A 40,470-nucleotide genomic window follows, 5' to 3' on the forward strand; every position below is an offset into this window, starting at 1 on the left:
TTAAGTACATTCTGAAGCATTACCTTGAAACTTCGGGCGGCTACCTAATGAAAAATATCACACATTGGGTAAGCAAAAATGGCATGCCAACTTGGTTAAAAGCGCAACTGCAACAGCTCATTACCGAGGACGATAATTGGCAACACAACAATTGGTTGTCTGATAATAAGAAAGTGCCGCAGCTCGTCACCGATCTGATCCATGAATACAGTGAAGACGAAGATGAGACGACAACTTTCTCGCTCGCGGGCAACAGCCCTCTCATTGCGCGCATCAACGCATTCTTAACTGAACAAAATGCAGAGGCTCTTGCTGCATGGCAGACGTTATTGGCCACAGCAGCCACTGTGACAGGTGCCAAAGCCAATGCAAAACAACTAAAACAGCTACAAGCGCAAGTTGAAGCGATAGGTAGTCGCACTTTCAGCCAAGCTCTCCAACCTTGGTTAGTCTCACCAATTTGTAATGACGATAGCTGGGATTTGGAACCTGCCACGTTAGATTTAATTCGAGGTTTGCTGGCCGCGACACCTTATGCACAAAGCCCAGAGCTTGAACAAGCTTGGTTTAATTATGGCTTACTTGATGTTGTACCACGCGGCAACAGCCAAGGTATTGCAGGTAATGCGCTAACATTCCTGCAGTATTTTGAAAGCCAAGGTAACGCCATCATTCGTATGCTCGGCAACAGTCATGATCTCAGTGCCATTGTGCTTCTCAATCGCTTACAGATGAAATTTAAGCTCAATAAAACTCGTAAGCTGATCGAAAAAAGCATCGAGCAACTCGCGAGTTATCATGGGCTATCACGAGGTGAATTAGAAGATCTTGCCACTCCAGATCACGGCTTAGCGCTGGGACAAAAAGCCGGGCAGCTTGGTCAATACCGTTATGAAATCAACCTCGATAGCGGAAGCCCTGTAAAGCTGGCATTTTTTAATCCAGAAGGCAAAGCGCTCAAAAGTGTACCGGCTGCGATTAAAACACAGCATAGTGAGGAGCTCAAAACACTCCGAGCGGAAGTGAAAGCGATTCAAAACGATCTAAGCGCTCAAAAGAGCCGTATCGACCGTGAAATGCGAGAACCCCGTAACTGGAGTGTCAGCCAATTTAAACAGCACTATTTTGAACATCCATTAATGGCGGTTATTGCCCGCACCTTAGTGTGGACATTCACATCAGATCAAACCACGACCTCAGCCATTTACCATGATGGTGCTTGGCGAGATGCGAATGGTCAGCCAAGCGAGCCAATTAGCGATAACTGCACAATCTGTTTGTGGCACCCAATTGAAGCCTCTGAAGAAGAAACGCTTCAATGGCGTCACTACATTTTGCAGCAGGGCTTGGTTCAGGCGATTAAACAGGTATTCCGTGAGATTTACTTGTTAACCGATGCAGAAGTGGCAACCCATGACCACTCACTGCGAATGGCTGCGCACATTGTACGCCAGCATCAATTTGTGACCTTGGCTCGAGGCCGTGGTTGGAATGCGAAGTTAATGACCTTCTGGGATTACGAAAGCGGTGATCCACTCGCTTACATTTCCACCCCTCTTGCGCATTTAGGTATGGAAGCACGCCTGCATATATTAGAGCCATACGATAACGAATCTAACGATATGGGTGTTTATACCCATATGATCACCGACAGGGTGCGTTTCGTCGATACAAACACCGAGCAAGACATTGCGATGAGCGCAATTCCACCACGCGCATTAAGTGAAGTGCTTCGCGATTGTGATTTGTTTGTAGGTGTGGCAACGATTGGCGCTGATCCTAACTGGCATCCAGAACGATATACTCAAGGCTATCAAGACTACTGGCACAGCTATAGTTTTGGTGAATTACAAGGTGCTGCAACGCAACGTAAAGCAATTCTAGAGACCCTACTACCAGGGCTCGCCATTGGCGAACGTTGCCATATTGAAGGTCGCTTCCTACATGTGAAGGGGAATATTCGGGAGTACAAAATCCATATTGGCAGTACCAATATTCTTATGTCACCTAACGACAGTTACCTCTGTATTGTGCCTGCACGTAAAGATACCAATAAAGTCATGCTACCGTTTGAGGGCGATAGCGGCTTTGCGTTATTGCTATCCAAAGCCGTGATGCTTGCCGCCGATGACAAAATCAAAGACTCAACCATCATCAGTCAAATCAAACCAAGCAAAGAAGCCGTGACTTCATAGGTAAGCCTGCTTCATATAAACAGTTTTCACAGAGAAACGGATAACTGTTTGATACTAAAAAGGCACCATCTTCTTTTGTATAACCGCTAACGGGTATTAAAACCACAGCGTTGTTAACAAAGAGGATGGTGCCTTTTCTATTCGCAACATCAAGAAGTGATTGCGACTACGCTTGCAACTTAACCGCTGTACCGTAAGCCATCACCTCAGATGCGCCCTGAGTAATTGCGCTAGTTGTAAACCTTACTCCAACAACGGCATCAGCCCCTAACGCTTGCGCTTCAGCAAGCATTCGCTCGACAGAGATCTTACGAGCCTCAGTCAGCATTTCGGTGTAACCCACTAATTCACCGCCAATCACACCTTTTAAGCCCGCCATTATGTCTCGACCAACATGCTTAGACTGAACAACATTACTGGACACCACACCCAGACTCTCGACAATTTCAGCACCGGGCATAGTTTCTGTCGTTGTGTATTTCATTATCACTCCTTTATAACGAACGATTAATCCAAAATTCAATGGAAAAAGTAAATTCACTTAAGCCATACCGAGGGCTTTTAATTCGACTTATTACGTTGCGCCAATTTCTCAGTATCGATATCAATAAGGCTTCTTACACGCATGGTTAATTCATCGCTATCGGTATATTTTCTACCGTACGATAAATTAAAACCATAATTGAAATCAGCAGGGTTTCTCCCTTGAGTATGCTGCAATAGCGTTTCAAGCTTATCCAACGCCTTCGCTAAACATGCTTCTTCAGATGAAGCATGTTCGTATTCATCCCACAAACTTAAGATCTCTTGTTTCAGCTTGGTGGGCAGAGGCGCTATCAAGGTGATCAAATCTTCCCGTTCTTGAATACCTTTATCAGAACCTTCCACTTGATCAACCGCTGCAATATCGCCGTTAATCGCCTCACCCAAATCATGAATAATGCACATTTTCATTAGTTTAAGCGGATCAATATTCGGGTATTGATCAGCAAACATCATCACCATCAAACATAAACGCCAAGTATGCTCAGCCGTACTCTCTTCTCTACCGTTTGATGTTCGCGCGGTACGTAAGGTGTTTTTTAACTGTTCGGCGCCACGAAGAAAATCGAGAACACCTTCAAGATCGTGATTGTTCATACATTCTAACTACTAAAACTTGTTCACCAACATCACTAACTCAATCATTAATCGCCTTGGCTATTCCAATCCAAATTGGTAGCCAAAGCGCGCTAAGTAATGCCAAATTTTCTTAATATCTTGCTCGTTATAGCCCTGTTTCGTCACTGCAGTACCTAACAACTTGGCATTAATCTTCCCATCTTGAGCAAGTTCTTGCGCTAAGTCGATAAACTCCAACCCTCGATACTCAGGATAAAGGCGCATCTGCGCCATACTCAACGCATAACCATTATGCCACTTAACGGGCACATCAAGTTGAACTGCTTGTTGTTCAATATCAGTTGCTCGAAAAATAGGATCTAGTACCAAGCAGTCGACATCGTCTGCTAACGATAAAACACCATGTATGTGGGCTTCGATATAATCATCTAACAAATCAACATCAGATAGTGATGCTTGATGAATAAGCGTACTGATACGATCAAAAACCGCAAAATTCTCGGGTTCAAAATAACTATCGGGATAGCAAAATGTTGTGCGCGATAACACGTGAGGTTTTAATTGGAAATAAGCAGAGCCAAAACGTGGCGATGCGCCCATTTCGTAACCACGAAAGTTCAACGCACCATACTTAGGTCTCAGATGATCCGGCGCATTATCATAAGCACCATCAAACACACGTTGCTCCCACAACCAACGTTCACCGCCGTGATATGCAGTTAAACCGCCGTTACTGGTGCCTGTTTCAAATTGGGATTTAAGACAACCAGCCTCAGCAATAGCTTCAAGCAATGGTTTATGCTCTGAAGTAAAACGATCTGGATGAAAGTTGATCGTCACCGCATGCGGCATTAGCGCAGCTTCGCCTTGAGACTTGCCCCTAATATTCTCTATTGCTTGCTCTACCGAACTCTTCAACATGAGGCTCTTATTCAAGATTTCAACAACACATTAATCAGGAAAGCCCCAATATAGCAATAACACTAAGAATTTGAATCAAGCGCTGACTCACTTTTCCGCTTTAGTGACCAAAAGAATGACAGCGCTTTTCCGCTCAGCACTTTCCAATAGCCGCCTATCTGCACAGAGTAAAATCGCCCTCTATTCGGCTAATAATTGCGGCCAGTTTGAATCAGCTTTAGCCACATTGCCCTTTATATCTTGCTGCCAAGTCTGTTGAACAGATTTGCTGTAATTTAGGTAGAGCTTCCCTTCCACAATATTCCAAGCATGTGGGTCTATTTTCGCGGTGTAGCCTTTACTTACAGCCCACGCACAATAGCCACCATATTGAGGCGCAAATTTAGTAGGGTTAGCAACGAACGCCTTGCGATTTTCTTCAGAAGAAAAGTACCACTTAGCCCCATTCCATTGATACGTGAAATCGCTATCACCCTTAACGGCGGCACTCTCTGTAAAATAAGATACCGCGTCATATCCCTTAATGGCTTTGCCAAAAAAATCACTATAAACAGGCTCTAATGCAAAAGCGGACGCACAACAACCAATCCAAAGAGTGAACACAAGAGCCAGTTTTGTCACGATAGTCATAGAGATTCTCCTTATCTGTTCTAAGTATAGAAAGAAGAAAGGAGGGAAAATTTCATTCATCAAAGATTAAATCAAGAAAGCACTCACCCACCGAAGAATACGAGCTCTAGCTTTAAAAGACAGCAATAACCCATCATGATTCGCTGTAATGTAGTTACTATTCTATGCTTTTACTAATCCAAACTATTGAGTATAAGCAATTGAAGATTCTCATTATTGGCGGCTCTGGCGGGATTGGGGCTGCACTTTTAGAACAATTTATCGTATCTGATATCAAGGCCACGCTGTACGCAACCTATCGCTCTACTCAACCACAAATACAGCACGATAATTTAGTGTGGTTTAAAGCCGATATTGCATCTGATTCTGACGTAAAAAAGCTATCCGAAAGCATTACAAACCTAGATATTTTAATTAACGCCGCAGGAGGCCTATCTTTAGCAAGTAAAACGCCAGAGAAGTCAGTTAAAGAGTTTGATACTGAGTTCTTCCAACATAACCTAAACGCCAATACGATCCCGACGCTTTTACTTGGCAAGTACTTTTCCAGTCACCTAAAAGCAAAGCACACGACCTATTTCGTCTCGTTATCTGCAAGAATCGGTAGCATTGAGGACAACAAAATTGGCGGATGGATTAGCTATCGTTGCTCAAAAGCAGCATTAAACATGGCAATAAAAACGATAAGTATTGAATGGAAATTTCGACAGCCGAATTGCTGTGTCATTGCTTTCCACCCGGGAACAACTGACACAGCCCTATCCAAGCCCTTTCAAAAAAATGTTCCACCACACAAGCTATTTACCGCCACATACGTCGCACAATGCTTACTTGAACTATTAGATAAACTTACCTCGAACGATACAGGTAAGTTCTACAGTTTTGATGGCAAGGCAATTCCTTGGTGATAGCCTTCGTCTAGCCTCTCCTTAAGCATCGTGACAAGCCAGCAGCCCCTTACATGCTTTCGAACCGAACGGCACTAATTGTAAAATCAACAATCAACCAAAATAGTCGCCATATATGATGTTTCAAAAGACGTAGATTCAAGTATGCAGACAACGAGTTGAAGTCATGACCTCATTACTTTGTTGCTCTGCTTCATATAATTATTTGTAACATTAGAACCGTATTAGTTAAGTCAATTAGCCCTATAAAAACGAAAAGGGCCAACAAGTTAGACCTGTTTAATATTGTTAGTCCTTATTGTTAAAGTTAAGGTATGTCAGTAACTCTAATAATTAATAATGTTATAATTAAAGATATGAAGACAGTTTTACCCGTTAACTTTCTCGATAAAGTTAAATTTGAAATCGCTAAATATAATAATCCACAATATTTTGTTCAGTTTTGGCAGTTAGATGGGCACCTGGACAACCAACGCTTAAAAAGCGCTTTTAAAAACGTTTATGAAGCCATTCCGAAACTTCAAACCAAACTGGTCTATCAAGACAATCAATATATTTATCAACCATTTGACTATCAAAACAACTTTTTACTAGAAGATACTGATCTGTGCCCAGTGACCGCTCTTCAGATTACGTTGAACAATAATTTTCAAGAACTAGTATCACAGGCGAACTTTGCCCCCTTTATTGCAATAAAATTTGACAGACGTGACAGCGATGAGTCTGTTCTGTGCCTTCTTATCAACCATGTTTTTTGTGATGCACCATCTGGTTACCTATTTAAAGAGCAACTAGTGGCTGGGTACAACAACACAAATGTAAATTTATCTGATACAAAACTGAGCCTATCAGATGAACAATTTATACAGCAACAGGTTAATGATAACGCCGCTTTTAATAAAGCAATAGAGCAGCAACGTTCACTATCAACCTACTTTTTGTCTGAAGCTAACCAGGTTGATCTTTTCTATCGAGAAAGTACGGATAATTCAGTAATTTTTGACTTCTTTGATATTGATACCGCAACAATTAAAAGACCAGAAGGCATGACTCTTAATACGCTGATTTCTTCCGCTATTGCCAAGGCGGTTATGGAATTGAAGGCGGATACATTACAAGGTCGTATCTCTATGTCTATCACCGCAAATGTACGTCAAAATGAAGACAAATTGTTCGGGAATTTTGTGAGCGCGATTCCGGTCAAGCTTGAACAAGGCGAAATGGAACATATTGCACCGGCGTTTCAAGAGCAAATCAACAGTTTTAAAATGAATCCTTTAAGAGCATTGGTATCTTACGCAGGGTTTGCAACAAACTTTGCCAATGCAACACCAGAACAACTAATGAATGGCTTTAGGTTGATCAGCTCTAAATCTAATCTCTATATCTCGAATTTTGGCCATTATAATCGCAACCAGGATGAACAACTTGAGTTTTCTGGCGCGACAACAATTAGAGCTGGCGGTTTCAATTTCCCACTGCAAGGGCATTATGGCCTGATTGTTACTCTTATTCCATATGGTAACAAAGTAGGTCTAGGGATTGCGGTTTCTCCTTCTATTTTTAATAAGCAGGATTTAGTGAGATTTAAAAATCAGGTGGAAAAATATCTTAGTTAAGCGCCATAAACACTAAACGCAACGCATAACGAAAGTGTCAAGCGTTGCGAATTACCATTAAACAATTTATATATTATTCGATATCTTGCCCCTAAGGCACGACCTGCATAGCTAGCCATATAGCGCTCAACGCAGGTTTTGTTTCACCTTCGATTTCAACAACCACTTCTGTACTAAATACATACTGCCCAGGGTTTCTTTCTTCTACAGCAATCAATTTGGCATGAGCTCGAATACGGCTATTCACTTTTACAGGGTGAATAAAACGCACCTTATCGAACCCATAATTGAGACCAAGTCTAGAACCCTCCAAATGGTACCCAAAACTCTCTGCAAAATATGGGATCATAGACAGAGATAACAAACCGTGTGCAATTGTAGACTTGAACATTGTACTTTGTGCTTTAACAGGATCCGTATGAATAAACTGATGATCTAAGGTACAATCTGCAAATTGATTAATTTGCTCTTGATTTACAACAAACCAAGCTGTTGGTTCGATATCCACACCGATATACCTATCAATGTCATTCTTTGAAATAATTTTCATAGCTTCCTTTGAGTCGAACTAGATTTTTATATGTCACCAAGTGTACCAAATATGCTAACTTCAACTGGAATGACTTCGATTATGCGCTCTAATAGGAGGACATATAATATCGCTAGAAAATCAATGCCCTAACATTCACAATAATATCCGCTATGCAATGTACCCTGTTTTTAAAACAACATATAAACGTTTATTGGGCGCAGGAAAACCTAAGAAAGTCGCTATCATTGCTTGTGTTAGGAAGATGGTTATAACTCTAACTTCGATGTTGAGAGATAGAACTATGTGGGATGAAAACAGCGCCAAAATTTAATTATTGACGCCATACTCATCTGTGAGCAAACTGCTTACAACGCAAGTTTAAACCCTTCATGTGTTGCTTTAAATCCAAGTCTTTCATAAAACCTGATTGCATCAGGACGCTGTTTGTCACTTGTTAACTGTACGATTTTACAGCCTCTACTTTTTGCCTGTTCGATAGCATGTGTGAACATTTGCTCACCGAATCCTTGTCCACGATAGTCACTATGGATTCGAACACCTTCGATAAGACAACGCCAACTACCAATATGCGTTAGGTAAGGAATAAAGGTAATTTGAAGCATCCCGACTAGAACGTTGTCCTGCTCAACAACAACTAAATCGTTGTTTGAATCTCGTACAATTGCTTCGAACGCTTCAATATACGCACGATTCAGCGGAACGGATGCGTCTTCTCTTTTGTTACCAAGCGGGTCATTTGAAAGCAAAGCAACAAGACTTTCCAAATCTTCAAAATCAGCTGAACGATATTTTAGTTCCATTTATAGTTCCTTATTACTTCTGACTGCTAACGCTTGCAATATAGTGGGTGTGTACCACCGAACTAACAAAGCGTAACGAACGCCATAACAAAACCGCCTAGTGCAACACGTGATGTTCACCTTGATGCTTTTGTTATACCAACAGAACTCAAAATAGCCTTGATTTTGTTGAAAGCAGCTATGGTATTAGGTGAGAAACAACCGACTTTAACTTTGTAGTAATCTCTAGCCCAATCAAATAACAGAGGGCCATGAATTAAACCTTGCTGCTCTGGATAGATGCTTAAAAACGATTTACTTAACAAGACTGTTCTTGGAAAAAGGTGGAAATGAATAATACTGGCCGCTTCTCCAAATTTGCAGCAGTACACTTTTTCAGGAGCTAACACTTTTGTAATACTTGATTCAACTTCGCTAAGCAATACCCCAAGCTGACATTTAGCTTCATGAGGAAGTTCACTTAACTCTCTTAGATGGTCTTTATACATCACGATTAAGTAACCCGGTAGATCACAATCGTTGCACTGACTTACAGTAAAATATTCTGTCTCAAGTATTGTGGTATTCATTACTCCATCTTTCCTTAGGTATAGTGCCCTTTTAAGGTGTGAGCAACGCTGCCACCTTACCTAAACCATTGTGCCGTAGACATTAAAGCTGAATCAAACTGAAAATACCAAGCATTGGGAATCCGTCTTAAACGCTTGTTATGTTTGTGGTTCTTACACCCACGAAGCAGACATTTTGAAGTACGCTACATTTGATTTGTGAAACTCTTCACCTTCAACGCACAACCCAAACTTCTGATAGAAAGACAGTGCGGAAGTTCGTGCGTCACACCAGAAATAGCTAACATCTTCTCGCTTCAAATCACGCACCAGCTTCTCAATGACCTTAGTACCAATTCCTTGCCCTTGGTATTCAGGCAGAGTAGCAAATTTTCTAAGTCTAGCTTCATGACCACTGTTATAAACAGATGCCACACAAACCAGTTTCCCACCAATAAATGCACCATAGTGAGTAGCAGAGTCATCCCCTTCGACTTCGCAGAATGAAGGCGACTTATTTGGCCACAAAACAAGATGTCTAATGGGTAAAACCTCTGCTGTGGTAACCTTTCGTATATCCATATTTCCTCAAAAACATAACGCCCAATTAAGGTGCGTCCCACTGAACCAGCAAAGCATACCGAACTCCACACCAAAACCGCCGAGTGTAACGTGTCACCTTGATGCCTTTGTTAAGCGCATCAAACTAAATGACAACGCTACGCCCTGTGGGAAAATGCTCAAGCTTCTCACCAAGCACATTTTTCAATAAACCAAAGGCTTTCATGCCGGTACAATGACCTGTATACAACTTATCTATCGGATAGGTTAATAGTGATTTTCCGATAGCCTCAATATCTTCCTTGCTGCCACCAATACTGTTGAATAGTGGTAAACCAACCAAGTGAAAACCACCAACAACAGCTTTAATTCTTGTGTTTGGAAATAGCTCAACAGCCGTTTCAACCATATTAAGAACACCATTATGGGCACAGCCTGTAAAAACTATTAATCCATCACTTTCTTTGATGACCATAAGAAGTTCATGATCAAATGTATCCGGATTGAAGCCTTGGCCTGAATCAGCATAGAGATATTTATTTCCCTTCGGTTGCTCATACCTACTGCTTAAATTCGTAACAAGGAAAACATTAGGGAGTATCTCTGTTGTCTTATTGACGAAACTTAACTGTCTCTTCGCTTTAACTAATAAATCCTTATCAATGCCGACGTCGCTTTTAAAACCAAAAGCCTTAAAGCAATAATCTTTTTCCTCACACTCGCGAAAATACACTTGAGCTTTAGAATTACGGTCAAGAAAATGAGTTACACCGTTACAATGGTCATGGTGACGATGAGAAATAACAGCGGCATCTACATCTTGGATTTTTATGTCTAATGCCGCTGCATTATCACAAAAGGCTTTGCTGCTACCAGCATCAAATAGTATCTGCCGCCCCCCTGTATTCACATGAAGAGACAACCCTCTTTCAACAGTAAGATCTGTTCTATTTTCCAACCGAGAGTTATCGACTAAAGCTGTAAGTATCATAACCACCTAATAAAATTGACAATTTACTTTGCGCTTAACGCCCTGTTAAGGTGTGAGCAACGCAATACCGGAGCTACCGCATACCACCTTAAACACTTAAACCAACGCATGGTCAAAATGCCACGCGTTGCGAATCACTCTTAAACAGTTTGTTAGTTTTATTTCTTTCAGCAAACTCCAGAAGTGTATTGATAACAGTCATTAGGTTGGCAACTATTCCCCAATGATAATCATTCGGCTCGTACACCGTGAGTTCTTTCATCGACTTACTTGTGCGCTTCAATTGCATAATTGCCACCCCTAGTTGAGCAGCAATTCCACCACTTTCATGGTCACTTGGCAAAAAATGGATACTATTTAAGCGCAATTCAATGCTAGCTATAGCACTATCCAGTGCATCAGAAATATGACTTATGTCTCCGCCTCTAAAGATATCAGCATCATGTTCTGTGCCTCTAGCTCCAATTTCATTACCAATGATTCGAGCAAAAGCATATTCAATATCAACTGCATCAGTCTTGATATATGCCCGATTATTAGCCAACTCTAATTCTACTTTTGCCACTTTCGCCGATAGTTCAGCTTTCTCTGACTGAACTTTCTGAAGTTGTTCAACCAACAGCCCCATTTCTTCGTCCTGCTCACTAGATTCTAACTGCGATTTTAATGACGAAATAGTTTCTTTAAGTGAGTTGATTTCCTGATCTTGAAACGATGTCATCTCTCGGCTAGAAGTTTGAATGTTAAAAATGCGTTGCCTTAACTCATTGCTTTGTTCAACCGTCAATCGCGTTTTTTCTTCAAATTTGTCTCGTCTGACTTTACCCTGAGTCTTCATATATTCAGAGTAAATATAATGCAGAGTTTGCAAGAAAGGGATGGCTAGCAGTAAGAATACCGACATCATTAAGGGATACAAAACAACCCCTATATTGAAGTTGCCATCAGTGTACACATAAGTCGTTTTAATTAACTCGACCTTTTCAGCCATTGGTTTCGGATCACTGGCTAATATTAGGATTGCGCTCCAATTGTATACAACAAAGGAGATAAAGTACGTCCCCCATAAAGGGCTACTAATACGTTCATATAAAACTCCTTTCAAAGAGTTAATTGTTTCTTTTACCATTGTTTCGTACTACTCCGATGAAACTAACGCCCTGCTAAGGGGTGAGCAGCGCAATACCGAAGCCGCCGCAAACCACCTTAATCACTAAATTCAACGCACAGTAAAAATGCCACGCGTTGCGAATCCCTCTTGAGCAGTTTGTTATACAAATCTATAGCATTTTGCTAGTAAGACCTATTATAAAATAGGTTACCATCATGATCTCCAGCATAAAATGGCACACTATTTTCGTTTGAGGAGCTAGTTACAGAGTAATAAACACATTCAACCCCATACTCAGCCGAGAGCAATTGTGCTACCTCTTCACACATCTTCTCTTTATCACTCAGAGAGCAATCAACTTCAAATTCTGGTAATTTAATCAAATATCGCCCTTCCTGACTAACTATCATGCGATCAGTCTGAATTAACAAACGAGCTAAATTGGACGTATTATCTAACACCCAAACCCAAGCTGTACCATATTCAAACACCTCAGACGGAGTTCCCTTAGAGTTTTCACGAACAGTGTTAGCAATTTTACCAATTTGGTTGTTCAAATAGTCTGCATCTTTTTGTCTACTGACAAAATATGGTGAAAGATCAATCTGAGCTTTGGCTATTTCAGAGTTTAAACCTGCTGGATTGATAATTTTAGAAATATCACTCAATGCTTCGCTAACTAATATGAATTCATAAAAACCTAATGGAATTATCTTTTGGTCTACCAATCTAATAATGTCGTGAAGTATCATTTTAGCTTCTTTGGAGTTTTCGACTATCACACCAAGTCCATTAAAAGAGTTAACATTCAGATTTAATGCTGGGATAAATCTCTCATCCTCTAACACGCCATCCTCTAATTCCGAAAAGTATTGACTCAAGTCTCCTTTATACGACCACCTCCACTCTCTTTCATGCGACCAATCTAATGGAATCGGGCGACAGGGGTCATAGGCTACGTAGCGATACTGCTCTGATAAAGGGAGTTTGTTGGTGTCTATTACCCTAATTTGCCCGCAATGCGAAGTGGTGACAGTAACATTGGAGTCTGTTAATGCATAAATTACAGGTCTAGCTCCATAGGCAAAGCCCTGTGGCTTGGGTATGCATAGTGCGTGTTGACTTATTTTCTCACCTCTTGCTTTGCGTTCAAAGCTAGTTTGGAAAAATGCAGCAACTGGCATATCAGTAAAACAAACTGCCGGATTGTATCCATAAATAGTTGGTTTTCCATTCCTATATGACCAGCTCGCCCAAATTCGTCCCTTGCGAATAGAACAACGTAATAAAAATAAAGCGTCTAGATTAGTCTCATAACAGATATTATCGAATCCCATATGTTCTGGAAATGCGATAGCATCATCACTTAATAGATCTACATCTCGATAGAAATGTATTAGATAATTTGATAAATCAAATCTTACATTATTTTTCATATTGCCTTTCCTACTGACACGAAACTTCAATGAGTTGTATAACGCCTGCAATAAGGTGCGCCACGATGAACTTACCAAGCACACAGAACTCCGTACCAAAACCGCCGAGTGTAACGCGTCACCCTTGATTGCCTTGTTATAAGAAATTTTTAACCTCGGTATGGTATTTTTGATTTTTTTACTTGAATCTCAAACTCAGTATTATTTGATTCAAATTGCCAATTTTTATTTATACCATCAATAAATTCACACATAGCTTGATAAGCCAACTCTTGGTCTTTTATTGGACCGACCGTAATCGACTTTATGGAATCTAAACTAATCTCTTTTTCTATATAAGGTATTAGTAACTCACCTCTGTTTCTAAATTTCACATTACTTGGATAACTTTCAGAAGAAACTGAAGATGACAGAATAATTCTCTGCTCATTCTCTTCAGAAAACCCATTATGTTTAAAAGTAGCGGCTATATTGATTAACGAGGTTATTGAATCTAAACTGTCGACGCTCTGACATCCATGATTTTTCCCCATATCTGCGCTAATGTCAGATATTGAAGCAGACACCTCTTTGCGTGATATTTTATTCTTTGTTTCATTACTGTAGATACATTGTTTAATTTCACCAAGCTCAGAACTAAGAACATCATGATGAAACTCTATAGCATAGCTACCATATGCTCTCCACTGACTTAAACAATCCCATTGTGAACTTAATGAAAATACAAACAACGGGTCTTCCGATGAACCAAACTCAGCGAAATCGGTGAGAGCTTTTACAACAAAGTTAGATGCTTTGTCGTGATAATCAAAATTAGTAAACATATCTGTTTGTGCATATGAAACATCAGCAACTAAACGTTCAATTCCATCATGAAGCTCTTTAGAGTCATTAAGGTAACGTATGTCTGTTAACCACACACTTTGATTTCTAACTACCGACAATAATGCAGACAAACTTGTGTAATGAAATAAACGCATATTTTCCCTTTTCTTATAACGCTTGCAATAAGGTGCCCAGCACTGAACTAACAAAACACACCGAACTTCATACCAAAACCGCCGAGTGTAGCGGGTCACCTTAATTGCTTTGTTATAGCTCTATGCGCCAAACCCAATTAATGTGCCACCACCATGCATTGAGTTTCTTGAGAAGGTGTTTCCACCGACACTGAGAGAAGAAGTGTCACCATATAGGTTTAAACCTATTGGGCGTAGGTCTAACTTATCAACAATCATTACATCTTGTGATGTTGCCTTAACGGATAAAATCACTTCACCTGAAATCAGAACCAGAACAGAATTATTGTTAACAGTAACCTTGATCGCGGGATGCATTGATTTATTTTTTTCGACTATAGGCACTAGTTCATTGGTTGTTGAATCTCCAATAGCTTTCAGCCAAATCTGTGGAGTACTTCCTCTGCCTATAACTACAGGTAATTCATTGCCTATCGAAACCAGATTACCCCCGCCTGTAAGAGTATTGCTGCAAATTGTCAATTTCTTTAAAGGCTGATAGCCTGAAGGAAGATTGTTATTCATCGTTACCTCCCATCATTCGTTTTTGTGTTGGTGCATTTTCAAAATGTTGCTCAATTTTCTCCATTACCATTTTTCGACTGTCTTTGAGGCATAAACCGATTAGGTATAAAGTCACTGTCACAGCAATTCCACCCCCAAACGCTATCCATTCACCCTTTGAAATAACCGTATAGTTTGAATATCCCTTACCAAATAGGTTAAGAGCAAAACCAAAAGTTGTTAACCCAATACTATTTGCCCAGTTATAGGTTACTGGCTTTCCATTTTTTAAACGCTCAAACTCAACCTCACGCAATAAATAGTCAGCTTGCCATGTACCTATATCTCCACCTGTAAGCAAACTATCGACCATTTGAGTGCTGGTTATTTTTGAGTCTTTTATTTCTATTTTTTCCATTAAATCCCCAACAATTAGATGAAAGATTATGAGCTATAACGCCCTGTTAAGGTGTGAGCAACGCAATACTGAAGCTACCGCATACCACCTTAAACACTAAAAGCAACGCATGGTATAAATGCCATGCGTTGCGAATCACTCTTAAACAGCTTGTTATACGATTACTTAATCCAAATACCCAAATCAAACTTGAGATTTACTTTCCGAGTATAGTTAGCTTGCGCTAGAGCAATGCCCACTGTTGTAAGTTGCATTTTAGATAGACGGCTATCTTCTCCTCCCCAATTGTTAATGAGGTCGGCTAAACCTGGAACTTTCTCTACTAACCAATCTTTTACTTCATTTTTATTCATCAGATTTGATGTAAATAACGATTTCAACTTACTAATATCTTGCTCTTCAAAACCAAGCTCTTCCGCTTTTTCGCCCAAGGCATCTTCAGTGAGGAGATTAAACTCAAGTAATGAAACCGTATGATAAGAATGCTTTAAAAGAGGCTTATACTTTTCACTGCTGTCGCCTATTGATGCTACAAATTGCTCCTCATCAAAACCTTTTTGAAACATAGCAGGGTATTGCCCAAGAATCAGCTCGGGTATTTCTTTGTACCAAGACGCATCCATCAACGTTACACAGCCACTATATGCAAGATGTTCAACCCAAGATTGATGCGGATTTTGCCCATTTCCGAATTTAAGCAATTCATTAGTAAAAAAATCGACTAATGCATTTTGAGAAGTAACGCCTCCCCTCGATAGACGAGTCAAAGCAAAGTTCATAGACAACATATCAAGTTGGTCAGGTGTTAATTTACTGACAACTTCTAGTGCTTCATCCAGAACAATTTGTTTAGTGTTTCTTTCTGGGGTAGATGCTCGTTGAACCAAGATATCTACTAGCATCCCTTCAAGATCTGCATCTCCGGTTTTCGCGTACTGTTTTTGGGCTTCATATAAAGCAGCCTGCATCGCAGGTTGCTGTAATTCAGTGATAGCTGATTCATGCTCTTCTTTTAGTTTACGTAAGAAACTGTCGGTCAACTCCTCTGCACGTGCTCGAGCCAATTGTGCGGCACTCTGAGATAACTCTAAGAAGTTGGCTTTATATACATCTAATGCAATAGTTCTTGCATCTGAATAAGAAATGCCATTGATGGTCACAGACTCAGCTTGTACATTTGTGGAATGATCTCCCCCTTGTTGTTTTTGGATATGATCGTTAATCATTTTTATTACCTATATTAATGTCACCACCCGCTTGATAATTCTTTGAGTTGTTACCAGATTTTTGAACCTGTTTCTTGTGTGATTTACTTTTGAAAATCCCAAAAACTAGCATCAAAACAGAAACACCAATACCACTAAAAAACCACTCTTTGTTTTCAATAAACCAGCTCATTTCTACTCCAATCGTATAACGCTTGGCATAAGGTGCGCCAGCGCATTACTTACAAAACCAAATACACTTCAAACCAAAACCGCCAAGTGTCAGGCGTCACCTTGATGCCTTTGTTAACACTACATTAACGATGATAATGCAGGTAAGAAGGGTAATAGTATTGTTAGGTGTGCTGACAATCCCTGCGTGAATTCTTTATAAGCTTCAACAAAGTTACCTTCTTTATGACTTTTTGATAAAACGAGAATATGATCATTAATCAGTTGGCGATCACTTTCAGATAATGTGTGTTCAGCTACAGCATTTTTCATAGATGTAAATATCTCTGGTTCTACATACTCACTTGTTATAGTTGCATTAACTCCCGTTGAGTTAACAACTATATTAGATCCAGTGATTCCTGAAATTTGAATTTTTGTTTGTGCTTCATCTTCCACTTCAATACCATTTTCTTGTTTATATAGTTTACTGTTTTTTAAATTTTCCAAAGTATTTCTAACTGTTAATGACATCTTTTTTTGTTCATTAAACAGCTCTACCATTTGATCAACAGACCATAACGAAACACCAAATTCTTTACATACTTCAAGTGCCTCTTCAACTATGTTACTGTAATTAGCATACAGGATAGAGCCTTCAAAATTATCGACAACTGCAGTTAAATTCGGAAACTTGACTACATCATGATTGATAAGTCCTAATTCATTTTGAGAAAACAATGCAAGAGTGCGACCTTTAACATACAGGCTTTCAACTAATACTCGCTTTTGTTTTTCAGTTATATTGAATATTCCGCTGTAGTCTTCGTTATGTTTAAGGTGAGACCAATATGAAGCATTTTCACCGAATGCTGCACCTGTATTAACAAGTTGCTCAATATCACCAGCAACTGAATCAAAATATTTCCTCAATTTTACTCCTAATTTAAACTTGTAGTGTTAACAGCTCTTTTCTACGCAGCCCTTGCGTATATCATGAATAACTTAAGAAATAATACGTGCACATTTCGTCTTATCTCTTCAGCTCAATATTCACATTTAAACCTGCTGGCTTAGCATTATATCGCCATACAAGATAAGCAATGTAACACACATCACAAATTGGGCATCTGTCATTTCTAGTATTGGACTGAACTAGCCCAAATATAAATTAATAACTTACAAAACGACTTCCAGTTTAAAAAGTTAATTTTTCCGTTAACAAGCTGGATTAAGAAAAGAATTCTAATAATAATCCGAATTATTAGCAGAGCTTAAGAAAATAGAGATAGGGTATTAGCTTATTACTGCCGTAGATGTGTCATAAGTGTAGTTGAAAACTTAGCAATATTAACATCAATATTAATTTTGTATTCCTGTAACGTAAATTTCAGACAAAAAAGCACCTGAGTGACCAGGTGTAGCTGATGCTTTATTGTCATTTTGTTCAGCGCCGTTTTTTAACCCTTGTAGCTCACGAATCCCCACAAAATACCTTTGTAGTTCAATAAGTAGACACACCTTACCTTCTGATCTAATGAACTCACCACAAACACAAAAGATTGAAAGCAAGATGCGTGCTCTTCAAATACTACACGAGTCGCAATAAAATCAATGCCCTAACATTCACAATAATGTCCGCTATGCAATGCAACCCAGTTTTTAAAACGACATATAAACGTTTATTGAGTGCAGGAAAGTCTAAGAAAGTCGCTATCATTGCTTGTGTTAAGAAGATGGTTATAACTCTAAATTCGATGTTGAGAGATGGAACTATATGGGATGAAAACAGCGCCAAAATTTAGTTATTGACGCCATACTCGTTTGTTATGCCAACCATATTTATTTGATACAATCAGAATGTCATACCCAAACAGTGAGTCACTTATGTTCTATCTATACCATATCCATCAAAAAGCTAAACCAGGTATTTATGCCGATGGGTATATTGGTATTACCGACGATGTGAACAGAAGACGCGAAGAACACTTTTCAAAACTCCGTCGAGGCGAGCACCCAAATTTCATGCTCCAAGATGCGTATGACGACTATGAACTAGAGTTTACTATAGTTACCGAAGCTAAAGAACGTGAAATAGTTGCTTCATTAGAAGAAAGTCTCCGTCCAGAAGCCAACATGGCTTGGAACCTTAAAAAAGGTGGTGAGGGTTCATCGGTGGAAGATCTATTGGAACGTCAATCCCCTGACACCCCACATTCGAGTAACAAGTATAAAACTACCAAGCGTTTGTCTGAAGAAGAAAGACATGAACTCCAAAAAGAAAAACACCGTCGCTGGATGGAAGATAGCCGCAGAAAAATGCAACTTGCAGACGCTAAAGAAAAACGAGAGGAAGAAAAACATCAAGCTTGGATGAAAGAACAAGAAAGAAAATCTCAGCACCATAATAAGAAAATTCGAGAACTAGACAAAAAAATCGCTCTTGAAGACGAAAAATATAGAAAGCAAAGCACTCAATTTGATGCTAAATCAATTGGTATAACTTTATTCGTTTTGTGGGTCATCATATCCATTTTTATGCATGGTTAAGCTGGGTGGCATAACGCCTGCAATAAGGTGTACCCCACTGAACCAGCAAAGCGCACCGGACTCCATATCAAAACCGCCGAGTGTAACGTATCACCTTGATTGCTTTGTTATATTCTGATTTACAACCTAACTGGCATTCTCTTCTAAGTGATTTTCTATCAACTGTATAGCCACAATATTTAGATCTTTGAAGTATATGAAATACTGAATCATGAACCGCAAAGCTGCGACAAACTCAACTTGGAAGAAACCAGACACACCTGATTTCAACCATGATTCGTAAATTTCTTCTTTCTCTTTGTTTGAGTGAGCAAGTCCACCATAAATTATTACTTCCATTAATTTTCTAATGGATATTTGACCTTTAGGGAAAGAAACGGTGGCTGGAGAATCAAGGTACTCATTAACTTTCTCCCTAGCTTCATTGAATAATTTTTGACCTTCTTCAGGGAACCAATCAGAATTATATATTTTTGATATAGATGCAATTGATAACCTATCATTGTTTTGAGTTAAAACCCTATAAGTTAATATAACTGCATCAATTTGATCTTCGTTGTAATCAGGCAAAGTTGATATTATTTCACCAGTTAAGGAAAATTCACCATTTCCTAAACTTTCAAACTCTACTGATTTAAATTCAGCAAAAGCTTCCGGTTCTTTATCCAAAAATTGCTTTGAGAACCCTGAGCGTTCTAACCGTTCCACCCTCTTATTGAAGGATTTCAATGTTTCCAATGCTTTCTGCATAATTTCCTCAGAATATAACAGCTCTTTTCTACGCAGCCATTGCGTATATCATGAATAACTTAAGAAATAATACGTGCACATATCGTCTTATCTCTTCAGCTCAATATCCACATTTAAACCTGCTGGCTCAGCATTATATCGCCACACAGGATAAGCAATGTAACACACATCACTTAATTGAACATCAAACACCTGAACTTAGTGTCGGTGTTACGTCGTGCAAGCCGTATCTTCAGTAAAAACCACTCAAAAACAGTCCAAACTGGAAACCGGAATTTCAGCAAATTCATCGAATTTTTATAAGTTATTTAAAAACAAATAGATAAGATGAAAAAGCCAGTCCAGTTTGGCCGGAAAGAATCCAGAACAGGACTGGAAACCACAAAACCATTTTATTCGACAGCTCAATACTTGATCATTTCAACATTTCTTGTATTATCGAAATATGAACAGAGAACAAGCTACGAGTATTTTTGAATCCCTTTCTTCTGGCGTTCGCCTAGATGCTTGGCGTCTATTGGTTAAAGCAGGTAGCAAAGGGTTGGTTGCGGGCGAAATGGCTACCGAGATGGATGTAGCACCAAACTCATTGTCGTTTCATTTAAAAGCCATGCTCCATGCGGGGTTAGTTACAGTAACGAAGGAAGGACGCTTTCAACGCTATCGCGCTGACATTCCTTTAATGCTGGATTTAATTAGCTATATGACAGAAGAGTGCTGTGCGAACGAGGATGAAAGCTGCACAACACCAACATCGAATTCCATTTGTCCTTCAGCTTCTTGCGCGGCTGAAACAAAAACTAAATAACGAGGCTTCTCATGGGTATTTTCGAACGCTTCCTCAGTGTTTGGGTCGGGCTTGGCATGATTGCAGGCTTAGTATTAGGCAACCAATTTCCTCAACTTTTCACCTTCTTGGGCGACTTGCAATACGCACAAATTAACTTGGTGATCGCAGTGCTTATCTGGCTGATGATCTATCCAATGATGATGCAAGTTGACTTTACGGCAGTCAAAAATGTGCATCGCCGTCCGAAAGGCTTAATCGTCACTGTGGTTGTAAACTGGTTAATTAAACCTTTCACCATGGCGCTATTAGCTATGTTATTCATGCGTCATATTTTTGGAGAATGGATCTCGCCCGATCTTGGCGAACAATACATTGCTGGCATGATCCTGCTTGGTGTGGCGCCATGTACTGCCATGGTATTTGTGTGGAGCCAGCTAACTAAAGGAGATGCGAACTACACCTTAGTCCAAGTTTCGATCAATGATTTGATCATGGTAGTTGCATTCGCCCCTATTGCGGCATTTTTACTAGGGGTAACGGATATTACCGTACCGTGGGATACGCTATTACTTTCTGTTTCACTGTTTGTGGTAGTGCCGCTGGTCGCTGGCGTGTTAACGCGCCGTGTGATCAATAATCAACAGAAACTAGATACCCTTGGCGCGACACTTAAACCGTTTTCGATTATTGGCCTTGTAGGTACGGTAATTCTACTGTTTGGTTTTCAAGCGCAAACCATTATCGAAAACCCAACAGATATCGTACTGATTGCTGTACCGCTCTTGATCCAAACCTACCTGATCTTCGCTATTGCTTATGTTTGGATGAAAAAGTGGGGGCAGCCACATAACGTTGCTGCACCGGGTGCCATGATTGGTGCATCAAACTTCTTTGAATTGGCTGTTGCTGTCGCTATCAGCTTGTTTGGTATTCACTCTGGGGCTGCATTAGCGACAGTCGTCGGGGTACTGGTTGAGGTTCCGGTGATGCTATCCCTGGTTGCTTACGCCAATAAAACTCGCCATACCTTCACAGCTGTAGAAGCAACCAAATAACGTCGTCACTGAAAGCGGTAAAGCCATTCTCGTATTTGGCTTTACCGCTTATCTAAATTGCTCTCGCAACCACGCACGCAGCATCAATACACTCTCACGTCGTAACTTGTCAGGATGACACGCAAAGTAAAAATCTTGATGCGGATTTTGGACCATAGGGCCAACCTCCACCAGCAAACCATCTGCAATATCATCTCGCACAAATTGGCGATGAGTGATCAACACACCTAAACGACGTATCGTTGCCTGAACCGCTTGGATAGATGCCGAAAAGCTTAAGTTTTTCTGATTAATTGGCATAGGCGTATGCGTATGTTCGCACCACACTTGCCAATCGAATTTACGACGATCATTGGTTACAAATATCGCAGGGTGATGCGCCAATAACCATCGTGCTAAGGCTAAATCTGTTGAGCTGGCTGTTGGTGGTAAATCTTGCCCATCAAAAGGAGCGGCTTCCACTAACAGCGGACTTGCCACCATCACCAGCTCATCTTCACCCAGCTTTTCACAATAATAGTCTTGCCATTCATTTGGCTTTCCGTGAATAAGCGCTACATCGACGCCTTCGCGTTCCAAATCAAATGTCCCTATGATGCTAGAGATCCTCACATCGAGTTGCGGCATCGTTTGTTGAAAATCCGGCACCCGTGGGATCCACCAATGTAACGCTAACGAGTGCACCATATTGATGGTGAGGCGATTCTCATGTTGCGTTTGGCTGAGTTCTTCCGTGGCTTGCACAATTTGCTCTAACGCGGGAGCCACTTTGCGATAGTACTTTTTACCAAGGTGATTTAACTCTACACGACGCCCTACTCGATGAAAAAGTGGCTGATTAAGCTGACTTTCCAACCCCTTAATGGCTTGGCTCACCGCCGAGTGACTCACACATAATGCCTCCGCCGCTTCGGTCATGCTGCCTAATTCAGCGACGGCAACAAAAGCATAAATCGATTTTAAAGGGACCAGCTTTCTCATCTGTAAGTTTTCCTAACAAAGATGTTCACTATTACTCGCTTTTTCTCTGCCAATGGCTGACTTAGGATCGCAGTATCAGAGGAGACAAGCATGACCCTAGATCACCGTCCGACATTATTGATGTTAGCCAGCACCTTTACCCTATCGCTCAATGGGGTTTTCGCCAAATGGCTAAGTCACGCTTTCACACCGGAATGGCTCAGCTTGCTCCGCTTTGCTTTACCTGCACTGCTACTTTTTACTTTTATGCTGTTTCAACAATGGCAAACGCCACCACGTAATATGTGGAAAGGGTTATTCATTCGCGCTTTATGTATCTCAGCCAGTCAATGGTGTTTTCTATACGCCATTAAGCATCTCAGCTTAGTGGAAAGCGTGGTGTTATTTAGCACAGGTCCCCTCTTCATCCCCTTGTTAGAAAAACTGTTTTTTCAAATTAAGGTTAAGCCGCTCACCATGCTCAATCTAACCTTGATGTTTATTGGTGTGATGCTTCAAGCGGGTGATCCTCAGGGCTTTTCACTCAAACCAGAGCTATTGATTGGATTAGCGGCTGGGATTTGTAACGCAGGCTCGCAACTAAGCTTGTACCGTGCAAGCAAAGGCAGTTTGTCACCATCGGCACTGAATGCATGGACATTTATGCTCGCCGCGCTATTACTGCTGCCAATCGCAACACTGAGCAGTACCAGTATCAATGAAGTCAGTGAAATTGTGTTCGCAACAGAGGCTCAAAATAGCCTACTGGTACCGGCTTTCCTCATCTTGCTGTCGCTGTGCATCATCAATACCCAAGTCACACGAGCAAAAGCCTATCGCTTAGCGGAATCAGGTTCTCAACTGGCACCTTTGATTTTCACTAACTTAATTTTCACCGTCATTTGGCAAGTCTGCTTTTTCCAACAAAGCATGGCATGGAATAAAGTGTTAGGAGTGAGTGTGATTATCTTTGCGAGCTTACTACACACCTTCCTACCAATACTGAAAAAGCGTGCCACGCTCGACGCTCTCAGCTAATGCTGTTACTGTTTGAATATTAGTGTAATTTCAAACGTATAAGGCTGAGAATATGAGCAAAGTGGTGAATGGTTTTACCAATCTGACCCGATTAGCGTTAGCAATCAGCATTGGCTACGTCGGGTACAGCATTACTCAGTTCAGCCACCAACTCGGGCAGTTAGCGCCCATCGTTGAGGAAGTAAAACAGGTACAAGCACAAGTACCCGGTATTCTGTTGCGAGTCGATACTATCACTGCACAAATTCCCGATATTTTGCAACGGGTTGATACCATTAATCAGCAGATCCCTGCGGTTTTAAAGCAAGTTGATGACGTTAACCAACAAATCACGCCTATTTTAACCCGTATCGATGCCATTAATGCTCAGATCCCTACGGTGCTGGCGCAGGTTGATGCGATAGAAAAACAGATCCCACCTATTTTGGCAGAGAGCCAGCAACTGCGTCAGCAAGTACCAAGTATCTTAAAGCAGGTCGATAATACCAACACCACCATCAAAGGTGTATCGCGCCAAATCCCTACCGTGTTAGCAGAAAGCCAAGCCATTCGTCATGACGCACCTATTTTGCTTGCCGATGCTCAACGTCTAGTAAGCGATGTGGAAACCGTAGGGCAACAAGCCTCTGAAGGCTTTGTCTCTGGCGTATTTACTGGCATTCTCAAAGCGCCACTATCAATCTTGCCGGACGGGACCCCCTTGTTTTCACGCACTTCATTGTCAGATAAAGATGAAAAGCTGATGAAAGAAGCCGTCGTGACCCTGTTAGACGTTGATAAAGTAGGCAGTCAGCAGTCATGGTTCAACTCCAGCAGCCAGATTGGTGGCGAAGTCACCTTATTCACTTCTCATGATGATCCGAATCAGTGCCGAGTGCTGAAAATTGAACTCACCAAAAAACGTCGCCAGTTGGAATCACGAGCCACAGAAGTTTGTAAAGACGCCAAAGGAAAGTGGCTACCTAAATCCTAATATTGAACACCAAAACCTAAGACTTAAAACCTAGCTCGTTATTTGGTCATTAATCATTAGATCATTGAGTGAATTGGTATTATCCTCAAATCTTCCGCTAAATTAAGCCTAAGGGACATTATGAAAAGCGCGCACACATATCCAATTGGTACTCAAGGACAACCTTGGGGTGAGCAAGAGAAAGCTGAATGGCTAGCTCAGGTAACCGTTAAACGTTCATATCAAGAAGAAGTTGTTACCAAAATCAACGCACTCGCCAAGCGCTTTACGCTAGAGCAATATGGTGCGCTTTCTTATGATGAAGCACGTTTCCCGCTGTACTCACTAAAAACCAAAAACTGGGATCCTGCCAAGCCAACCGTTTTAATTTCTGGTGGTGTTCACGGCTACGAAACCAGTGGCGTTCATGGCGCACTGCAATTCCTTGATACTGAAGCCGAAAACTACAGCGATACCTTCAACATTGTCGTGGCACCATGCGTGAGCCCTTGGGGTTACGAAACAATCAACCGCTGGAACCCAAAAGCGATTGATCCAAACCGCTCTTTCTATGCCGATAGCCCTGCAGAAGAATCTGCGGCACTAATGAAGTTAGCTGATTCTCTAGGTGATGTACTGGTTCACATCGACTTGCATGAAACCACAGATACCGACGAGCAGGAATTCCGCCCAGCGCTTGCGGCGCGTGATGGCAAAGATTACATTGAAGATTCTGTGCCTGACGGTTTCTACACTGTAGGTGATACTAAAAACCCACAGCCAGCATTCCAAAAAGCAGTGATCGATTCCGTTCGCACAGTGACTCACATTGCACCACCAGATAGCGAAGGCAATATCATTGGCTCTAAAGTCGAGCAAGAAGGCGTGATCAACTACCCAATGAAAGCCTTGAGCCTTTGTAACGGCATTACTGAGTGTACTTACGGCACCACCACCGAAGTGTACCCTGACAGCCCTCGCGTAACAGATCAAGACTGTAATAACGCGCAAGTCGCAGCCGTTGTTGGCGCACTGGACTACGTGAAAAAACAGCTGTAATCCTAATACTGTTGAGATTTAGCTAACATATAAACCACATCGGCAGCCAATGGCTGCCGATGTTATATCTCGTCAATATTTAATGATCTAAATACAGGTAGTTTTGCCAGCTTTTCATTCGGATCAATACCTTTCGCATCACAGACACATGCTCGAAGCTATCTGAATACACAGCAATTTCAACATTAGTTCCCTGCGGTAGTGAGTATTCACTTAGATCGTCAATCATTTTGAATTTCACCAAAGGACGCCCTTGGCGTTGCAGCATCTCAGAACCATACAAGGTTCCCTGTGCTTGCACTTGGCTTTCACCGATAGCAGGTAATACTTCTACAATTTCCGCTTTGAAGGTTTTGCCCGGAATGGCACGGAAAATCATGTCGGCTTCAAAACCTTTCTTCAGCCTTAATAATGAATTTTGACGAAAAGCCCCAACGAAAAACAAATCTTCTTTATGGACAAAAGTCATCACGGTACGCAGTGGCATCGGCAGCGCCATCATGCCCGGACGCAAAGTAACCTGAGACACATAACCATCAGTGGGGGCATGCACGACCGTTTCTGATAAATCAAACTTGGCTTTTCGCAACATTGCTTGGATCTGCGCCGTGGTGGTATTTTCACCTAAAATTTCCGACTCAAAAGCCAGTTTAGCTCGTCGTTCTTCTGCCTTTGCCGCTTCAAACGACGCCTCTGCACTTAGATAAAACTGACGTCGATTATCAACATCAGACTTAGTAAATGCTCCGCGCTTAAAGCCTTTTTCGTACCGACGATATTGCGCCAAAGTACGATCCCGCTCAGCCTGGGCTTTGGCAACCGTTGCTTGACTGGCTTTGTACGCTGCTTCTAACTCCAACACATCTTGTTCGGCTTCTGCCAATTGCGCTTGTAAGCGATTCACTTCAGCTTGATATGGCGTTGGATCGATTTTAAATAACACATCCCCTTTTTTGAGCATCACATTAGGCTGTACTGGCACTTCCGTTACCCGCCCGCGGACCCCGGGAATAATCGGGGTACTCACAAAGAACTGGCTACCTTGATTAGTATGTGGATGGTTATAGTTCATCAACAAAATCAAAGTCCCAATGAGTATCACGCCACCTAAGACCGCGGTTGGCACCGTCCATTTGTTTAACGGAATATTGAAGGTTTTAAAAATAAACACACACAAGGCGGCATAAGTGAGGATTAAAAGTAGATCCATTACTTCTCCTCCTGCTGTTTAATTGTCGATGATGTTTGTGGCTGAGATGCCGCTTCGTTAGCCCCTGATTCACTCAACTCAGGCTCTCGATAGGATTGAGATGATGGTTGCTCTAGCAGAGCAATTTTATGGCTGAGTAACTCCACTTGCGCAGATAGCGTATTGATCTGGTGATGAAGCTCATTTTGTTCAGCTTGGATTTTCTGAAAGCCCCACCCACGATCTTTGCGCCACAAGGTTGCCCAAATCCATAAGAAAGGCCACAAGGCATGCAAGGTAAATAAGCTTACCCACCCGGCATAGTGGATCGCATCTTGATGCGGATGATCCCGCTCTTTTGAAATCTCGTAGGGAATATCGTGGATCACTATGATGCCGTAAAACAGCACCAAGGCGACAAAGATAAGTAACCCCAATGCAAAGTAATCTAAGAACATCTTTCCTCCCTAAAAGATGGCATTGCTAGTTAGTGCTATTACTAAAACTAGCAGAGGATGACGCTTAGATTTCAAATATTTGCTTAATGTGAGGCTGGTAGGTTATCGATATATCGCGCAACAGATAATTGAAAAGGAATACATCCACCTGGGTGAAGTTCACCTTCTCCGGTTTGCTCAAAACCAACTGCACGGTAGAAGCCTTGAGCATAGGTTGAAGAGTTAAGGGTGATGACGGCATCAGGGTAACGCAGATAAGTCATTTCTACTGCACGTTGAATTAACGCTTGTGCGATGCCTTGATGGTGATAGCAAGGAGATACAAACAAATTAGATAAGCGATGAGGATGTTTAAGCAACAGCAAACCAACGACTTGCTCATCAACCTCGTACGCCAGATGAATATCTGGCTCTATTGCGGCTGAAAGCAAACTGGTGAGCATTTCTTCCACGCAACATGCCGCTAAATCATCGGCTTCATCAAGGTTAGTCGTCACACACTGACTAATCGCTTCTCGAATTAACCTGATCCCCGCTTGGGTATCTTTGGCTGTCATTGCTCTTATCATGCTTCCCTGCATTCCTTACCCATTAATTTCTAGAAAGTAGCCTAATATTGTCGACGATACGGTGCAAATAAACGACCTACATCCACTGTTGCTTTCAACTTCGCAGCCAACAAATACAGCCCGCCGAGTTTACGATGGAAGAAAATGGCATCCGCTGGCGGTGTATGCCAATAACCTTGCTCCATGCTCAGCGCGGTTCCCGCATCGCGAATACGTTTCGCAATATCGGTTTGACCAAAGTCATACTCACCATCAAATTTGAGCGGCTCACACGCATACTCGCACAAATCAATCACGGCTTGACGTTGTTCATCTCGAATTGGCTGACTAAAAAAGCCAATACATGCTAGTGCATCATCCATCACTTCACGGCGATCATCTACCGCTCCGTTCATCAATTGTTGATAACCTTCTGCGATAAACTCAGGGTAAGCGCGTGTCGCACCAAAGTCGAGCAGCACTAACTGCTGAGTTTCATGGTTGTATTGGAAGTTGGCAAAGTTAGGGTCAGTCTGCACCAAACGAAACTCGAACATTTCTCGAAATAGCAAAGTAAAAGCCAATTCAATCACACGATTGCGAACCGAAGGTGCGGCATTGGTGAGTTTTTCAATCGGCTCACCTTCAACGAAGCTCATCGCCAAAATATGCTCGGTGGTAAGATCATCGTAGATCTCAGGCAATAAGAAGTTGTTATCATCGGCTAATAACGAAGCATACTGACGCAACAATTTAGCTTCGAGCAGGTAATCCGCTTCATCACGGAGCTGCATTTTCGCTTCTTCAAGCAAACCTTGGTAATCCACCTCTTTGGGGATCAAACCCGAAACTTTCAGCAGGGTTGCCACATTATCAACATCACTTTCGATGCTCTCTTTAACGCCTGGGTATTGGATCTTTAGTGCCAAGTAGCGCCCATCTTTAGTATGGGCAGAGTGCACTTGCCCAATCGAGGCGGCAGCAATCGGATAGAAGGTAAATTGCTCAAATTGGTTTTGCCAATCATCTTGCCATTCGCGCTCTAACACATGGTTAAGTTGGCTGATCGGCATAGGTTTCGCATCAGATCGCAATCGAGAAAGTAACTCTGTCAGTTCAGGTGGCAGCAGATCTCCCGCATCCATAGATAACAACTGACCCACCTTCATTGCCGCACCGCGCAACTGTGCCAGTTGATCGGCCACCCGCTTGGCGTTGGCAGGCGTTAGTAACAAATCACTGGCTTTGGGTTTATTACCCTTGGCGATTTGCCTTACCCCTTCAGCCACCATCCCACCCGCAACACGTGAAGCAAGCGAGCCCAATTTCGTCATTCGAGAAAGGCGGCTACGCGGCACCGCAGCGTAAGATTTGTCGTTATCTTTCATCGCAACCCTTAATATGCATAAAATTTCACCACAGCATTGTAGCAAGCTCCAACAAGAGCAACGACCACAAATACACGGCAAGTGACGATTTACTATCAAAGCTGTGTCTTAAAAAAGACTCTACAAAGATACGCACTAAACCAGTAGGAAGTTCAATGACGGTGTTGGGTTATCAGGCAGTTATATAAAGAGGAAGCAATAAAATGACGTCTTTAGATAACAGTGCGCCATCATTGATGGCTAAGCAACTACGAGGCAGGTAGCCACATAAAACATCACAAACTCATGGCGCACATTTATCATTTCGGTACTAGTCTGATTATATTGAAATTTGAAGCTCAAGTTAGAGACTGGCTTTAAATACCAAAACCAACAGAGAAAATAATGGCGTTATTTTCTACTTCACCCATATCACGATATTCGTAACCTAACGTTAAATCCACCACGGGGATCATGGTAAACACTACCCCAGCACCGCCAGTGAAACCCCAACCTTTTTCGGTTTGCTTATTCCCTGCAAGCTCGCGATCTACGTTGTAGTAGTTAGTACCCGCTTTCGCATACACAGAACCTATCACTAACGGCAAATCACCTCGCAAGGTAATAGGAAAAGTGGTGTAATCAATGTCGTTCTTTGCTGAACCAAACTTCGAATCAACCTCGGCACTCCCTTGTGCCAAGCCTGCATTCACACTGAAAATATCATTTATATGGTAAGTACCATGAATACCGTATTCATAACCGTAGTCACTGTTTCCGTTATAAGAGATGCGTGAACCACCAGCACTTGCGCCTACCGATACCCCAAGTAAATCTGCCGATGCCACCATCGGCAGCAAAGCGATTGCCGCCACCAGCCACCTTTTCATCGCAAAACCATTTTTCATCACAGCCGTCCCCTGCTTCATTATTTTGAAATCTTTCATCCAAAATAATCATCGTTCTTAACCATTCACCGTGCCAATTTGTCTATCTACTTAGATCACAAAATTTGCTTTTATTGTGAAATTTTGCCGTGATTTACAATGCAATCCATTACAAATAGGCATATTTAGTGAAATTTCATGCAAGCATTTCCTTACACCAACACCACAGGTAAACAAGATTAAATTCAACAACTTAAATGGATAAAAATCAAACCAACTGACATTTCTACCAATAAAACACGCCAGAATAGCAAACGATTACGTTCGCTATTTCAACACAAATGGTAATCAACAGGTGTTTTTCGATTTAGGGTAAGGCAAAATGTGATCATGATCGCGAGATAAACCGGCTCAGCTCCCTAAACTAGCCCCATATCGAACGGCAATAAAACAAAAGGCCATTAGAGCTAACATGCCGTCAACATTGTTTTTTTCTATGCGACACACAACGAGGGTAAACACATGAGCGAGATTCTACTTGCAACTTTTGCAGGTTTAATCGTTGGCGTATTTTTTTCAGCGATTAAACTTCCACTTCCGGCTCCACCAGTACTGCCGGGTATCATGGGAATCGTAGGTGTTTACCTCGGCGGTGTGGCGTATCAAAACATTGTTGAACGCTTTTTCTCTTAATCAGGCTTTATTTTTAGAACAACATTCAAATCAGGAGTAAGCTATGGCTACCCCACATATTAACGCAGAACTTGGTGATTTCGCTGAAACAGTCCTAATGCCAGGTGATCCGCTACGTGCAAAACTAATTGCTGAGACTTTCCTAGAAGATGTGAAGCAAGTGTGTGATGTACGCAATATGTTCGGCTACACGGGAACTTACAAAGGTAAGCGTATCTCGGTAATGGGCCACGGCATGGGTATCCCATCTTGCTCAATCTACACTCACGAGCTAATCAAAGACTTTGGTGTGAAAAACATTATCCGTATTGGTAGCTGTGGTGCAGTGCACGATGACGTGAAACTGATGGACGTGATTGTTGCTATGGGTGCATGTACGGACTCTAAAGTAAACCGTATTCGTCTAAGCAACCATGACTTCGCTGCGATTGCTGACTACAGCATCCTAGAAAAAGCGGTTCATCATGCACGTGAGCAAAAAGTACCAGTTCGAGTAGGTAACGTATTTACAGCAGATCTATTCTACACCCCAGAAACTGAGCTATTCGCGAAAATGGAAAAGCTAGGCATTCTTGGTGTTGATATGGAAGCGGCTGGTATCTACGGTGTTGCTGCTGAACTAGGTGCAAAAGCACTAACAATTCTAACTGTTTCTGACCACATCAAACGCGGTGAAAAACTAAGCTCAGACGATCGTCTGAAGTCTTTCAACGACATGATGAAAGTTGCGCTAGAAACAGCAATCAGCATCTAAAAACTGGGCTTTGCCCAAAGGTGGTGGTGTTTTTCCCCGAGGCATCACCACCAGCCCTAATACCAAACCAGATTAGTCTTCTTTTACGCTATTTTTACGCGTCTTCAGTTAGTCTGGTTCGGTATTAGTGCCCACAAGGAAACCTCATCTTGAATCTTCAAGGCGATAGCAAGGTTGCAGCTCAATATTTTGTAAAATGTGGCGTCTTACACAATTTGATTGCATAGAATAAGCAAACACAACGCTAATTCTGTCATGCATCCTTTCTTATGTTTCTTTGTGGGCAGCTAATACCCCAACTCGCGACCACGCTCACACCCTAATTGATAAAAATATACATTGCTTGCAGATGGTAATAAGCTGAAATGATGACATCACAGCCACCAGTATCTAGCCAGCCTTTGCTTCCAGAGGCGGCCGAACACTTACAACTCAACCATTGTAAAACGGTTGGGTGTAGCAATTATGGCTCTAAAAATCCGGATGATTATGTCATTCAGCGAACCAACCCTAACCGACCGACATTGGTGTGCCGAGAGTGTGGTGCTTTTCCGCCTGTAATGAACAACCAAGATGTGGTTGACGAACTCACCCGTTTAAAACTCACCCAAAGCAGTGGCTTGCCTGCGTGTAGCAACCAAGAATGTAAAAACCTTGGCTTACCTGTACTCACTCATCGCCATCTTTATCATGCTTTTGGCTATAGTGGTGATCGTCAGCGTTACCGTTGTAAATGCTGCCAAGCAACCTTTGTTGATCGCTGGTCTGGCTTTAATAATAAACACTTGGTGCAGCAAAAATTACTGGCGATGTTATTTACCGGTCACGCCGTGCGCGATATTTGTCGTCGCCTAAGTATGAATCCGAAAACCTTTTACGATCAGCTGTCACACATTGCCAGCCGTTGTCGTCGCCAATTGGCGATGTTCGATGCGCGTTTATTCAAACATGCTAAAGAGTTGTCGTTGGCCTCGAATCTCACCCCGCTTCAACCTCACAGTGACAACGGTGTATTGTGGATTGCCAGTTGTGAAGCTTCGTCCGGTTATGTGGTTGGTCAGCACTTAAATTACCAAGCAACGGATCACGAAGATAAACACCTTGAGCACGACCCATTCCAAGTAGGCACGCGCTTTATGGCGCCGCCATCGGTCAAACTCACCGAGGTAACAACACAGCCATCACAAGGTATTTTGGCACGAGTTGATAGCAAGTATCGTGAAGTGTTAGCCCGTCCGCACTTGGAAGACCCACTCAGTAACCAAGTACGGGTGAATTACCCTACCAAAGGCTGTTTGATCCGCCCACAGTACACGGTTTATGCCCACTATTTACAGCTTCAAAGCCAGCTTGATTACAATCAGCAATTGGCGCTGTTTATGCCGCAAGAACCACTAATGCGCTCAGCTGTGGTCTCCATTTTCTTGGATCGCATTAAGCAGAAAACCATCCACCCAATTTATATTGAGCAAGATACTGCGTGGCAAGAAAACATGCAGGCGGAACGCATTGATATCGTGTTACTGGGTTGGTGGCGAGATCGTTGGGCATTTACCCGCATCAATGAGATCAGCAAAGGTATCTGTCACTTGGCTGGCGAACGTGAGAACGAGCGTTTCTGGCTCAATACCGCGAGCGATCGGGCAATTTTGCAATACCAACAACGCTTCCACGATCACTTTGCTCAACTAGTGGATGAACCACGCCGTAAACTGCGCCCTGCAGGCTTGTTACCACTGCTGGATATTTACCGCGCGTGGCACAACTTATGTCGCCAAGACCGTAACGGGCAAACCCCAGCGCAGCAAATGGGCTTAACCGCCGCGCCATTAACGCTGGAGCAGCTACTGAGCTAATCGCTGTTATAGCAGCGCATTTCATTACCAAAAGCCTAACTTCGGTTAGGCTTTTCTGTAGCTAACTAACGATGTCAGCTTTAAAAATCAATAGGTTAAGTTTGGATCTACGCACTGGTAAATTTGACCTAAGCTATCGTCAGCCACTAATAATTGATGTGCAAGACGAGCGACTTCGCTTCGCGTGATCACCCCGTGTGTTTCAACACCTTGAGACAACACACCTTGCTCGGTCACATCACCGTCTTTCAAGCCCCCCGGACGCAAAATGGTGTAATCCAGTGTACTGGTTTGCAACCAAGATTCAGCCAGTGATTTATCACGCAATACAAAGCCAAACCCTTGCTTAGCGCGTTCAGATAGATACTGCCATGAATCACCACAGCCTAACGATGTCACCAATAGAAAGCGTTTAATTTCATTGGCTTCTAGGGCGTTAATCAAATTACGGTGCCCAATGTAGTCCACTGGCACTTCAGCTTTATAACTGCCCATGGTTGAGATTACCCAAGCATCACTCGGCAAAGCAGCAACGGTTTGTTTCACTTGCGCTTCATCAACGGCGTCACACGCCAAGCTCTCAATCGATAACTCTGCGAGTTTTGGTTTTTTCTGCGGATTACGCGCGACTGCGATCACTTTGCAATCTTGATGATAAAAATACTCCACCATTGCTGCGCCTAAACCACTTGCTGCACCAAAAATCACTACTGTTTTCATCGTTCATTCCATCCAAATGATAATAAGAACAGTTTGCACTAAAACATTAATGATAACTAGCCTCGGATTTTCGTTACTACACTCAGATCAGACCAATTTTAAATTTAATATTGTTTGATTATCAAAATAGATCAATAATCAAATAACTTGATAATCAAACTATAATTACAACACTATGCATACTCTTGAGCACCACCACAATTTCACGGCAATCAATCATCAAGGTGAACGACGCACTTTGTACGTATTGCTGTTAACGCTGACAGCGATGATTGCAGAAATTACCGCAGGCACCATCTACGGCTCTATGGCGCTATTATCTGACGGCTGGCATATGGGCACACACGCCGCTGCTTTCTGTATCACGCTTTTCACTTATCGTTACGCCAAAAAACACAGTAACAACGGTAAATTTTCTTTTGGCACAGGTAAGGTCAGTATTCTTGGTGGCTACACCAGTGCCATTGCCTTGGGTATTGTGGCGCTGTTGATGATTGTAGAATCCACGCACCGCCTCTTTAACCCTCAAGCTATTCAGTTTAATGAAGCCATTATGGTGGCAATCATTGGTCTCATCGTGAACTTAGCCAGCATGCTACTACTGCACGACCATGATCATCACCACGATCATCATCACGCAGAAGATACGCACAAACATCACGACCACAACTTACGCGCCGCGTACCTGCATGTGCTGGCAGACACACTCACCTCGGTATTAGCGATAGTGGCTCTGCTATTTGGTAAATATTTAGGCTGGAACTGGCTCGACGCCTTGATGGGTATTGTTGGTGCGCTTGTGATCGGTAAGTGGACACTAGGCTTACTAAAACAAACCAGCCCGATCCTGTTAGATGAAAGCATTGATGATAACTACAAGCAGCAAATCCTGACGCAACTCGCCCCGTATGCCACAGTACAAGACCTTCATGTGTGGAAAGTGAGTGGTCATCATTACTCCGCAGCCATCACTATCACTTCACACAGTGATAAAACCGTTGCGGAATATAAACAAATGCTCGAGAAGTTTGATAAAATTCACCACCTTACTCTTGAAGTTCATCCAGCGGCACTATGCGAAACCTAGAAAAATTAAATCAAACCGTCACTGAGTTTTACGACAAAATGTCATCGTGGGAGCAGTCTGTTGTTAAAGAGACAGGCTACTCTCTGGCACAAATTCACACGATTGAAGTTTTAGGTATCCACGGTGCACTGCGCATGAAAGAGCTCGCGCAAAAACTCGGGATCACCACAGGCACACTCACGGTACAAATCGAAAAGCTGGTGAAAGCAGAGTTAATAGAACGCTGCCCACACCCAACAGATCGCCGTGCGATTGTGGTGGCACTCACTCCTAGCGGATTAGAGATCCACCGCCATCACAATCAATTACACCTTGAGTTGATTAAAGATCTAACGCGGAATATCGAGCCAGAACATGAAGCTATCTTTCTCGCCTGTTTAGAGAAAATGAATCAAGAGTTTTAGCCCTCATCCTTTAATGCTACTGATTGCATTTTTATCCGCGGGGATTTGATGGGTTGCTCACACATTCTTTAACTGCTGCCAGATTTCCCCGCCAAAGGAGCGCTTTAGCCTCGCTCCACTGATATATTTGTTTACATTATGTTAACGCGAATGTGTGAATTGTTAGTGCTTTATGCCTAGATATAAAGGCACCATCTACTAACATTGCATATAAGAATAACTGTGTATTCAAAACAGGGATCAGTGGTAAATGCAGTTTTTTCCTAAACGTATAAAACCTATTTTATTAGGCAGTATGCTCTGCGTCGGCATTCTGCCCGCCTTCATGTATAGCTGGACCAGTAGTGAAAAATTATCCAGCGTTGCGCTAGAGCAGATCGCCGATGGCATGTTAAGCCGCAGTAAAATTGCCGCTCAAAACCTAGATGATATCTTCCAGCACAATATCGATTACTTATCCGATCTCGCTTATGCGCCAGCGTTGGCCTCACAAGGCTTAAATCAGCAAAATAGTGATACAGCGCTCCTAGCATCCGATTACCTTGCTCATTTAAGCCAATCGCATCATGCCTTTAATGCCATTCACTTGATTGAACGTAGCAATCAATACGGTATTGCCAATTACAACATTGTGGCTTCATCGCAACCCGGCACGGTGAACTTAGAGAAAGAAGTGGCGAAATTCAGTCTTGATCAATTCGCACAACTTGAACAAAAGCTCGCGAACTCTAACCGCCCTATTGAGCTTTATGTGCCGCCAAACATCGCGCAAGCGCCCTGCTTATTTTTCATCACTCGCGTGGCAGACTCAAAAACCCCACGTTTTTTACTTATTGAATATCGACTTAGTGAAATCAACGAGCGTTTGATCTTTTTAGGCGATGCCATTAGTGAAACTGATTACGCCTTTATTATTAACTCACACGGCGAAGTGATGTTAGCCGGAGCTCATCAAGGGCAAAGCCTACAAACTTTTGCTGATTTTAAATTCAATATAAAAGCGCAACCGACTCTCGCGCCGAAAGCGCAACTTTTCCAGTACCAAGACCGCTATGGCGAAGGCTTTAGCGCCACCATAACGCCAATTACAGCATTACAAGGAAAAGGGCTACCAAATTGGTCACTGGCTACCGTTACGCCACAGAAGGCGGTCACTAAATCGATCGATGAATTACACCGCTACTTTATGTTGGCACTACTATTTACCGCAGTGGTAATTATTGTGCTCTCGATTGGCCTAACACGTAGGATCACCGCCCCGCTCACCAAGCTATCACGCTTTGCGGCGCAGTTTAAATTAGGCAATTACTCGCACAGTGCCAACTTTGAAGGGCCGCACGAGTTTCAGGTTCTGCATGACGCCCTAAACCAAGGGGCTGATAAAATTTCCTACGATACCAACCGCTTGAATCAGGCATTGCACAAAGCGAAAGCTGCTGATCGGGCAAAATCTGCGTTCTTAGCGAACTTATCTCATGAAATCCGCACCCCAATGAACGGGATGCTCGGGTTATCGCAGCTTCTGCTCAAAACCGACCTGACCCGAGAGCAAGAACATCACCTCAACAGCTTGCTTGATTCAGGTAAACACATGATGTCGCTGCTCAATGACATTCTCGATTTTTCAAAGATTGAGCAAGGTCAGCTCAAACTGGATAAAACCAATTTCTGCTTCACCGACTTGGTTGGCACTATCGAGAGTACTTACCACTCACTAGCAAAAGAGAAAGGGATCGAATTTCACATCCAATGTGAGTTTGATAAGAGCCAGTGGTTCATCGCAGATAAAGCGCGTATTCGTCAGATCTTATTTAACCTGATCAGCAATGCCATCAAGTTCACCGACCAAGGACAAGTGACTGTGATCCTCAAGCTACAAGATGGCAATGAAAGAGGACAAAAGCAGCTCACCATAGTGACCCAAGATACCGGCATTGGTATCGCAGAGTCGCGTATCAATCAAATCTTTAATCCTTTTGCCCAAGCTGAGGTTTCAACCAGCCGCCGTTTTGGCGGTACAGGATTAGGGCTAAGCATAGTGCGTCAATTAACCGAATTGATGGATGGCAAGGTTGAACTCACCAGTGTTGAAGGTGAAGGATCGACCTTCACGGTTAATTTGATGCTAGAGCAAGGTCACTTTGAAGCTCACCAGCCCCAGCATGTTGAGTTTGACCACAGCGCATTTGAAAACCTCAAAGTATTAATCGTTGAAGATAACCACCTTAATACCTTGATCATTGAAGCCTTCTTACAGCAACGTGGTTTTCAAACCACCTCGGTTGAAAATGGCGCTGAAGCTTTGTCGATCCTCCAGCACAAGGTATTCGATGTAATTTTGATGGATAACCACATGCCGGTCATGGATGGCATTGAAGCGACACGCCGTATTCGCCGCCTAAGCACCGAAATGCGCAAAGTACCTATCTTTGCTTGTACCGCAGATGTATTTGAAGAAACTCAGCGCAACATGCTGGCAGCTGGTGTCGACTGCGTCATCACTAAGCCTTTAGATGAGCGCAAGTTACTGGACGCCCTACAACGCTTTAAATCCAAAATCACCGCCATGGCGCAATTAAGAGAAAAAGCGCAGCTCGCAGAAAATGTACAACTGAAAGAAGATTCAGAACGAGGGAGTACCTCACCCCAGAAAATAACGGCAGGTGAAAACAACAAACCGTTAACCCACAACAGTGACAACGCTGCACCACAACATAAAAAGCAAGGGTCTTATCAGCATGTCAGCCTCTCAGATTTACTTGAGATGATGGACAACGATCATGACATCGTACAAACCTTCTTAGTGATGTTTGCCGATGAGCATGCTCAAGATATAGAGAAATTAGAGCAAGCCCTAAGCGAACAAGATTTCAGCCAAGCGATTTTGATCAGTCACTCACTCAAAGGGGCATCAGGCAGTATTTGCGCCGATGGCGTTCGCCAAGCCGCCACTTTGGTGGAAAAACAAGTCAAAGCCAACGCGATCCCTGCCGAGGCAGATATCGCCAACTTGCGTGAACAACTCAATTTGCTGGTAAAAGAAATTCGCAGCCATGCGCAAAAAGAAAGCGAAATGGTGTTATAGAAGTGAAAAAGATGGCTTACAATGTGAACATTTGATCACACCAAAGATCATACGCTCACACTGTAAGCTTGTGTCTTGGGTTTTGAAATCGCATAGACGCTGCATAAAAACGGTCAAAACACAGAAAAAGCTGCCAAAAGTGAGATCAAAGCACGATTTACTGCGCATTCAAATTGACAGAAAATGCGAAAAAGATAATTATCAAACCATCAATTGCTCTCAAGCAAACCAAATGTTCACTCATTGGATATTTGGTACAAACATAAGATGTCGCAAGCTGGTATTGCACTGATAGTTATCCTTACTAGCATTGAGACAGGTCCAATACGTAAAAGGTCTAAAGATATGAGCACTAAACTTGAACAACTGCGCGCGCTAACTACTGTTGTTGCTGATACTGGTGATATTGAAGCAATCAGCAAATACAAGCCAGAAGACGCAACAACGAACCCATCGTTGATTCTGAAAGCCGCTCAAATCACTGAATACAAACCTCTTATCGAAGCGTCTATTGCTTACGCGAAAGCACAGAGCGATGACAAAGCACAGCAAGTTCAAGACACTTGCGACATGCTTGCAGTAAACATTGGTAAAGAAATCCTAAAAGTTGTACCAGGTCGTATCTCAACTGAAGTTGATGCACGTCTTTCTTACGACACTGAAGGCAGCGTGGCAAAAGCACGTCAGCTTATCAAAATGTACAACGATGCTGGCATCACTAACGATCGTATCCTGATCAAACTAGCATCTACTTGGGAAGGCATCCGCGCGGCAGAGATCCTAGAAAAAGAAGGTATCAACTGTAACCTAACGCTTCTATTCTCATTCGCTCAAGCACGTGCATGTGCTGAAGCTGGTGTATTCCTAATCTCACCTTTCGTTGGTCGTATTATGGACTGGTACAAAGCGAAAGAAGGTCGTGACTTTGAAGCGCAAGAAGATCCAGGTGTTATCTCTGTAACTAACATCTACAACTACTACAAAGAACACGGCTACAACACAGTTGTTATGGGCGCAAGCTTCCGTAACACAGGTGAGATCCTAGAACTAGCAGGTTGTGACCGTCTAACAATCAGCCCACAACTTCTACAAGAACTAGAAGATGCACAAGGCGAAGTGGTTCAAAAACTAGTAGCAACAACTGAGCTTAAAGAGCGTCCAGCAGCGATGACTCACGCTGAGTTCCTATGGGACCACAACCAAGATGCAATGGCGGTTGAAAAACTAGCTGAAGGTATCCGCAACTTCGCAGTAGACCAAGGCAAACTGGAAGCAATGATTGCTGACATGCTGTAAGAATTTTGGCTAGATAGCACGAAATCACTTCAGGTGCGCATTAAGTCATCAATTGATGCGCACTTATTCCCCCCTTCTTGCTATCTATCTCTATAATTTGATTTCCCTATTTTTATTCTTTATTTCGAATTTACACGGTAATGACTATGGATCGTAAGCATCTAGCTAATGCAGTTCGTGCGCTAAGCATGGACGGTGTTCAACAAGCTAACTCAGGTCACCCTGGTGCGCCAATGGGTATGGCTGATATCGCTGAAGTA

42 protein-coding genes and 2 pseudogenes (1 of these 44 running past the window's edge) are annotated in these 40,470 nt (G+C 42.3%); 19 read left to right on the top strand and 25 right to left on the bottom strand.

Features of this window, described 5'->3' with window-relative positions; genetic code table 11:
* Positions 1-2,195, top strand: partial view of a DUF4132 domain-containing protein gene (locus A3K86_RS16820; RefSeq protein WP_068333776.1) — the 3' portion only. Its footprint begins 1,828 nt before the window's first position; 2,195 of the gene's 4,023 nt are visible here — the last part of the coding sequence; its start codon lies off the left edge, out of view; its stop codon occupies positions 2,193-2,195.
* A gap of 166 nt (positions 2,196-2,361) precedes the next feature.
* On the opposite strand, the gene A3K86_RS16825 is transcribed toward A3K86_RS16820, so the two are convergent.
* The 4 genes from A3K86_RS16825 to A3K86_RS16840 all read right to left on the bottom strand — a co-directional run bounded on the left by A3K86_RS16825 (position 2,362) and on the right by A3K86_RS16840 (position 4,868).
* The gene (locus A3K86_RS16825; protein ID WP_068333778.1) at positions 2,362-2,679 is read right to left on the bottom strand and encodes a heavy metal-binding domain-containing protein; all 318 of its coding nucleotides are present in this window, start codon (positions 2,677-2,679) and stop codon (positions 2,362-2,364) included.
* Between the two features lie 77 nt (positions 2,680-2,756).
* A complete protein-coding gene (locus A3K86_RS16830) occupies positions 2,757-3,335 on the bottom strand; it encodes an HD domain-containing protein (protein ID WP_068333781.1) in 579 nt (192 codons plus the stop codon).
* Positions 3,336-3,395: 60 nt separating this feature from the next.
* Positions 3,396-4,238 carry a DUF3626 domain-containing protein gene (locus tag A3K86_RS16835; RefSeq protein ID WP_068333785.1) on the bottom strand — a complete coding sequence of 281 codons (843 nt, stop codon included), beginning with the start codon at positions 4,236-4,238 and terminating at the stop codon, positions 3,396-3,398.
* A 180-nt stretch (positions 4,239-4,418) separates the two neighbouring features.
* Entirely contained in the window at positions 4,419-4,868 is a 450-nt protein-coding gene (locus A3K86_RS16840) for a YHS domain-containing (seleno)protein (protein WP_068333788.1), read from the bottom strand.
* Between the two features lie 200 nt (positions 4,869-5,068).
* Here A3K86_RS16840 and A3K86_RS16845 point away from each other — a divergent pair, with 200 nt between their 5' ends.
* Positions 5,069-5,776, top strand: a complete 708-nt coding sequence (locus A3K86_RS16845; RefSeq protein ID WP_068333987.1) for an SDR family NAD(P)-dependent oxidoreductase — start codon at positions 5,069-5,071, stop codon at positions 5,774-5,776.
* Between the two features lie 314 nt (positions 5,777-6,090).
* Positions 6,091-7,395 (top strand): condensation domain-containing protein, encoded by a 1,305-nt coding sequence (locus A3K86_RS16850; protein ID WP_068333793.1) that lies wholly within the window; start codon positions 6,091-6,093, stop codon positions 7,393-7,395.
* A 91-nt stretch (positions 7,396-7,486) separates the two neighbouring features.
* Here the strand turns inward: A3K86_RS16850 and A3K86_RS16855 are convergent, their stop codons facing one another.
* Positions 7,487-7,945, bottom strand: coding sequence for a MaoC family dehydratase (locus tag A3K86_RS16855; protein WP_068333796.1), 459 nt, complete (start codon positions 7,943-7,945; stop codon positions 7,487-7,489).
* Positions 7,946-8,108: 163 nt separating this feature from the next.
* On the opposite strand from A3K86_RS16855, the pseudogene A3K86_RS22710 reads away from it, so the two are divergent.
* A pseudogene (locus tag A3K86_RS22710) lies at positions 8,109-8,258 on the top strand (IS110 family transposase); the annotation flags it as partial.
* Between the two features lie 34 nt (positions 8,259-8,292).
* Here the strand turns inward: A3K86_RS22710 and A3K86_RS16860 are convergent.
* The 12 genes from A3K86_RS16860 to A3K86_RS16915 all read right to left on the bottom strand — a co-directional run bounded on the left by A3K86_RS16860 (position 8,293) and on the right by A3K86_RS16915 (position 17,645).
* Positions 8,293-8,748: a GNAT family N-acetyltransferase gene (locus A3K86_RS16860; RefSeq protein ID WP_068333799.1), complete on the bottom strand. Its 456-nt coding sequence runs from the start codon at positions 8,746-8,748 to the stop codon at positions 8,293-8,295.
* 116 nt (positions 8,749-8,864) lie between these two features.
* Complete coding sequence (locus A3K86_RS16865) at positions 8,865-9,317, bottom strand: HIT family protein (RefSeq protein ID WP_068333802.1); 453 nt, start codon at positions 9,315-9,317, stop codon at positions 8,865-8,867.
* Between the two features lie 153 nt (positions 9,318-9,470).
* Positions 9,471-9,878 (bottom strand): GNAT family N-acetyltransferase, encoded by a 408-nt coding sequence (locus A3K86_RS16870; RefSeq protein WP_068333805.1) that lies wholly within the window; start codon positions 9,876-9,878, stop codon positions 9,471-9,473.
* Between the two features lie 124 nt (positions 9,879-10,002).
* Positions 10,003-10,848, bottom strand: a complete 846-nt coding sequence (locus A3K86_RS16875; protein WP_068333808.1) for an MBL fold metallo-hydrolase — start codon at positions 10,846-10,848, stop codon at positions 10,003-10,005.
* A gap of 112 nt (positions 10,849-10,960) precedes the next feature.
* Positions 10,961-11,977 (bottom strand): hypothetical protein, encoded by a 1,017-nt coding sequence (locus A3K86_RS23120; RefSeq protein WP_068333811.1) that lies wholly within the window; start codon positions 11,975-11,977, stop codon positions 10,961-10,963.
* 164 nt (positions 11,978-12,141) lie between these two features.
* A complete protein-coding gene (locus A3K86_RS16885) occupies positions 12,142-13,395 on the bottom strand; it encodes a DUF4427 domain-containing protein (protein ID WP_068333814.1) in 1,254 nt (417 codons plus the stop codon).
* A gap of 149 nt (positions 13,396-13,544) precedes the next feature.
* Positions 13,545-14,375 (bottom strand): DUF2971 domain-containing protein, encoded by an 831-nt coding sequence (locus tag A3K86_RS16890; RefSeq protein ID WP_068333818.1) that lies wholly within the window; start codon positions 14,373-14,375, stop codon positions 13,545-13,547.
* A 120-nt stretch (positions 14,376-14,495) separates the two neighbouring features.
* Complete coding sequence (locus A3K86_RS16895; RefSeq protein ID WP_068333821.1) at positions 14,496-14,939, bottom strand: hypothetical protein; 444 nt, start codon at positions 14,937-14,939, stop codon at positions 14,496-14,498.
* Complete coding sequence (locus A3K86_RS16900; protein ID WP_068333824.1) at positions 14,932-15,336, bottom strand: hypothetical protein; 405 nt, start codon at positions 15,334-15,336, stop codon at positions 14,932-14,934. The genes A3K86_RS16895 and A3K86_RS16900 overlap by 8 nt, the downstream gene beginning before the upstream one ends.
* 161 nt (positions 15,337-15,497) lie before the next feature.
* Positions 15,498-16,562, bottom strand: a complete 1,065-nt coding sequence (locus tag A3K86_RS16905) for an LPO_1073/Vpar_1526 family protein (RefSeq protein WP_068333828.1) — start codon at positions 16,560-16,562, stop codon at positions 15,498-15,500.
* The gene (locus tag A3K86_RS16910; protein ID WP_068333831.1) at positions 16,555-16,734 is read right to left on the bottom strand and encodes a hypothetical protein; all 180 of its coding nucleotides are present in this window, start codon (positions 16,732-16,734) and stop codon (positions 16,555-16,557) included. Before A3K86_RS16910 ends, A3K86_RS16905 begins: the two co-directional genes overlap by 8 nt.
* A 119-nt stretch (positions 16,735-16,853) precedes the next feature.
* A complete protein-coding gene (locus A3K86_RS16915) occupies positions 16,854-17,645 on the bottom strand; it encodes a hypothetical protein (RefSeq protein WP_068333834.1) in 792 nt (263 codons plus the stop codon).
* Positions 17,646-18,331: 686 nt separating this feature from the next.
* Here A3K86_RS16915 and A3K86_RS16920 point away from each other — a divergent pair.
* Both A3K86_RS16920 and A3K86_RS16925 read left to right on the top strand, forming a co-directional pair.
* A pseudogene (locus tag A3K86_RS16920) lies at positions 18,332-18,517 on the top strand (IS110 family transposase); the annotation flags it as partial.
* 82 nt (positions 18,518-18,599) lie between these two features.
* Entirely contained in the window at positions 18,600-19,262 is a 663-nt protein-coding gene (locus A3K86_RS16925; protein WP_068333840.1) for a GIY-YIG nuclease family protein, read from the top strand.
* Between the two features lie 126 nt (positions 19,263-19,388).
* On the opposite strand, the gene A3K86_RS16930 is transcribed toward A3K86_RS16925, so the two are convergent.
* On the bottom strand, positions 19,389-20,012 hold the full coding sequence (locus tag A3K86_RS16930; RefSeq protein ID WP_068333843.1) for a hypothetical protein: 624 nt from the start codon (positions 20,010-20,012) through the stop codon (positions 19,389-19,391).
* Between the two features lie 445 nt (positions 20,013-20,457).
* Here A3K86_RS16930 and A3K86_RS16935 point away from each other — a divergent pair, with 445 nt between their 5' ends.
* Positions 20,458-20,820 (top strand): ArsR/SmtB family transcription factor, encoded by a 363-nt coding sequence (locus tag A3K86_RS16935; protein WP_068333847.1) that lies wholly within the window; start codon positions 20,458-20,460, stop codon positions 20,818-20,820.
* An 11-nt stretch (positions 20,821-20,831) separates the two neighbouring features.
* Positions 20,832-21,857: an ACR3 family arsenite efflux transporter gene (gene arsB / locus A3K86_RS16940; protein WP_068333850.1), complete on the top strand. Its 1,026-nt coding sequence runs from the start codon at positions 20,832-20,834 to the stop codon at positions 21,855-21,857.
* Positions 21,858-21,905: 48 nt separating this feature from the next.
* Here arsB and A3K86_RS16945 read toward each other — a convergent pair whose 3' ends face one another.
* Positions 21,906-22,838: a LysR substrate-binding domain-containing protein gene (locus tag A3K86_RS16945; RefSeq protein WP_068333853.1), complete on the bottom strand. Its 933-nt coding sequence runs from the start codon at positions 22,836-22,838 to the stop codon at positions 21,906-21,908.
* A gap of 90 nt (positions 22,839-22,928) precedes the next feature.
* Between A3K86_RS16945 and A3K86_RS16950 the strand changes: the two genes are divergently transcribed.
* The 3 genes from A3K86_RS16950 to A3K86_RS16960 all read left to right on the top strand — a co-directional run bounded on the left by A3K86_RS16950 (position 22,929) and on the right by A3K86_RS16960 (position 25,866).
* Complete coding sequence (locus A3K86_RS16950; RefSeq protein ID WP_068333855.1) at positions 22,929-23,855, top strand: DMT family transporter; 927 nt, start codon at positions 22,929-22,931, stop codon at positions 23,853-23,855.
* A 52-nt stretch (positions 23,856-23,907) separates the two neighbouring features.
* Complete coding sequence (locus tag A3K86_RS16955) at positions 23,908-24,828, top strand: coiled-coil domain-containing protein (protein ID WP_068333858.1); 921 nt, start codon at positions 23,908-23,910, stop codon at positions 24,826-24,828.
* A gap of 120 nt (positions 24,829-24,948) precedes the next feature.
* Positions 24,949-25,866: a M14 family metallopeptidase gene (locus tag A3K86_RS16960; protein ID WP_068333861.1), complete on the top strand. Its 918-nt coding sequence runs from the start codon at positions 24,949-24,951 to the stop codon at positions 25,864-25,866.
* Between the two features lie 79 nt (positions 25,867-25,945).
* On the opposite strand, the gene A3K86_RS16965 is transcribed toward A3K86_RS16960, so the two are convergent.
* The 5 genes from A3K86_RS16965 to A3K86_RS16985 all read right to left on the bottom strand — a co-directional run bounded on the left by A3K86_RS16965 (position 25,946) and on the right by A3K86_RS16985 (position 30,357).
* A complete protein-coding gene (locus A3K86_RS16965) occupies positions 25,946-27,076 on the bottom strand; it encodes an HlyD family secretion protein (RefSeq protein WP_068333865.1) in 1,131 nt (376 codons plus the stop codon).
* On the bottom strand, positions 27,076-27,513 hold the full coding sequence (locus tag A3K86_RS16970) for a DUF3302 domain-containing protein (protein ID WP_084406660.1): 438 nt from the start codon (positions 27,511-27,513) through the stop codon (positions 27,076-27,078). The genes A3K86_RS16965 and A3K86_RS16970 overlap by 1 nt, the downstream gene beginning before the upstream one ends.
* A gap of 83 nt (positions 27,514-27,596) precedes the next feature.
* Entirely contained in the window at positions 27,597-28,082 is a 486-nt protein-coding gene (locus A3K86_RS16975; protein WP_068333868.1) for a GNAT family N-acetyltransferase, read from the bottom strand.
* Between the two features lie 41 nt (positions 28,083-28,123).
* Positions 28,124-29,449, bottom strand: a complete 1,326-nt coding sequence (locus A3K86_RS16980) for an ABC1 kinase family protein (RefSeq protein WP_068333870.1) — start codon at positions 29,447-29,449, stop codon at positions 28,124-28,126.
* 356 nt (positions 29,450-29,805) lie between these two features.
* The gene (locus A3K86_RS16985; protein ID WP_232322016.1) at positions 29,806-30,357 is read right to left on the bottom strand and encodes a porin family protein; all 552 of its coding nucleotides are present in this window, start codon (positions 30,355-30,357) and stop codon (positions 29,806-29,808) included.
* Between the two features lie 480 nt (positions 30,358-30,837).
* Here A3K86_RS16985 and A3K86_RS16990 point away from each other — a divergent pair, with 480 nt between their 5' ends.
* The 3 genes from A3K86_RS16990 to A3K86_RS17000 all read left to right on the top strand — a co-directional run bounded on the left by A3K86_RS16990 (position 30,838) and on the right by A3K86_RS17000 (position 33,618).
* Entirely contained in the window at positions 30,838-31,008 is a 171-nt protein-coding gene (locus tag A3K86_RS16990; RefSeq protein WP_068333873.1) for a XapX domain-containing protein, read from the top strand.
* Between the two features lie 43 nt (positions 31,009-31,051).
* Positions 31,052-31,762 (top strand): purine-nucleoside phosphorylase, encoded by a 711-nt coding sequence (gene deoD / locus A3K86_RS16995; protein WP_068333876.1) that lies wholly within the window; start codon positions 31,052-31,054, stop codon positions 31,760-31,762.
* Between the two features lie 365 nt (positions 31,763-32,127).
* Positions 32,128-33,618 (top strand): transposase, encoded by a 1,491-nt coding sequence (locus A3K86_RS17000; RefSeq protein WP_415860040.1) that lies wholly within the window; start codon positions 32,128-32,130, stop codon positions 33,616-33,618.
* Between the two features lie 87 nt (positions 33,619-33,705).
* On the opposite strand, the gene A3K86_RS17005 is transcribed toward A3K86_RS17000, so the two are convergent.
* Entirely contained in the window at positions 33,706-34,338 is a 633-nt protein-coding gene (locus A3K86_RS17005) for an SDR family NAD(P)-dependent oxidoreductase (RefSeq protein ID WP_068333879.1), read from the bottom strand.
* Positions 34,339-34,513: 175 nt separating this feature from the next.
* Between A3K86_RS17005 and dmeF the strand changes: the two genes are divergently transcribed.
* The 5 genes from dmeF to A3K86_RS22530 all read left to right on the top strand — a co-directional run.
* Positions 34,514-35,425, top strand: a complete 912-nt coding sequence (dmeF, locus tag A3K86_RS17010; protein WP_068333882.1) for a CDF family Co(II)/Ni(II) efflux transporter DmeF — start codon at positions 34,514-34,516, stop codon at positions 35,423-35,425.
* A complete protein-coding gene (locus tag A3K86_RS17015; RefSeq protein ID WP_068333885.1) occupies positions 35,413-35,829 on the top strand; it encodes a MarR family winged helix-turn-helix transcriptional regulator in 417 nt (138 codons plus the stop codon). The genes dmeF and A3K86_RS17015 overlap by 13 nt, the downstream gene beginning before the upstream one ends.
* A 250-nt stretch (positions 35,830-36,079) precedes the next feature.
* Positions 36,080-38,914 (top strand): hybrid sensor histidine kinase/response regulator, encoded by a 2,835-nt coding sequence (locus A3K86_RS17020; RefSeq protein WP_068333888.1) that lies wholly within the window; start codon positions 36,080-36,082, stop codon positions 38,912-38,914.
* A gap of 345 nt (positions 38,915-39,259) precedes the next feature.
* Positions 39,260-40,210, top strand: a complete 951-nt coding sequence (gene tal / locus A3K86_RS17025; protein WP_068333995.1) for a transaldolase — start codon at positions 39,260-39,262, stop codon at positions 40,208-40,210.
* 146 nt (positions 40,211-40,356) lie between these two features.
* Positions 40,357-40,470 (top strand): hypothetical protein (locus A3K86_RS22530; protein ID WP_157599471.1); only part of this gene is annotated, 114 nt, incomplete at its 3' end.

The organism is Photobacterium jeanii (genome assembly GCF_001650345.1).
GTDB lineage: Bacteria > Pseudomonadota > Gammaproteobacteria > Enterobacterales > Vibrionaceae > Photobacterium > Photobacterium jeanii.

What these genes read in the sequence shown, in the direction of transcription:
- A3K86_RS16825 (WP_068333778.1), bottom strand. Translation starts at nt 2,679, where the DNA reads ATGAAATACACAACGACAGAAACTATGCCCGGTGCTGAAATTGTCGAG.
- A3K86_RS16830 (WP_068333781.1), bottom strand. Translation starts at nt 3,335, where the DNA reads ATGAACAATCACGATCTTGAAGGTGTTCTCGATTTTCTTCGTGGCGCC.
- A3K86_RS16835 (WP_068333785.1), bottom strand. Translation starts at nt 4,238, where the DNA reads ATGTTGAAGAGTTCGGTAGAGCAAGCAATAGAGAATATTAGGGGCAAG.
- A3K86_RS16840 (WP_068333788.1), bottom strand. Translation starts at nt 4,868, where the DNA reads ATGACTATCGTGACAAAACTGGCTCTTGTGTTCACTCTTTGGATTGGT.
- A3K86_RS16850 (WP_068333793.1), top strand. Translation starts at nt 6,091, where the DNA reads ATGTCAGTAACTCTAATAATTAATAATGTTATAATTAAAGATATGAAG.
- A3K86_RS16855 (WP_068333796.1), bottom strand. Translation starts at nt 7,945, where the DNA reads ATGAAAATTATTTCAAAGAATGACATTGATAGGTATATCGGTGTGGAT.
- A3K86_RS16860 (WP_068333799.1), bottom strand. Translation starts at nt 8,748, where the DNA reads ATGGAACTAAAATATCGTTCAGCTGATTTTGAAGATTTGGAAAGTCTT.
- A3K86_RS16865 (WP_068333802.1), bottom strand. Translation starts at nt 9,317, where the DNA reads ATGAATACCACAATACTTGAGACAGAATATTTTACTGTAAGTCAGTGC.
- A3K86_RS16870 (WP_068333805.1), bottom strand. Translation starts at nt 9,878, where the DNA reads ATGGATATACGAAAGGTTACCACAGCAGAGGTTTTACCCATTAGACAT.
- A3K86_RS16875 (WP_068333808.1), bottom strand. Translation starts at nt 10,848, where the DNA reads ATGATACTTACAGCTTTAGTCGATAACTCTCGGTTGGAAAATAGAACA.
- A3K86_RS23120 (WP_068333811.1), bottom strand. Translation starts at nt 11,977, where the DNA reads ATGGTAAAAGAAACAATTAACTCTTTGAAAGGAGTTTTATATGAACGT.
- A3K86_RS16885 (WP_068333814.1), bottom strand. Translation starts at nt 13,395, where the DNA reads ATGAAAAATAATGTAAGATTTGATTTATCAAATTATCTAATACATTTC.
- A3K86_RS16890 (WP_068333818.1), bottom strand. Translation starts at nt 14,375, where the DNA reads ATGCGTTTATTTCATTACACAAGTTTGTCTGCATTATTGTCGGTAGTT.
- A3K86_RS16895 (WP_068333821.1), bottom strand. Translation starts at nt 14,939, where the DNA reads ATGAATAACAATCTTCCTTCAGGCTATCAGCCTTTAAAGAAATTGACA.
- A3K86_RS16900 (WP_068333824.1), bottom strand. Translation starts at nt 15,336, where the DNA reads ATGGAAAAAATAGAAATAAAAGACTCAAAAATAACCAGCACTCAAATG.
- A3K86_RS16905 (WP_068333828.1), bottom strand. Translation starts at nt 16,562, where the DNA reads ATGATTAACGATCATATCCAAAAACAACAAGGGGGAGATCATTCCACA.
- A3K86_RS16910 (WP_068333831.1), bottom strand. Translation starts at nt 16,734, where the DNA reads ATGAGCTGGTTTATTGAAAACAAAGAGTGGTTTTTTAGTGGTATTGGT.
- A3K86_RS16925 (WP_068333840.1), top strand. Translation starts at nt 18,600, where the DNA reads ATGTTCTATCTATACCATATCCATCAAAAAGCTAAACCAGGTATTTAT.
- A3K86_RS16930 (WP_068333843.1), bottom strand. Translation starts at nt 20,012, where the DNA reads ATGCAGAAAGCATTGGAAACATTGAAATCCTTCAATAAGAGGGTGGAA.
- A3K86_RS16935 (WP_068333847.1), top strand. Translation starts at nt 20,458, where the DNA reads ATGAACAGAGAACAAGCTACGAGTATTTTTGAATCCCTTTCTTCTGGC.
- arsB (WP_068333850.1), top strand. Translation starts at nt 20,832, where the DNA reads ATGGGTATTTTCGAACGCTTCCTCAGTGTTTGGGTCGGGCTTGGCATG.
- A3K86_RS16945 (WP_068333853.1), bottom strand. Translation starts at nt 22,838, where the DNA reads ATGAGAAAGCTGGTCCCTTTAAAATCGATTTATGCTTTTGTTGCCGTC.
- A3K86_RS16950 (WP_068333855.1), top strand. Translation starts at nt 22,929, where the DNA reads ATGACCCTAGATCACCGTCCGACATTATTGATGTTAGCCAGCACCTTT.
- A3K86_RS16955 (WP_068333858.1), top strand. Translation starts at nt 23,908, where the DNA reads ATGAGCAAAGTGGTGAATGGTTTTACCAATCTGACCCGATTAGCGTTA.
- A3K86_RS16960 (WP_068333861.1), top strand. Translation starts at nt 24,949, where the DNA reads ATGAAAAGCGCGCACACATATCCAATTGGTACTCAAGGACAACCTTGG.
- A3K86_RS16965 (WP_068333865.1), bottom strand. Translation starts at nt 27,076, where the DNA reads ATGGATCTACTTTTAATCCTCACTTATGCCGCCTTGTGTGTGTTTATT.
- A3K86_RS16970 (WP_084406660.1), bottom strand. Translation starts at nt 27,513, where the DNA reads ATGTTCTTAGATTACTTTGCATTGGGGTTACTTATCTTTGTCGCCTTG.
- A3K86_RS16975 (WP_068333868.1), bottom strand. Translation starts at nt 28,082, where the DNA reads ATGATAAGAGCAATGACAGCCAAAGATACCCAAGCGGGGATCAGGTTA.
- A3K86_RS16980 (WP_068333870.1), bottom strand. Translation starts at nt 29,449, where the DNA reads ATGAAAGATAACGACAAATCTTACGCTGCGGTGCCGCGTAGCCGCCTT.
- A3K86_RS16985 (WP_232322016.1), bottom strand. Translation starts at nt 30,357, where the DNA reads ATGAAGCAGGGGACGGCTGTGATGAAAAATGGTTTTGCGATGAAAAGG.
- A3K86_RS16990 (WP_068333873.1), top strand. Translation starts at nt 30,838, where the DNA reads ATGAGCGAGATTCTACTTGCAACTTTTGCAGGTTTAATCGTTGGCGTA.
- deoD (WP_068333876.1), top strand. Translation starts at nt 31,052, where the DNA reads ATGGCTACCCCACATATTAACGCAGAACTTGGTGATTTCGCTGAAACA.
- A3K86_RS17000 (WP_415860040.1), top strand. Translation starts at nt 32,128, where the DNA reads ATGATGACATCACAGCCACCAGTATCTAGCCAGCCTTTGCTTCCAGAG.
- A3K86_RS17005 (WP_068333879.1), bottom strand. Translation starts at nt 34,338, where the DNA reads ATGAAAACAGTAGTGATTTTTGGTGCAGCAAGTGGTTTAGGCGCAGCA.
- dmeF (WP_068333882.1), top strand. Translation starts at nt 34,514, where the DNA reads ATGCATACTCTTGAGCACCACCACAATTTCACGGCAATCAATCATCAA.
- A3K86_RS17015 (WP_068333885.1), top strand. Translation starts at nt 35,413, where the DNA reads ATGCGAAACCTAGAAAAATTAAATCAAACCGTCACTGAGTTTTACGAC.
- A3K86_RS17020 (WP_068333888.1), top strand. Translation starts at nt 36,080, where the DNA reads ATGCAGTTTTTTCCTAAACGTATAAAACCTATTTTATTAGGCAGTATG.
- tal (WP_068333995.1), top strand. Translation starts at nt 39,260, where the DNA reads ATGAGCACTAAACTTGAACAACTGCGCGCGCTAACTACTGTTGTTGCT.